55 protein-coding genes (2 of these 55 cut by a window edge) are annotated in these 57671 nt (G+C 46.2%); 12 read left to right on the top strand and 43 right to left on the bottom strand.

Translation table 11 applies throughout. The features are described from left to right. From L870_RS0108905 to ruvC, 17 genes are all read right to left on the bottom strand, one after another. Nucleotides 1–2177, bottom strand: the 5' portion of a protein-coding gene (locus L870_RS0108905) for an ATP-dependent Clp protease ATP-binding subunit (protein WP_207637717.1). The gene continues 184 nt to the left of window position 1, outside the view; only the first 2177 of its 2361 coding nucleotides appear in the window; it begins with the start codon at nt 2175–2177; its stop codon lies off the left edge, out of view. Between the two features lie 72 nt (nt 2178–2249). After that, nucleotides 2250–3146, bottom strand: a complete 897-nt coding sequence (locus tag L870_RS0108900; RefSeq protein WP_028517859.1) for a hypothetical protein — start codon at nt 3144–3146, stop codon at nt 2250–2252. Between the two features lie 66 nt (nt 3147–3212). Further along, the gene (locus L870_RS0108895; RefSeq protein ID WP_242836501.1) at nt 3213–4376 is read right to left on the bottom strand and encodes a DUF5711 family protein; all 1164 of its coding nucleotides are present in this window, start codon (nt 4374–4376) and stop codon (nt 3213–3215) included. Between the two features lie 34 nt (nt 4377–4410). Next, complete coding sequence (gene truA / locus L870_RS0108890; RefSeq protein ID WP_028517857.1) at nt 4411–5172, bottom strand: tRNA pseudouridine(38-40) synthase TruA; 762 nt, start codon at nt 5170–5172, stop codon at nt 4411–4413. Beyond that, nucleotides 5165–8041 carry a YfhO family protein gene (locus L870_RS0108885; RefSeq protein ID WP_028517856.1) on the bottom strand — a complete coding sequence of 959 codons (2877 nt, stop codon included), beginning with the start codon at nt 8039–8041 and terminating at the stop codon, nt 5165–5167. Before L870_RS0108885 ends, truA begins: the two co-directional genes overlap by 8 nt. A gap of 23 nt (nt 8042–8064) precedes the next feature. Beyond that, nucleotides 8065–8868 carry an energy-coupling factor transporter transmembrane component T family protein gene (locus L870_RS0108880; RefSeq protein ID WP_028517855.1) on the bottom strand — a complete coding sequence of 268 codons (804 nt, stop codon included), beginning with the start codon at nt 8866–8868 and terminating at the stop codon, nt 8065–8067. Beyond that, a complete protein-coding gene (locus tag L870_RS0108875) occupies nt 8862–9731 on the bottom strand; it encodes an energy-coupling factor transporter ATPase (protein ID WP_028517854.1) in 870 nt (289 codons plus the stop codon). Before L870_RS0108875 ends, L870_RS0108880 begins: the two co-directional genes overlap by 7 nt. Before the next feature lie 39 nt (nt 9732–9770). Beyond that, nucleotides 9771–10622, bottom strand: coding sequence for an energy-coupling factor transporter ATPase (locus tag L870_RS0108870; protein WP_028517853.1), 852 nt, complete (start codon nt 10620–10622; stop codon nt 9771–9773). Between the two features lie 8 nt (nt 10623–10630). Continuing rightward, the gene (locus L870_RS0108865) at nt 10631–11494 is read right to left on the bottom strand and encodes a hypothetical protein (protein WP_028517852.1); all 864 of its coding nucleotides are present in this window, start codon (nt 11492–11494) and stop codon (nt 10631–10633) included. 9 nt (nt 11495–11503) lie between these two features. After that, the gene (locus L870_RS0108860; protein WP_028517851.1) at nt 11504–11701 is read right to left on the bottom strand and encodes a DUF6440 family protein; all 198 of its coding nucleotides are present in this window, start codon (nt 11699–11701) and stop codon (nt 11504–11506) included. A 255-nt stretch (nt 11702–11956) separates the two neighbouring features. Beyond that, nucleotides 11957–12820: a class I SAM-dependent methyltransferase gene (locus tag L870_RS0108855; RefSeq protein WP_028517850.1), complete on the bottom strand. Its 864-nt coding sequence runs from the start codon at nt 12818–12820 to the stop codon at nt 11957–11959. A 30-nt stretch (nt 12821–12850) separates the two neighbouring features. Further along, on the bottom strand, nt 12851–14209 hold the full coding sequence (gene glmM / locus L870_RS0108850; RefSeq protein ID WP_028517849.1) for a phosphoglucosamine mutase: 1359 nt from the start codon (nt 14207–14209) through the stop codon (nt 12851–12853). Nucleotides 14210–14285: 76 nt separating this feature from the next. Then, nucleotides 14286–14816 (bottom strand): hypothetical protein, encoded by a 531-nt coding sequence (locus L870_RS0108845; protein ID WP_028517848.1) that lies wholly within the window; start codon nt 14814–14816, stop codon nt 14286–14288. A gap of 36 nt (nt 14817–14852) precedes the next feature. Further along, nucleotides 14853–15893 carry a Holliday junction branch migration DNA helicase RuvB gene (gene ruvB / locus L870_RS0108840; RefSeq protein ID WP_037271878.1) on the bottom strand — a complete coding sequence of 347 codons (1041 nt, stop codon included), beginning with the start codon at nt 15891–15893 and terminating at the stop codon, nt 14853–14855. 33 nt (nt 15894–15926) lie between these two features. Further along, a complete protein-coding gene (locus L870_RS0108835; protein ID WP_242836500.1) occupies nt 15927–16661 on the bottom strand; it encodes an enhanced serine sensitivity protein SseB in 735 nt (244 codons plus the stop codon). Nucleotides 16662–16688: 27 nt separating this feature from the next. Continuing rightward, nucleotides 16689–17312: a Holliday junction branch migration protein RuvA gene (gene ruvA / locus L870_RS0108830; RefSeq protein ID WP_028517845.1), complete on the bottom strand. Its 624-nt coding sequence runs from the start codon at nt 17310–17312 to the stop codon at nt 16689–16691. Between the two features lie 14 nt (nt 17313–17326). Continuing rightward, a complete protein-coding gene (gene ruvC, locus L870_RS0108825) occupies nt 17327–17809 on the bottom strand; it encodes a crossover junction endodeoxyribonuclease RuvC (protein WP_028517844.1) in 483 nt (160 codons plus the stop codon). Nucleotides 17810–18074: 265 nt separating this feature from the next. Here ruvC and L870_RS0108820 point away from each other — a divergent pair, with 265 nt between their 5' ends. From L870_RS0108820 to L870_RS0108810, 3 genes are read left to right on the top strand one after another with little or no spacing between them, the layout of a single operon-like run. Next, nucleotides 18075–19199: a bifunctional chorismate mutase/prephenate dehydratase gene (locus tag L870_RS0108820; RefSeq protein WP_028517843.1), complete on the top strand. Its 1125-nt coding sequence runs from the start codon at nt 18075–18077 to the stop codon at nt 19197–19199. A gap of 13 nt (nt 19200–19212) precedes the next feature. Continuing rightward, entirely contained in the window at nt 19213–21588 is a 2376-nt protein-coding gene (locus L870_RS0108815) for a homocysteine S-methyltransferase family protein (RefSeq protein ID WP_028517842.1), read from the top strand. Between the two features lie 51 nt (nt 21589–21639). Beyond that, nucleotides 21640–21870 (top strand): hypothetical protein, encoded by a 231-nt coding sequence (locus L870_RS0108810; protein ID WP_080676398.1) that lies wholly within the window; start codon nt 21640–21642, stop codon nt 21868–21870. An 86-nt stretch (nt 21871–21956) separates the two neighbouring features. Here L870_RS0108810 and L870_RS0108805 read toward each other — a convergent pair whose 3' ends face one another. From L870_RS0108805 to L870_RS17165, 15 genes are all read right to left on the bottom strand, one after another. Then, nucleotides 21957–22880 (bottom strand): lysylphosphatidylglycerol synthase domain-containing protein, encoded by a 924-nt coding sequence (locus L870_RS0108805; protein ID WP_028517840.1) that lies wholly within the window; start codon nt 22878–22880, stop codon nt 21957–21959. Continuing rightward, entirely contained in the window at nt 22877–23854 is a 978-nt protein-coding gene (locus L870_RS0108800; RefSeq protein ID WP_028517839.1) for a glycosyltransferase, read from the bottom strand. Before L870_RS0108800 ends, L870_RS0108805 begins: the two co-directional genes overlap by 4 nt. Then, a complete protein-coding gene (locus L870_RS0108795; protein ID WP_028517838.1) occupies nt 23838–24812 on the bottom strand; it encodes a glycosyltransferase family 2 protein in 975 nt (324 codons plus the stop codon). Before L870_RS0108795 ends, L870_RS0108800 begins: the two co-directional genes overlap by 17 nt. Nucleotides 24813–24829: 17 nt before the next feature. Then, the gene (locus L870_RS0108790; RefSeq protein WP_028517837.1) at nt 24830–27298 is read right to left on the bottom strand and encodes a hypothetical protein; all 2469 of its coding nucleotides are present in this window, start codon (nt 27296–27298) and stop codon (nt 24830–24832) included. Between the two features lie 9 nt (nt 27299–27307). Beyond that, a complete protein-coding gene (locus tag L870_RS0108785; protein ID WP_028517836.1) occupies nt 27308–28486 on the bottom strand; it encodes a glycosyltransferase family 4 protein in 1179 nt (392 codons plus the stop codon). Beyond that, the gene (locus L870_RS0108780) at nt 28486–29685 is read right to left on the bottom strand and encodes a glycosyltransferase family 4 protein (protein WP_028517835.1); all 1200 of its coding nucleotides are present in this window, start codon (nt 29683–29685) and stop codon (nt 28486–28488) included. Before L870_RS0108780 ends, L870_RS0108785 begins: the two co-directional genes overlap by 1 nt. A gap of 11 nt (nt 29686–29696) precedes the next feature. Then, nucleotides 29697–30779, bottom strand: coding sequence for a glycosyltransferase (locus tag L870_RS0108775; RefSeq protein ID WP_028517834.1), 1083 nt, complete (start codon nt 30777–30779; stop codon nt 29697–29699). Further along, nucleotides 30779–31234, bottom strand: a complete 456-nt coding sequence (locus L870_RS0108770) for a hypothetical protein (RefSeq protein WP_028517833.1) — start codon at nt 31232–31234, stop codon at nt 30779–30781. The genes L870_RS0108775 and L870_RS0108770 overlap by 1 nt, the downstream gene beginning before the upstream one ends. Before the next feature lie 3 nt (nt 31235–31237). After that, nucleotides 31238–32251 carry a class I SAM-dependent methyltransferase gene (locus L870_RS0108765; RefSeq protein ID WP_028517832.1) on the bottom strand — a complete coding sequence of 338 codons (1014 nt, stop codon included), beginning with the start codon at nt 32249–32251 and terminating at the stop codon, nt 31238–31240. 3 nt (nt 32252–32254) lie between these two features. Continuing rightward, complete coding sequence (locus L870_RS0108760) at nt 32255–33490, bottom strand: ABC transporter ATP-binding protein (protein WP_028517831.1); 1236 nt, start codon at nt 33488–33490, stop codon at nt 32255–32257. Further along, nucleotides 33490–34266 carry an ABC transporter permease gene (locus tag L870_RS0108755; RefSeq protein WP_028517830.1) on the bottom strand — a complete coding sequence of 259 codons (777 nt, stop codon included), beginning with the start codon at nt 34264–34266 and terminating at the stop codon, nt 33490–33492. The genes L870_RS0108760 and L870_RS0108755 overlap by 1 nt, the downstream gene beginning before the upstream one ends. A 159-nt stretch (nt 34267–34425) precedes the next feature. Beyond that, nucleotides 34426–34902 carry a 23S rRNA (pseudouridine(1915)-N(3))-methyltransferase RlmH gene (gene rlmH, locus L870_RS0108750; protein ID WP_155250165.1) on the bottom strand — a complete coding sequence of 159 codons (477 nt, stop codon included), beginning with the start codon at nt 34900–34902 and terminating at the stop codon, nt 34426–34428. Beyond that, on the bottom strand, nt 34899–35684 hold the full coding sequence (locus L870_RS0108745) for an MBL fold metallo-hydrolase (protein WP_028517828.1): 786 nt from the start codon (nt 35682–35684) through the stop codon (nt 34899–34901). Before L870_RS0108745 ends, rlmH begins: the two co-directional genes overlap by 4 nt. A 67-nt stretch (nt 35685–35751) precedes the next feature. Continuing rightward, complete coding sequence (cysS, locus tag L870_RS0108740) at nt 35752–37173, bottom strand: cysteine--tRNA ligase (RefSeq protein ID WP_028517827.1); 1422 nt, start codon at nt 37171–37173, stop codon at nt 35752–35754. 213 nt (nt 37174–37386) lie between these two features. Next, entirely contained in the window at nt 37387–37764 is a 378-nt protein-coding gene (locus L870_RS17165) for a hypothetical protein (protein WP_051411480.1), read from the bottom strand. Nucleotides 37765–38289: 525 nt separating this feature from the next. Here L870_RS17165 and htpG point away from each other — a divergent pair. Then, the gene (htpG, locus tag L870_RS0108730; RefSeq protein ID WP_028517826.1) at nt 38290–40191 is read left to right on the top strand and encodes a molecular chaperone HtpG; all 1902 of its coding nucleotides are present in this window, start codon (nt 38290–38292) and stop codon (nt 40189–40191) included. Between the two features lie 71 nt (nt 40192–40262). On the opposite strand, the gene L870_RS0108725 is transcribed toward htpG, so the two are convergent. From L870_RS0108725 to L870_RS0108675, 11 genes are read right to left on the bottom strand one after another with little or no spacing between them, the layout of a single operon-like run. Then, the gene (locus L870_RS0108725; protein ID WP_028517825.1) at nt 40263–40649 is read right to left on the bottom strand and encodes a metal-dependent transcriptional regulator; all 387 of its coding nucleotides are present in this window, start codon (nt 40647–40649) and stop codon (nt 40263–40265) included. A gap of 41 nt (nt 40650–40690) precedes the next feature. Beyond that, a complete protein-coding gene (pgsA, locus tag L870_RS0108720) occupies nt 40691–41275 on the bottom strand; it encodes a CDP-diacylglycerol--glycerol-3-phosphate 3-phosphatidyltransferase (RefSeq protein WP_028517824.1) in 585 nt (194 codons plus the stop codon). After that, on the bottom strand, nt 41272–42603 hold the full coding sequence (rimO, locus tag L870_RS0108715; RefSeq protein WP_028517823.1) for a 30S ribosomal protein S12 methylthiotransferase RimO: 1332 nt from the start codon (nt 42601–42603) through the stop codon (nt 41272–41274). Before rimO ends, pgsA begins: the two co-directional genes overlap by 4 nt. A 1-nt stretch (nt 42604) precedes the next feature. Beyond that, nucleotides 42605–43246 (bottom strand): regulatory protein RecX, encoded by a 642-nt coding sequence (locus L870_RS0108710; protein WP_028517822.1) that lies wholly within the window; start codon nt 43244–43246, stop codon nt 42605–42607. Further along, the gene (gene recA, locus L870_RS0108705) at nt 43246–44421 is read right to left on the bottom strand and encodes a recombinase RecA (RefSeq protein WP_051411479.1); all 1176 of its coding nucleotides are present in this window, start codon (nt 44419–44421) and stop codon (nt 43246–43248) included. The genes L870_RS0108710 and recA overlap by 1 nt, the downstream gene beginning before the upstream one ends. A gap of 19 nt (nt 44422–44440) precedes the next feature. Continuing rightward, on the bottom strand, nt 44441–45316 hold the full coding sequence (gene prmC, locus L870_RS17160) for a peptide chain release factor N(5)-glutamine methyltransferase (RefSeq protein ID WP_028517820.1): 876 nt from the start codon (nt 45314–45316) through the stop codon (nt 44441–44443). Then, nucleotides 45310–46386, bottom strand: a complete 1077-nt coding sequence (locus tag L870_RS0108695; RefSeq protein ID WP_028517819.1) for a DUF1385 domain-containing protein — start codon at nt 46384–46386, stop codon at nt 45310–45312. Before L870_RS0108695 ends, prmC begins: the two co-directional genes overlap by 7 nt. 35 nt (nt 46387–46421) lie before the next feature. Beyond that, nucleotides 46422–47825: a sensor histidine kinase gene (locus tag L870_RS0108690; RefSeq protein WP_028517818.1), complete on the bottom strand. Its 1404-nt coding sequence runs from the start codon at nt 47823–47825 to the stop codon at nt 46422–46424. Further along, a complete protein-coding gene (locus L870_RS0108685) occupies nt 47825–48526 on the bottom strand; it encodes a response regulator transcription factor (RefSeq protein ID WP_028517817.1) in 702 nt (233 codons plus the stop codon). Before L870_RS0108685 ends, L870_RS0108690 begins: the two co-directional genes overlap by 1 nt. Nucleotides 48527–48559: 33 nt before the next feature. After that, on the bottom strand, nt 48560–49894 hold the full coding sequence (locus L870_RS0108680; protein WP_028517816.1) for a hypothetical protein: 1335 nt from the start codon (nt 49892–49894) through the stop codon (nt 48560–48562). Nucleotides 49895–49902: 8 nt separating this feature from the next. After that, nucleotides 49903–51261, bottom strand: coding sequence for a citrate synthase (locus tag L870_RS0108675; RefSeq protein ID WP_051411478.1), 1359 nt, complete (start codon nt 51259–51261; stop codon nt 49903–49905). Between the two features lie 131 nt (nt 51262–51392). Here L870_RS0108675 and spoIID point away from each other — a divergent pair, with 131 nt between their 5' ends. The 8 genes from spoIID to L870_RS0108635 form a co-directional block, all read left to right on the top strand. Then, nucleotides 51393–52415 carry a stage II sporulation protein D gene (gene spoIID / locus L870_RS17155; RefSeq protein ID WP_051411477.1) on the top strand — a complete coding sequence of 341 codons (1023 nt, stop codon included), beginning with the start codon at nt 51393–51395 and terminating at the stop codon, nt 52413–52415. A 176-nt stretch (nt 52416–52591) separates the two neighbouring features. Then, nucleotides 52592–53977, top strand: coding sequence for a sugar transferase (locus L870_RS17150; RefSeq protein WP_037271678.1), 1386 nt, complete (start codon nt 52592–52594; stop codon nt 53975–53977). Beyond that, on the top strand, nt 53974–55038 hold the full coding sequence (locus L870_RS0108660) for a mannose-1-phosphate guanylyltransferase (RefSeq protein ID WP_028517814.1): 1065 nt from the start codon (nt 53974–53976) through the stop codon (nt 55036–55038). The genes L870_RS17150 and L870_RS0108660 overlap by 4 nt, the downstream gene beginning before the upstream one ends. Before the next feature lie 103 nt (nt 55039–55141). Further along, nucleotides 55142–56179, top strand: a complete 1038-nt coding sequence (gmd, locus tag L870_RS0108655; RefSeq protein WP_028517813.1) for a GDP-mannose 4,6-dehydratase — start codon at nt 55142–55144, stop codon at nt 56177–56179. 26 nt (nt 56180–56205) lie between these two features. Further along, entirely contained in the window at nt 56206–56478 is a 273-nt protein-coding gene (locus L870_RS0108650) for a hypothetical protein (protein WP_028517812.1), read from the top strand. Between the two features lie 70 nt (nt 56479–56548). Beyond that, nucleotides 56549–56896 (top strand): hypothetical protein, encoded by a 348-nt coding sequence (locus tag L870_RS0108645; protein WP_028517811.1) that lies wholly within the window; start codon nt 56549–56551, stop codon nt 56894–56896. Nucleotides 56897–56934: 38 nt separating this feature from the next. After that, nucleotides 56935–57201: a hypothetical protein gene (locus L870_RS0108640; protein ID WP_028517810.1), complete on the top strand. Its 267-nt coding sequence runs from the start codon at nt 56935–56937 to the stop codon at nt 57199–57201. 30 nt (nt 57202–57231) lie between these two features. Next, on the top strand, nt 57232–57671 hold the 5' portion of the coding sequence (locus L870_RS0108635) for a hypothetical protein (RefSeq protein WP_028517809.1). It continues 70 nt past the right edge of the window; the window shows 440 of its 510 coding nt (coding positions 1–440); it begins with the start codon at nt 57232–57234; its stop codon lies off the right edge, out of view.

Below are 57671 nucleotides of genomic sequence, written 5' to 3'. Positions count from 1 at the left end.
TCTGCAATAAGCTCAAGAGCTTCTCTTGTATACTCAACAGTGATATTCTTTTCAGCAAGAGGTTCTTTCATCTCGTCTATCATAAGTGCAGCTATATCTGCAAAGTTTTCCTTAGTGAGATCCTTGAATACGACGATCTCGTCGATACGGCTGATAAACTCGGGGCGGAGGAAATCTCTCAGACCCTTCATAGCCTTATCTCTTGATATCTCGTTTTCGGTACGGTTAAAGCCCACACCTATGCTCTTATCGGTAGAACCTGCATTTGAAGTCATGCAGATTATGGTATTTGCAAAGTTTATAGTTCTGCCCTGTGCGTCGTCCACCTTGCCCTCGTCCAGTATCTGCATAAGGATATTCATAACGTCGGGGTGAGCCTTTTCGATCTCATCAAAGAGTATTACCGAATAAGGCTTGCGGCGAACCTTTTCCGTGAGCTGTCCTGCTTCCTCATAGCCTACATAACCGGGAGGCGAACCTATCATACGTGCAACAGAGTGCTTTTCCATATACTCTGTCATATCAAGTCTGATAAGCGGATCCGGAGAGTCAAAAAGCTCCTCAGCCAGTGATTTTACAAGCTCTGTCTTACCTACACCTGTAGGACCTACGAATATGAACGAAGCAGGTCTGCGGCGTTTGCTGAGCTGAACTCTTGTACGCTTGATAGCTCTCGTGAGAACTCCCACAGCCTCGTCCTGACCGATAACTCTGCTCTTGAGAGCATTTTCCAGTCTGGATATCTTCATAAACTCATTCTCGGCTATTTTATTTGCAGGTATTCCTGTCCAGCGTTCAATGACCTTGGTAACATCAGACTCTTCAACATTTACGTTCTCAGCCTTTTCTCTGAACTCTGTCTCAGTCTCACGAATATGGATAAGCTTGCCCTTTACCTCGGCAAGTGCCTGATAGTCTATTTCTTCCTGCTCGGAAATGGATCTCTCCATATCCTCAAGTACCTTTATTTCCTTTTTGAGCTTTTCGTATTCACCTATTTCGGGTGAACGGATACAAGCATAGGCACAGCTTTCGTCAAGGAGGTCTATTGCCTTATCGGGCAGGAAACGGTCTGTGATATATCTCTCTGAGAGTACAGCACATAATCTTACAAGGTAATCAGAAATGTGTACCTTGTGGAATTCCTCATAATATTTCTTTATACCTATAAGGACATTTACTGTATCCTCGATAGTAGGCTCGTTTACAGTAACAGGCTGGAAACGTCTTTCAAGAGCCGAGTCCTTTTCGATATACTTACGGTACTCACCGAATGTTGTAGCACCTATTACCTGTACCTCTCCTCTTGAAAGAGCAGGCTTGAGGATATTTGCTGCATTCATTGAGCCCTCAGAGTCACCTGCGCCCACAAGGTTGTGTACCTCGTCAATGAAGAGTATGATATTGCCCTCTTTCTTTACCTCATCAACAAGACCCTTTACACGGCTCTCGAACTGTCCGCGGAACTGAGTTCCCGCAACGAGTGCGGTAAGGTCAAGGAGATACACCTTTTTATCAACAAGATTGAAGGGAACATCTCCGTCATTTATACGAAGTGCGATACCCTCGGCGATAGCTGTCTTTCCGACACCGGGCTCACCGATAAGGCAGGGGTTGTTCTTGGTACGTCTTGAAAGTATCTGGATAACACGAGCTATCTCGTTATCTCTTCCGATAATATTATCGAGCTTGCCGTCAGCTGCCTTCTGTGAAAGATTAGTGCAGTAGCTGCCGAGGAACTTTGGCTCCTTCGACTTTTTCTCCTTATTGTTGCGTCCGAAAAGTCCCCCTTTTTTCTCTTTGCTGTCTGATGACTTATCATCGGAAGAGCTGCTGCGGCTGCTGAAAAAGCTGCGCGGATCAAATCCGCTTCCGTTATTGTCGTCCGATTTATCCCCGTCATCATTTCCGCCGAACATATTGGTTATAAAGTCGGGAAGAACGCCCGAGCCGCCCATTTCAAAGCTGTCGCCGTCCAGCATTCCCATCATCTGATCCGAGAGCTGATCCAGCTCTTCGTCAGTGATGCCGAGTTTATCCATATATTCCTTGATCTGCGGGATATTCTGCGATCTTGCACAAGAAAGGCAGAGTCCCTCATTTTTCTTTTCGTTTCCCTGAACAGAGGTGATAAACACCACAGCAGGTCTTTTTTTGCATTTACTGCACATTATCATCAGGCAGTTCCTCCTGTCGGTTAATTATACCAAACTTCATGCCAATGCGGCAGAAGCCGTAATATTACTTTTTCATATATCCTTTATAAAATTATAGAAATACTTGAATACCCATGTCTTATCAATTGCCTCATGGTTGAAGAAAAGCATCTTATCGCTTCCCATGACCACGTAAAGCCTTATCATAACTGCGATCATAACTATAACTACAACGCCCTTCAGCAAGCCTATTATTCCGCTTATGGTATGTGTGATTATACTCGGCTCCATATGGCTGTTTCTGCCTGCGGCAGTCTCAATAAAGATAGTTATTATAACGAAGAATATCAGCATGACCAGCAGTACTATAAGCTTTACCTGACTGGTATACGGCTTTGCAAGGTAATTATCTACAATGAATTCCGCAGCCGGCTTACTTGTGTCGGGATCCTTGAGAAGCGACATGAAAGGATAGAACGAAGATGGATTTGTCCTTATCATTTCTGCTGCATACTCTGCTGAATACTGACTGAGCTGCTTTGATACAAGACCATTTATGATAGCAGCATATCCTTCGTGCAGTTTATTGACGAACGAACTCTCCTCATCAACTTTTCTGCCGTTGATATTATTTACATACGAATACAGCTTTTCATCAACATCTTCGCCCGAAAAACATATTTCCTTCAGCTGATTACGGTCAATATTTACGTTATAGCCGAGATTTTCAATATATTTTGAAAGCTCTTCAAAAAAATCATTATTTTCAAGAGTCTGATTCAGCTTCTTTACATTGCTGCTTCTTACAGCCGTTGAATAAAGCGAACCCGACAATGATGAGCTGAGCGAAAAAGCTATCGCTATAGAAAGCGCAAATCCGACAAATGAGACCGACGCCTTCATTATCCCTTTCTTTATTGTAATAAACATACATACGAGTATCGCTGCTGCAACGATAACATCGTAAAACCACCAGAATTGTGCTCCCATATTTTTTCACCGTGTGCTTCTACGGTGCTTCCTCCCTTCGGATCGTGAATTGATGTGTATCACAGATCAGCTTTCATAGTCTATACGATCTATTTTATTATATCCCTTCAGGAAAATATGATCATCGCTTCTTACAAAACCTGTATAGGAATCGCTTACGTCTGCAATAGAACGAAGCCCGCCGTTGAAATCATAGGCTTTTATCTTGCCCTGACACATTACATAAGCAAGGTCCTCGTAGATCGTAACGTCTATTGACGGTTCATCAAGGTCTATTATAAGCGCCTCAGTATTTCCGCCTTTGAATAATGCCAGTGTGTACTTTCTTCTGTCATCATTATTGGCGATAACTGCTGAATTCCCGTTTTCACTCGCACCTGCAACACGGTCGCCGTCATACGAATAGTATGAACTTATCTGACCGTTGCTGTCAACGTATCCACAGGCATCTGCGCCGTATACAAAAGCGCCCTTATCAAAGCCGTAGATATCAAGTCCGAGCATATTGAGTCCCGGGGACGTCCAGTGCTCTTTTTTCTCATTAAAGCTTATTTCCTGAACCTTTGTAACGAGCTGACCGTTTTCAGCCGAGATGTAACTCAGCATACAGCCCTTGCTTCCGTTTACAAAGCTTATGTCGCTGACCATTTCGATACACTGCCTCTTGTATATGCCCTTTCCCCTCTTATCATATACTTCAAGCTCACAGCTGTAATTATCAGATGTAGTTACTACAGCCGTATAGCCCTGTTCACTTATTCTCGCAAAGAGGATAAGTCTTTTGGCAAATGATTTAGTATAGAAAACTTCATCTTCATCTTCTACACTGAGCTCATTTCCTCCTTGTTCATAAAGCAGTGCGCGTCCGCCTGCTGCGCGGAGCACCATATTTGTATATGTATGCTGACGCTTTTTCATTAGTGCACCGTCAGTATCATAAAAATACGCATAGGTATCGCTTATCAGTATCATCTTGCTGTCAGTAAGTCCCAGCTGATAATCAGCCCCTCCGCTGACTTCTATAGGGAAGTTTCCTTCTGCAAGCTTGCCCGAGTTAACGATAGTCCTGTACTGCTCTCCTATTCCCCTTAACTTATTATACCACTTATCGCGGGTAAAATAAAGCCCCGTTCCGATGGCAGCTGCAAGCAGTATCAGAATGAACCGCTTCAGCCTTTTGCGCCGCCGTTTTCGATTTTTCAGATCGACGATATCATCGGCGTCATACATTTTCGGCACGCTGATACCTCCTTGTCCTTTGTTCTCATGTCTCTTTCAGCAGCTCCTCTTCGCTGTAGAACACACGGTTCAGATACAGTCCGTGAGCCATAGCCGTTCTTCCTGCCTTCAGGCGGTCCTTTGCGGCGAGGATATCAGGGATATCATCGGGAGATATCCGCTTTTCGCTGACATCTATCAGAGTCCCTGCCATTATCCTAATCATATTATACAAAAAACCGTTGCCTTTTACAAGCATTATCACAGAATCACCACTATTTTCTATTTTGAAGGAATAAATTGTCCTTACTGTGGTTGAAACATTTGTGCAGTCAGCACAAAATGACGAAAAATCGTGAGTTCCTACGAAATACTTTGCAGCTTTACGAGCAGCTTCAATATCAAATTTTCTTCTGTAATGAAGCATGAGATCAGCCGCAAAGGGATTTTTTGATTCGCTGCAATGCATTTTATATATGTATTCCTTGCCCTTGCAGTCAAATCTTGCATGAAAGTCCTCCGCAGCGTCTTCACAGCTCAATATGGAAATATCATCGGGGAGCTCGCCGTTTACTCCCCTGCAAAAGCCAAGACAGTTTATTTTACTGTTTGTCTTTACATTGAAGCAGAACATATTTGCGTGGACTCCCGTATCGGTCCGCGAACAGCCTGTTACCGTCACGGGCTCGTTCAGTACCTTTGAAAGCTTGCTCTCAAGTACCTCCTGAACCGTTATGGCGTTGCTCTGCCGCTGAAAGCCGTGATACTTTGTCCCTCGGTAAGCAATTGTAACTTTTAGATTACGCATCGTCCGCCTCCTTTTTTGCAGGATCGCTGCCGTCGTAGAGAATTACTTCCGTATCCTCGACCCTGCCGAAATCCTCAGATCTGAGAGCTTCGCTGACCTGATCGTATATCTCAGCCTTATTGTTATAAGGCGAAGGTATCATTTCATTGCCCGAATTCGGCATATTGAACGAATTCATAGCATTTCTGCGTCTGCGTATTCTGCGCTGTCTTTCGCATACCATTATAAGCAGTATCAGTCCGAGACTGACTACTGTTGCCGTTACACCAAGTACAAAGCCCTCGGGCGTATACTTGATAACGATATCATGGCTGCCACTGCCTACCTTTACTCCTGTCATTGCCTGAAGCAGCTTGTATGTCTCGGCTTTTTCACCGTCTATATATACGCTCCAGCCCTTTTCATAGGGGATCGACAGGAACATTACTCCGTCCTCTGCCGCATTTATCCTTCCGCGTATCTTAGTATCGCTGAATTCCTTTATCTCAAGCTGCTCATCTGCAAGAGCACTGTAGGCATTCTTGAATGCATCCTCACTCAAAGCATATACCATAAGCTTGAAATTGCCTGATTTATGCTTTTCCGAAGAAGTTATCCTTATTGTTGAGGTGCTTCCCTCCTGACCGTTTCCCATAGGGAAAACTATGGGATAGCTCTCTATGAGCTTTCCGCTGTCTATAAGTTCATCATCACACTTTATCTCAAGAGAGTCACAAGTACCGCCTGTGCCGTTTGCGTAGCCATAGAGATGGCTGCCGTCGATACAGTCATAGCTGTATGTGGCACTTCCTGTAGGATCGTCTGTGTTGTTTCGGAAGGTATAGTTTCCGAAGCCGTTCTTTGTCACATCAAGACCGTCATACTCTACAAGCGCAACAGGCTGAGGCACGAAAAACTTATCGTCAATACCGGTAATATGTTTTATAAGATCGTTCTGATACTCAAAGGGATTTGCTCCGCCGTTATCCTCCATATTGAGGATATCCTCGCTGACCATAAAGCCCAGTGAAAGCGGATATCTGTTCTCATAAAGATTGGCACTGCCTGCATATGACTTGTGTTCCAATGCCCACTCCTCAGTATTCAGCTCACCGTTCTTCTTTATGATGTATTTTATTCCCAGAAGTGAATTCACAATGGGAGTAGATGTCCTGTAGTAAAATCTGTTTCCTGCCTCGGAAGCATAAAGTCCAAGACGCTTGCACAGTACCGTAACGGAAACGTTCGCTGCCGATGAGAACTGCGACAATCCACGGTATCCGTAGAGTGCGCTGTCATTGAGGGTATATGTATACGACATCTCCGTGCGGTAGAATTTACTCTTGTCATTTTTCTTCTCATAGTCAAGAAGCTGGCGTACTTCCGTTTTATTCGTAGGATAATCAGTGTATCCCGTGGTATCTACGGTACTTACGCCCATTTGCGCATTGCTTACGAACTCGCTGAATACTGCCGCTGAAAGGGCAAGTGTCATGAGCAGATTGCGTTTTTCCTTTGTCTTGAACGGGAATATCTTAGCTGCTATGAATATGAGCCAGAAAGCGCCTGTTATTATAGCTGAGCTCTTTACAGCTCCCTCAAACTTGTAATCAACACCCTTCGACAGCTTGTTCAGTACAAGCACTGCGGCAGGTCCTGCCACCATGAGCACTATCTGGTATATCTTTATACCTCTGCTCAGCATGATATCATACGCCCTGAATGCGGCTGTTGCAAGCACGAAGCAGAATATGAACGCAAATCTATAAGGTATCTGGTTCGTGAAATGGAAGCCGTGCCAGATGTAATTCAGCAGATTCATATTGCAGCTCACAACTATTATGGCGAGCATTGAAAGTGCGGCTATCTTTTCGCGTATCTTTATGCCGAAGGAGAACAGGAACACTCCAAAAAGCAGTACCGCCAGCATTCCGCAGGCAAAATTCGGGAGTCCGTCCACCTTTGTGGGAGCATTATAGGACAGGAGATTTGCGAATATCTTTTTCCAGTCCTCATAATAGCTTATATTCTTCGGCATATTGTTGTTGACGCTGTAGGTAAGCTGCAAGCCGTAGTATGCAGGCAGCAGCATGAAGCCTCCAAGTCCTATGCCAAGCACTGATGAACGTATCATCAGGAACAGCTTTCTAAACCAGTCCTTTATGCCCTTACACTCGATAATGCTTGCGGCTGCAAACATGAATACCGAGAAAATGCATGTAAAATAGCCGATATAATAGTTTGCAATGAGCGAAAGTGCCAGCGCGAATGTGTATGTTTTCCATTTTCCGCTGCGGCACAGTGCAACTATTCCCAGCATAACAAGCGGGAAAAGCGCGACCGTATCGAACCACATTACGTTCCAGTAGTAGCCCAGTGTATAGCTGCAAAGGGCATACATCACCGAGAACATACATATGGAGAAATCTTTGCGTTTAAAAGTATACCTCAGGAACGAGCTGAAAAATGCTCCTGCAAAGCCTATTTTCGCACATAATATGAATGTCAGCGCATCGCGTACATGGTCGTCGTCAAAAAATACCGACAGCCAGTTCAGCGGACTTGCCGCATAATACGAAATAAGCGACAGGAAATTTGTACCCATTCCGTTTTCCCACGAATACAGGAAGGAATCACCATTCACAAGCTTTTCACGCACTACCCTGAAAAACGGATAGTATTGATGCCACAGGTCAACGACAAGTATCTGCCTGTCGCCAAAGGGGTGAACTCCGTATGCGCCGAATGCGTAAAGCATTATGGAAAACGGGATAAGGAACGAAAGCAGGAAGTACAGGACTCCCTTTTCGTACAGTATCCTGTAAAATTTGCCTTTTCTGAACCGCTCAAGCCTTCTGCGCCTTGCGGCTCGTCTTTCTTCTTTGTCCATCTTTATCCTTTCTCGTGTTCCGCTCAGAATATTCTGTCAAGCACTATTACAAGTGCAAGGAAAAATATCGTTACTGCAAGGGCAATATAATCCCTCGGAGCGGACTTGAGCTGTCTCAATCTTGTTCTTCCCTCACCGCCGTGGTAACAGCGGCACTCCATAGCTGTTGCCAGTTCGTCCGCACGTCTGAATGCGGATATGAACAGCGGAACAAGTATGGATATGAGGTTTTTAGCTCTCTTTGTAAAGCTTCCTGTATCTATCTCTGCGCCTCTTGCTTTCTGAGCCGACATTATCTTATCTGTTTCTTCTATCAATGTTGGAATAAATCTGAGAGCTATAGACATCATCATAGCAAGCTCGTGTACAGGGAACTTTATTTTTTTCAGCGGCGATAAAAGCCGCTCTATTGCGTCTGTCAGGGTTATTGGTGATGTTGTGTATGTCAGGAGAGAGCTTCCCATAACGAGAAGAACTATCCTTACTACCATGAATATGCTGGTTTCCAGTCCCTTATCGGTTATTTTCAGGAATTTCCATTCCCATAGCACATCTCCCGTGCTCATCAGGAACAGATTCAGAAAAGCCGTTATGACAAGGAATATAATGAGCGGTTTCACGCTCTTGAAGAACATCTTCAAGGGTATGTGCGAAAGAAGTATCGCTCCGAATGTGAACACTGCTCCCACAGCAAGACAGATATAGCTGCTGCCGGAAAACAGCATTATGATATAGAGAAGTGTTATTACGATCTTGAATCTCGGGTCAAGCCTGTGTATGATACTGTCCCCGGGGAAGTATTGTCCGATAGTTATATCTCTCAGCATCGGCTTGCCCCCCGTTCTTTCAGTTGCTTCAGAAGCAGGTCGCGGGCATATCCCACAGTGTAGACCTCTTTGCCGAAGTCAAGTCCCCTGCGTCTGAGTTCTCCGAAAACTTTCGTTATCTGGGGAACATCAAGTCCTATCTGCGCTATCTCATCAGCTCTTGCGAATACCTTCACTGTCTCGTCGTAGCAGAAGAGCTTAGCCTTGCTCATTACAAGTATCTTGTCGGCAAAGGCAGCTATATCCTCCATGCTGTGAGAAACTATGAGTATGGTATTCTTTGTACGCTCATGGTAGCTTTTGATATGACTGAGAATCTTGTCTCTGCCCGCAGGGTCAAGTCCTGCGGTGGGCTCGTCGAGTATGAGCACTCTCGGCTCCATAGCCATAACGCCTGCAATTGCCACACGGCGCTTCTGACCGCCCGAAAGCTCAAAGGGCGAACGTTCAAGAAGCTCCTCAGACAGACCGATATCATGGGCGGTCTCGTACACACGACGCTTTATCTCGGCATCGTCAAGTCCCATATTCTTGGGACCGAAGGCGATGTCCTTATATACAGTCTCCTCGAATATCTGGTATTCGGGGTACTGGAATACAAGTCCGACTTTGAAGCGCACATCGCGTATCTTTTCCTTTTCCTCCCATATATCCTTTCCGTCGAGAAGCACCTTTCCCGATGTAGGTCTGAGAAGTCCGTTGAAATGCTGTATGAGCGTGGATTTTCCCGAGCCTGTGTGACCCATTACGCCCACCATTTCGCCCTCCTCTATTTTTAGGCTCACATGGTCTACAGCGGTCTTTTCAAATGGAGTACCGACGCTGTAGGTGTATGTAAGCTCCTGTGTTTCAAGGATAGCCAATTCTATTCTCCTTTTCTTTCCTGTAAGCAGCCGAGCTGCTCATTCTGCAAAAAGCTTTTCAATTGCCGCAACACATTCTTCCTCCGAGATTATCTCGGGAGATATATCGCAGCCTGCCTTTCGTAATTCCCACGCAAGCTCTGTGACCTGCGGTACATCAAGCCCTATGGCTTTAAGCTTATCCACCTGCGAAAATACCTTTTCGGGCACATCGTCAAGGACTACCATACCCTTGTCCATGACCACAACACGGTCGCAGTCCGCAGCCTCATTCATGTAATGAGTGATGAGAACTATGGTTATTCCCTGCTCGCGGTTCATGCGGTGTATAGTTGCAAGGACTTCCTTTCGTCCCTGCGGATCAAGCATAGCTGTAGGCTCGTCAAGGATTATGCACTTGGGCTGCATGGCGATAACGCCTGCAATAGCCACTCGCTGCTTCTGACCGCCCGAAAGCTGGCTGGGTGAATGGAGTCTGTACTCATACATTCCCACGGCTTTAAGGCTCTCGTCAACTCGTCTGCGCATCTCCTCATAGGGTACGCCTAAGTTTTCAAGGGCGAATGCTACGTCCTCCTCAACTACAGACGAAACTATCTGATTATCGGGGTTCTGGAATACCATTCCCGCACACTGGCGCAGGTCAAATATCTTTTCCTCGTCCTTTGTGTTTATGCCGTTCACCGTTACTGTACCCTCGGTGGGGAGCAGTATGGCGTTCAGATGTTTTGCAAGGGTGGATTTTCCGCAGCCGTTGTGTCCAAGCACTGCTACGAACTCCCCCTGCTTTATGTCAAGGTCTATGCCTTTGAGGACTTCGACAGGCTTTTTTTCCTCGTCATCGGACTCATAGGCGAAGTGAAGACCTTTTATTTCGATTATATTTTCCATATTTATCACTATCCAATGAATTCAATGGTCGAACATATCATAAGAGCTTCTTCCCTTGAACTGCCCTTGACCATTAAAGTATACTCAGTGTTGCTGTCCGCAAAAGCTCCTACCCAGAACCTTGCGTTGTTACTTTCAAGGTATTTCTCATCATCAATACCTTCCAACGGGTATGCATGAGCATATATGTCATGACCGTCTGAGCTTCTGTAAAAAACCTCGGGGAATACAAGGAAGCAGAATCCCTTTGCAAGAGCAGCAATTTCAAAAGCTTCAGCATTTTCCTCAGTTCGGTCGGCACTTGTGAACGAGAGCACCGCCTTATAGAATGAAGTGCGTGTTCCGTCGTAATCTATGCCGAGCGTATTAAAGGCTGCGGCGATATTTTCTTCACTTACCTCAGGGAAAAATTCAATATCTTCTTTGCTTTTCTCTTCCCAGTCGTTGCCATTCATCGTTATGACAGAAATACCATTTTCCTTATCAACGAACTTACTGAGTATAAGCGAGCTGTTTTCAGGACTCTGATCTGTAACACCGGGCGGAACGAGCATTTTCATTCTGCCGTCCGATACTTCATGCCAGTCATCAGGTATTTTGTATTCGGGAATATCCTGTGCAGTAATATCAATGCGCTCAAGGGCTAATTCTTTGGTTTCATTCAGTGCCTGTTCAAGCTCCTCGGCAGTTGTTGTAGTCTCAGACAACAGATCATCGAGAGCTTGTTCGTATGAATATGTAGTGGTTTCGGCGGTAGTTTCAGCGTTAGTTTCGGAGGTTGTCTCCTCAACAGCTGCTTTTTCATCTTTTCCGCATGATACCGCAGTAAACGCCATTACTGCCGCAATAAGTGCAATCAATGTTTTTTTCATATTATATCCTTATTTCTTTAAAGCTTCTATTTCCGCAGGTGAGGATACCACAGGCTTGCCGTCTTTGTCCACAAGTACGCAGAGACCTGCTCCATAGCCGTCCTTGCGAAATAAATAATTAACTCCTGTTACCTTATCCACAAATATCTCGGATAATGACAGCTTGCCCTGTGAGTATATCTTGACAAATCTTTCGTCTTTTCCCATAATTATTTCTCCTATATCATTTTATGCGCGCGGCGGTGAAACGCCGCACCTATAAAATGTTCATGTCGCATACAGCGTAATTTGCGGACGACCAATGGTCGTCCCTACAGTTTTCATTTCACGGGCGGATAATATCGCCCCTACAAGCTACCGCTTCGGACTGTCGAGGACGCCAGCCCCTACAGTATGCTATTTTTAGTTTATCGTTCTTTAACGGGCGAACACTGTTCGCCCCTACAAGCTAAAGGCTAAGGGCTATTTCTGCCAGATGGCGGTGGAGCCGCACGGGAGCGTCATTCCTGTGGACTTTACGGGAAGTCCTATCTCGTCAAAGCTTACGCTGCCGCCGAATTTATCTGTGAGGACTGTCCCGAGTATATATCCCATTACCGAGGGAGAGAGTCCCGTAGTATAGCTGTTTATCAGGAAGAACAACGGATCATCGGAAAGGACTCCCGAACACAGCTTCACAAGGTCGTATACGCAGTTTTCAAGCTTCCAGACCTCGCCGCCAGGACCTCTGCCATAGCTTGGAGGATCCATAACTACCGCATCGTACTTGCGTCCGCGGCGTATCTCTCGGGCTATGAACTTCTCGCAGTCGTCCACTATCCAGCGGATAGGCTTTTCGGTAAGTCCCGAAGCTGCCGCGTTGTCTCTTGCCCACTGCACCATACCCTTTGATGCATCGACATGGCATACGGAAGCTCCTGCTGCTGCACAGGCAAGGGTAGCTCCGCCCGTATAAGCGAACAGGTTGAGGACATTTATCTCTCTGCCTGCACTGCGTATCTTATCAGCCATAAAATCCCAGTTTACAGCCTGCTCGGGGAAAAGTCCCGTATGCTTGAAGCCTGTGGGACGTATATTAAAGGTGAGCTCGCCGTAGCTGATATTCCAGCTTTCAGGCAGTCTCTTGCGGAATTCCCATTTGCCGCCGCCCTGATTTGAGCGGTGATAGTGACCGTCAGCACTTTTCCAGAGAGGATCGGTGCGCTCGGTATTCCATATTATCTGCGGATCGGGGCGTACAAGGCTCACATTGCCCCATGTTTCAAGCTTTTCTCCGCCCGATGTATCTATTATTTTATAATCTTTCCAGTTATTTGCAGTTCTCAAAGTCAATGCTCCTTATAGAATTGTCTGCGCTCAGATCTTGTATGCGCAGCTTTCCTTGATATGCTGTGCAATATCCACAGCCATATCATTTATGCGTCCGAAGTCGCTGCCCTCGATGAGTATACGCACGATAGGTTCTTTTCCGCTTTCGCGCACCATTATCCTGCCTTCATCTGACAGCTCGTCATCGTACCTCTCAATAAGCTCGGTTATGCTCTTTTCATTTTTCCAGAGCTCCTTATAATGAGGATGTATCTTTACATTCAGCTTAACCTGAGGGTATGCAGGCATATCTCCTGCAAGTCCGCTCAGCTTCTCGCCGCATTTTTTCAGTATCTCAAGCAGCCGCGCTCCTGTGAGCTGACCGTCGCCTGTACCTGCTTCGTCAAGGAAGATGATATGACCGTTTGGCTCGCCGCCAAGCTTATAGCTGCCTTCAAGCATACGCTCAAGTACGTACCTCTTGCCTGCACCTGAGCTTACAAGCTTTATATCATGTGCAGCCGCATATTTTCTCAGTCCGAGACTGCTCATTGCAGTCACTACGACTGTATCATTTTCAAGCATTCCCATGCTTTTCATTTTCTCGGCAAATATAGCTAAAAGCCTGTCGCCGTCTATCATGCAGCCATTCTCATCCACGGCTATACATCGGTCTGCGTCGCCGTCAAAGGCAAGTCCGCAATCGCATTTGTTCTCAACTACATACTCCATAAGATGATGTACATGGGTACTGCCGCAGTCCTTGTTTATATTGGTGCCGTTGGGCTTATCCGCTATGACAAGCACCTCAGCCCCAAGCTCGGAGAACAGCCTTTCCGCTGTATATGCCGCGCAGCCGTTAGCACAGTCAAGTGCGACTTTAAGTCCGCTAAGGTCTGTATCAACTATACTTTTTACGTGGTCTATGTATTCTCTCACAGCATTTTCGCCGTGTACTATACGCCCTACATTCTCAGGCTCACTTAGCTTTATATCACCCACAGGAGCAAAGACCAGACGCTCTATCTCGTCCTCGGCTTCCTCCATGAGCTTGTGTCCCTTAGCTGAAAACAGCTTCAATCCGTTATATTCGGCACTGTTGTGGCTGCCCGATATCATTATGCCGCCGTCAGCCTCATGCACTCCTATGAGGTATGCAAGCGCAGGAGTGGGGACTATTCCAAGCAGCTCTGCATCTGCTCCGACAGAGCATATGCCTGCACATACCGCAGCTTCCAGCGCATCGGAGGAAACTCTCGTATCCTTGCCAATGAGTATTTTAGTTTTTGACCCGTCCTTTTTCGCAAGCACCAGCGCAGCAGCTCTTCCTGTCTGCATAGCCAGTTCGCAGGTGAGGTCGGTCACCGCAATACCTCTCGGACCGTCAGTTCCGAATAATTTAGCCATTGAATAGTCTCCCTTTGAAAGTTAAGAGTTGAGAATTGAGAGTTGAAAATCGTCTTATATCGATAGTATCCGATTTTTATACTATCTTATAGACCGCGATGGGTCTGCGATTGCCGATTATATCTTCGAGCTTATCGCATACAGGCGCATAGGTACAGCTGTTGTACCTGTTATACACACGTATGCCGCCGCTGTTCTCTCTTGTACAGAATACGGTATGTATTGAAGATAAAAACGGGGTCTTTGTCCAGAATGTGACAATAAAAGCCTTTGCGTCATCGGGAGATTTTACCCTCTCGAACTGTGCATCGAAATAATTGAGTGCTTTTCCGAGACTGTAGGCATTACAGCCAAAAAAGCCCATCAGTACGCGGAAACGCTCCATATAAAAGGCTACGTCTCTTATCTTCTGAGGTTTTTTCAGGTATACAAGTGCGTTATGTACCGCGATGACCTCACATCCGTTGAAGCTCATGAAGCATACGCCGTACCGCAGCTTTGAAACAGCCCCTTCCCCCTGTCCGTTTATCATCTGACCAAAGGGAGGCTGTTCGGTAATTTCTGAATTGTATTTATAATTATATTCGCTTGATCCTTTTATCAACATTTTTCATTCCCCCTGTCCCGTAAATCGGGAAAAATGTTAAAAGGTCATCTGCCCTTCTTCCGCTGATGATGCCTGTTCGGGAGGTACTATGCCGAGATGCTCGTAGGCAAGCCTTGTGGCAACTCTTCCGCGGGGAGTCCTTCCGAGAAAACCAAGCTGCATGAGAAACGGCTCGCAGATATCTTCGAGAGTTACGCTTTCCTCGTTTATAGCCGAAGCAAGCGTCTCAAGTCCGACAGGTCCGCCGCCGTATCCTTTGATTATCATTTCAAGCATACGCCTGTCAAGTCCGTCAAGTCCGAGAGCGTCGATATCAAGTCTGCTGAGAGCTATGGAAGCTATCTCCTGAGTTATCTGTCCGTTGCCCATTACATCGGCAAAGTCGCGGACTCTTTTCAGCAGACGGTTGGCTATACGCGGTGTACCTCTTGCTCTGCCGGCTATTTCGGCAGCCCCGTCGCTTGTACATGGTATTCCAAGTATCATGGAGCTTCTTCTTACGATATCCGTAAGCTGCTCCTTTGTATAAAGCTCAAGTCTCTGTATTACGCCGAATCGGTCACGGAGAGGAGCTGAAAGCTGTCCTGCTCTCGTTGTTGCACCGATAAGGGTGAATGGTTTCAGGTCCATGCGTATAGAACGTGCAGACGGGCCTTTTCCGATGATTATATCAATTACCCTGTCTTCAAGTGCAGGGTAGAGTATCTCCTCCACCGCACGTGAAAGGCGGTGTATCTCGTCAATAAAAAGCACATCGTTGTCGGAAAGACTTGTGAGAAGTGAAACAAGGTCGCCGGGCTTTTCAATTGCAGGACCTGTGGTCACACGGAGATTTACGCCAAGCTCATGGGCGATTATGGAAGAAAGAGTGGTCTTTCCCAGTCCGGGAGGTCCGTACAGCAGCACATGATCGAGAGGTTCGCTCCTGCGCTTTGCAGCTTCGATATATATGGCGAGATTTTCCTTCACCTTGTCCTGTCCTATATACTCGTGAAGAGTCTGCGGTCGCAGACTTATTTCAACATCACTGTCCTCCGTAGTATTTTCGGGAGTTATTATCCTCGGAGCGAACTCCATATCCTCTGTCTGTATCAAAAAAACACCTCTGAATTATTTCTCAAAAAATCTCTTCTTGCGGACATAGAAGGGCTCAACTGTCTCCGCAGCCTTCTTGCCCATATCCTGTTCATAGCTGATAAAGCAAAGATGCTCGTTAGCCTTTACCGTCTTTGAAAGGTACTTCGACAGCGGTACAAAAAGCTTTCTCGTACTGCCCATCATATCAAGAACGATAAGTATCTGCGGATTTTCGCAGCCCTTTATCATCTCCATGATGAATGCCCTGTCAACATTCGGCTGCTTTGAAAGGAACTTTGTGGCAGCCTTTATGATATGATTCACTTCATGCTCGCAGGGGCGATAGTTTATGATATCCGCTTCATTGTAGGATATCGCCTTTATCTTGAGATTTCGCGCTATCATAAGTATGCTTTTTATCTCATTGGACGAGAACTCCTTGCCGTAGGAATTCGGATTGAGCACGGCTGATACCGACTGTATAAGGTCAAAGAGTCTCAGGCAGTTTATCTTGTAGCAGTCAACATATCGCTTTGCAAACTGCTGAAGTGCGCGATAGCTTGTGAAAAAAGGTATGAACAGGTCGCCGTCGGGATTCTGGGTAGTTACCAGTTCAAGCTGTATACCGCCCTCTGAACGGTCGCGCTCCTGCTTTACGGGGTTCTTGCAGATGACATAGACGTCGCTTTTGATAAGAGTCTGCAAAAACTGTGAACGCATTGAAGGGTCCTTTATTGCTGCTTTCAGCAATTCGTCAAGATTCATCATAACAGTAACCATCCTATCTTCTATATTTTAGCGCGTATTTTTTGCCGCCATTAGCCGCAGTGTTTCCTTTATGAGATCCTGCGTACTAAGGGTCGGATCAAGCTTTCCGAGTATGGGTGCTGCCTCACCCTGAGAATATCCAAGTACCATAAGTGCTTCGAGAGCCTCGGATACAGAGAACGATGCGCCCTCTGACGGGATATTGGCGAACTGTGCGGCATCACCGCTAATGCTGCCGCTGATAGACTCTGAGGAGATCTTGTCCTTGAGCTCAAGGACTATCCTCTGAGCTGTCTTTGCTCCTATACCCTTTGTCTTTGTAAATGCCTTGCTGTCGCCCGAAGCCACAAGAAGTGCAAATCTTTCGGGAGTAACGTCCGAAAGTATTGCAGTTGCCGCCTTTGGTCCGACTCCCGATACCGAGATCAGCAGCTTGAAGCAGCTGAGCTCCTGCAAGGTGGCAAATCCGAAAAGCTCCACCACATCTTCCCTTACGTAAAGGTAGGTGTAAAGCATTTCCTCGCTTCCGATCTCGCCAAGCCTTGATACGGTATTGTATGAGGTCTTGCAGCCGTATCCCACGCCGCCGCATTCTATTACCGCAAAGCCCAGTTCCTTGACTATGAGCTTTCCTCTTACGCTGTATATCATATCTCTGTTTTCCTTTATCTGAAATCAAATCTTGTGCTGTGTCCGTGACATATGGCTATAGCAAGAGCGTCCGCAGCATCATCGGGCTTTGGTATCTGCGCCAGTCCCAGAAGCTGTCTCGTCATTTCCATTACCTGCTTTTTTTCAGCCTTGCCGTAGCCTACTACTGACTGTTTTACCTGAAGGGGAGTATACTCCGATACAGGAATATTCCTCGTAGCTGCCGAAAGCACGGTTATTCCCCTTGCCTGAGCCACATCTATCGCCGTTTTCTGGTTGGTGGTGAAGTAAAGACGCTCCACCGCCATACAATCGGGCTTGAATTTGTTGAAGATAAACTCGATGTCCTCATGTATCGCCCTTAAACGTTCGGGGAAGGGCGTTCCCGCTTCTGTCAGCACTGCGCCGTATTCCACAGGAGTAAATTTTATCCCGTCATAATCCAGCACACCGAATCCGACTATCGCATAACCCGGGTCTATGCCCAGTATTCTGATATTTTTCAATATTTTTTACCTGTTAGTTCGTTAAAAAGTTCACATGGATATAGCTTCTCACTATATTCTTTATCATTATACCACAGGTCAAGTGTATTTTGCAATATATTTACCCGTTTTTTATTGATTTCTACAAAAAAAAATGCTATAATATGTAAGGTATATCAATGAGCCCTCAGCCCTTAGCCTTTAGCCAATAGCTTTCAGCTTTGTAAAGCTAACGGCTGAGTGCTGACAGCTAACGGCTAATATCGGAGGTATTTTTATGGATCTTAAACAGCTTCGCGACGGCATCGACGATGTAGACAGCGAAATCCTTTCACTCTTTATGAAGCGCATGGAGCTTTGCAGGGGTGTGGCAGACTACAAGAAGGAGCATAATATGCCCGTCTTTCAGGGCGGACGTGAACAGCAGGTCATCGACCGCATCGCAGAGCTGACTAATGATAAAAATCTCGAAAATGGCACAGCTGCGCTTTTCACCACTATCATGGACATAAGCAAAATATTGCAGAACCGTACCATACTTGAAGAATCCAATGACTATACATACATCTCTCCCGACTTTGCGGGTGCTAAGAAAATAGGCTGTCAGGGCACTTCGGGAGCTAATTCCGAGGCTGCTGCAAAGAAAGTGTTCGGAGACAGGGAATTCACCTTCTATCCCTCATTTGAAGAGGTATTCAAGGCTGTTCAGTCGGGTGAAGCCGACTATGGTGTACTCCCTGTTCAGAATTCCACCGCAGGCTCTGTTGACAGCACCTACGACCTTATGGCAAAATACCCGTTCTACATCGTAAAAATGGTAACTTTGGAGATAAATCACTGTCTTGCTGCCAAAAAGGGCACAAAAATAGAGGATATCAACTGCGTATACTCACACAGGCAGGCTCTTTCTCAGTGCGAGGTGTTCCTCAGCAAAACAGGGCTGAAAAAGCACGAATACAGCAATACCGCAACTGCTGCGGAAAAGGTGCTCAGCAGCAATGAGCCTATCGCTGCTATATGCTCGGTAGACTGCGCCGAAAAGCTTGGGCTTGAAGTTATCGCCCGTGATATTGCAGACTGTACTATCAACCGCACTCAGTTCATAATCATAGCAAAGGATATGCAGGTGGCAGAGGACTCCGACGCAGTATCCGTAATGCTCACTATCCCACATAAGGAAGGTAGTCTTTACCGTCTGCTGACCAAATTCTTCGTTAACAACATGAACCTTCTCAGGATCGAGAGCCGTCCTATCCGCGACGGAAGCTTTGATGTCATGTTCTTCCTCGATTTCAGCGGAAAAATGTCCGACCCGAATGTTAAAGCCGTTTTGCGCGACCTTGAGGAAAACCTTGAGGATTTCCGCTGCATCGGCACCTTCAAAAACGAAACTTTCTCTTGAAAAGGAGCAGAAAATGTCCGATAAATTCTTTTCTTTGCTTGAAAACAACAGCTTCGTCTTTCTTGACGGCGGTATGGGCACTATGCTTCAGGCTCACGGCATCAAGACCGAGCACGTTCCCGAGCTCCTGAATATCACAGATCCTGAGGCTATAATGAAGATACACCGCCTTTATGTTGAGAGCGGTGCAGACATAATCTACGCGAATACCTTCGGTGCCAACCGCTTCAAGCTTGCAAAAAGCGGTCATACCGTAGAAGAAGTTGTATCGGCAGGCGTTGCGAATGCACGTAAAGCTGCCGCAGGAAATGCTCTTGTAGCTCTTGACTTAGGTCCTATAGGTCAGCTTCTCGAACCTGCGGGTACTCTGAAATTCGAGGAAGCCTACGACGTATACAAAGAGCTTGTCCTCGCAGGCAAAGAAGCCGATGTTATAATAATCGAGACTATGACCGACCTGTACGAAGTCAAGGCTGCTGTTCTTGCTTCAAAAGAAAACTCGGACAAGCCAATTCTTGTAACTATGACCTTTGAGGAGAATATGCGTACATTTACAGGTGTATCTCCCGAGTGCATGGTAGCTGTTCTTGAAGGTCTGGGCGCAGACGCTATCGGAGTAAACTGCTCTCTCGGACCTGAGGAGCTTTTCCCTGTTCTCGACAGGATATGCGCACTGACTACGCTCCCTGTTATTGCCAAGCCTAACGCAGGTCTCCCCGACCCTGTTACAAACGAATACAACGTTGATCCTGATGATTTTGCTGCAAGTGCCGTAAAGCTGGCAAATGCAGGCGTTACTATATTCGGCGGCTGCTGCGGTACTACTCCGCAGCATATATCCGCTATGATAGATGCACTTTCGGGCATGGAGCGTCAGACGCGAAAGATAGTCCGTGCAAGTATCGCCTGTTCCGCTGTGAACTGCGTAAATATCAATCAGCCCCGAGTTATCGGTGAACGTATCAACCCAACAGGCAAAAAGCGCTTCAAGGAGGCTCTCCTCGCTCACGATGTGGACTATATCCTCGGTCAGGCTGTTGAACAGATTCACGCAGGCGCGGAGATACTGGACGTAAACGTGGGACTCCCGGGCATAGACGAAAAGGAAATGATGGTAACTGCTGTAAAGGCTATACAGAGCATATGCGACACTCCTTTGCAGCTCGACTCCACTATCCCCGAGGTGCTTGAAGCAGGTCTGCGAGTATACAACGGCAAACCTATTGTAAACTCGGTAAACGGTGAGGACGACTCCCTCGAAGCTATACTCCCACTCGTAAAGAAATACGGTGCTTCCGTAGTCGGTCTTGCTCTGGACAAGGGCGGTATACCGAAAACTGCCGACGGACGTTTTGCTATTGCGGAGAAAATACTCCACCGAGCTATGGAGTACGGCATACCCAAGGAGGACGTTTTCATCGACTGCCTTACACTGACGGCTTCTGCCGAGCAGGACGGCGTTATGGAAACTCTTAACGCTCTCCACAGAGTAAAGACAGAGCTTGGACTCAACACCGTTCTCGGTGTATCCAATATTTCCTTCGGTCTGCCAAATCGTGAGCTCATAACACGTACCTTCCTTACAATGGCTCTTCACAGCGGTCTTACTCTGCCTATCATCAACCCGAATATTGAAGGTATCATCGGTGCTGTAAGAGCTTACAGGCTTCTTGCGGGAATCGACCGAAATTCCGCGGATTTCATAAGCATTTACGCACAGGACGACAGTGCTCCGAAGACTCCTGCACCTGCGCAGGACAAGGGTGCTCCCGATATAATGTACGCAGTTGAGAACGGTCTGAAAAACAATGCCGTAAAGGCTGCCGAGGAGCTTATGAATACCGTTGACCCTATGGAGATAATCAACGGATACCTTATACCTGCACTGGACAACGCTGGTACTAAATTTGAAAAGGGCAAGATATTCCTGCCTCAGCTCATACTCACAGCAGAAGCAGCTCAGGCTTGTTTCGAGGTCATAAAGACAAAGCTCTCGGCTGCAAACAGCGAGAGCGTATCCAAGGGCAAGGTGGTGCTTGCAACAGTTCACGGCGACATACACGATATCGGCAAGAATATCGTAAAAGTGCTCCTTGACAGCTACGGCTTCACGGTCATAGACTTAGGAAAGGACGTACCGCCCGAAACTATTGTAAATGCCGCTATCGAAAACAAGGTCAGCCTTGTGGGACTGTCCGCGCTTATGACTACTACCCTCGGTGCTATGGCTGAGACTATACGTCAGCTCAACGAGAAGTACCCCGAGTGCAAGACAGTTGTGGGCGGAGCTGTTCTCACGGCTTCCTACGCCGAGCAGATAAATGCTACTTACTACGCAAAGGACGCAAAACAGACCGTGGATATAGCTTCAAAGGTCTACGGTGCTTGAGTACTATCCGCCCGAAAATCAACATTTCTGCCCTTTTATGAGGATAATATCATGGAAAAGATAACACTAAACGAACTAAAAATGCACTCACGAAAGGAAATCCTCACATTTCTGAAAAAGCTCTGGCGCTGCGAAGGCGCTCCCTGCCCGATATGCGGCAGTGAACTGGAAATGCTTCATAAAAAAGCAAAGAAAAGCGACTGCGACTGGCAGTGCAGACACTGCAGCAAAATAATAAGGACACTGGATATTCTCGATGAACTCAACAAAACAATGCCATAATAAAACTAAAAGCAGTCCGAATGGACTGCTTTTTTCATGTATATATCATGTGATTATCCATCGGGACGTCGAGGCGCCGTCCCCTACTATAGGCTCTTATGAGCTTTACCATATATCTTGCCGATAACGAATGACGCTACGTCTGCAAATACCGAGCCTATCCGCATTACCAGCACGAACAGCACTATCCTGTCCGCGAAATTGTCTCCGCAGACAAACAGCATTACTCCCTCGCGTATACCGATACCGCCGGGAGCTCCCGGAGTTACAAATCCGATTATCCACGCAAACATGAAAGCTCCCGTAAGAGCTATAAGTTCACCTGTGTCCGCCTGCGGCACTATGAGTTTCAGGCATACGAAATACATTACCGCCGATACTGCGTTCTGAAGCAGATAATAGAAGGCTCCGCGCAGGAGCATCGGGCGGTTTTCTTTTGCAAAAGCCTTTGAATAGCGTGATAAATATGACTTCAGCTTATCCTTGAATTTCAGCTTTATCAAAACTGTCAGCAGTATCAGCAGAACTACACCCACAGCACCTACGATAAGAAGGTTTCTTCCGTATTCTGCCATAAGCTCGGCTATTCGTCCGCCAAGAAGTATCATGGATATGACAGCCGTCCAGAATACGCAGAACAGAACGTCCAGCACAGTTGCGCAGGCTACGTCAACATGACTTATATCCATATCCGAAGCAAGCTGATTTCGTCCCACATACTGGAATACATTACCCGGGAGGTACTTGTACAGATTAGACTGAGTATACACAGGCATTGCCGTTGAAAACGGTATCTTTCGTCCCGAAAGCGACCTTGTGAACACCAGCCACGGATAACAGGAGCAGATTATTATGACGGTCTGTACCGCCAGACACAGCAGCAGTGCACATAAGACCTTGCCCTCGCTGAGCTGTGAAAAGCTTATATCCATGTCCAGAAGCTTCTTCACCACAAAGGCAAGAGCCGCTATCATTACGATATTGCCGAGTATTTTCAGTGCTTTTTTCATAAGCTGCTCTTGTCCTTTATTTCCTTTATTAGCTCCGCAAGCTTCTCGGCACTTCCCATTTCGCAGAAGTATATGCCTTCATCGCCCTCGGAGTAAAGCTCATGGTTTGCAGGATTATCGCCAAGTATCACAGGCTTGTCCATAGCGCGGTAGATATAGGTCTTGCCTGCAATAGTGCGCTTTGCCTTCATAATGCTGCCGTCGAAATGTCCCGCAAGACAGAGGTCTGCGCCTGCTATCTTCTCAGCAAGCTCCTCCTGAGGCAGCCAGTTGATATATTCGGTGATATTCTCGCCTGTGCGTTTATTTTTATTGCCGAGAGGTCCAACAAATACGAAGCGGAGCCCGCTCTCGTCCTTCAGCAGGTCTATGGCTTTCAGTATGACGGATACGCCCTGCAATGGCAGTACGCTGCCGAAGTAAAGCACGGTGAAGTCCTTGTTTTTCGGCGCTTCACGCGGATAGTATATGCTTTTGTCGGCTTCAAGATACAGAACGCTCATCTTGTGGGCAGGAAAGCCGAACTCCTTACAGAAATATCTGCCGTGAGCCTTTGTATCACATATTGCAAGGTCGGCAGCCGCAAGAGTACGCTTGTCTATTAGCTTCAGGATACCGCCTATAAAGCTGTTTTTTCCGAATTTCTTCCTGTCGCAGCAGAGAGTGTCATACATGGAGATGAAAAAGTCCTCAATAAGCGGCTTTTTTCTCAGCTTCCTGCGAAAAAGCGGTATCACAAGCTGAGGCGCAAAGCCTATGAAGCTCATATCATAGTCGTTCATGTCGATGCTGAGCAGTCTGCGGTATACGTACAGCAGGCGCTTAAAATAGCTCTTTTTATCCGAGCTTATAACAGTGACCGTGTTGCCGCCCCTGCGGAGCAGCTCTGTTTCCTGCACAAGTCTGAGGTAATCGCTGTTTTTGGTAGCCACATAGAGTATGCGCTTGCCCCTTATATCACTCAGCCTTTTCATTCTTCATTTCCTCATCACTCTTGCCGCATTCCATTTTTCTCACTCTGTACTGAACGTCCTCAAGAAGCTTTCTGTTTGCTGAGATAGTGTCTCCGAGGAGTCCTATGGTAATGGTCTGGAAGCCCATCATTATGAGTATGGCTGTGAGGATAAGTGACTGGATATGTCCGTCGCCGTCGCCCATTGTCATGAGTATGAGGAAGCGTACGCCCAGTATCGCACCTATAAACATGAGTATGAAGCCGATAGACATAAAGAATTTAAGAGGCTTATACATAACGAAGGAACGTGTTATAACTGTTGATGAACGCTTCATGTAACGCCACATACTTGAGAAAAGTCTTGAAGGTCTTGTCTCAGGATTTGTCCTTATGGGTACTGAGGTCATGGCAGTCTTGTTATTGCCTGCCTGTATTATAGTTTCAAGAGTATAGGTGTACTCGTTCACAACGTTGAGTCTCAGAGCGGCGTCACGGGAATAGGCTCTGAAGCCGCTTGGAGCGTCGGGGATATCAGTGCCCGATGCAACACGGACTACCCAGCTTCCGAGATGCTGGAACTTCTTCTTTTTCCATGAGAAATGCTCTGTCTCGTCGATAGGTCTCTCACCTATTACGATATCGGCTTTCTGGTCGAGTATGGGGCGGACTATCTTCTCGATATCCGCACCGCAGTACTGATTGTCAGCGTCTGTATTTACAATGATATCCGCGCCGAGGTGGAGGCAGGCATCTATACCTGCCATAAAGCCCTTTGCAAGACCTTTATTGCGCTTGAAGGATACTATATGATGAAAACCCAGCTCACGGGCTTTTGCTGCGGTATTGTCCTTGCTGCCGTCATTTATGATAAGGTACTCGATGGTGTCGATACCGTCGATATGTCTGGGCAGGTCGTTATATGCCAGCTCCAGCGTTTCCTCCTCGTTATAGCATGGTATCTGAATGATAAGCTTCATATTTACATTCCTTTCTATCAAGTTGCAGGCGAAAATCTTATCGACTTTATCGCTATTCCGAGCTGACGCGAATCAGCAGGATTTGATGCAGAAGCCTCCCACAGAGGGCACTGTATCTCAAGGATATTATCCCCGTCCTCTATCTGATCGCTTTCCGCATTGAAATGGAGCGGTCCGCAGATGTTCTCGGGAGTTATGACATCTGTTCCTATTTTCTCGCCGTTCAGAAGAAGTGTCACTTCAACACGGTCCTTTCCGATCTTATCAAGGGGAATTCCGCTTCCGAGCTCCAGAGTTATATCATAATCTCCCGGCAAGAGTCCGCATTCTATCTGTGCCTTTTCGCTGTCTGTCCAGCAGAAAAAGCTTTCAAGCTGTGATACGCCGCTCATCTTATCATAGTCGCCTGCTGCGGTATATACAAAGCGGTATTTATCATAGGAAAATACCCTGATCTCCTCCTCAGTCACCCAGTATTCACAAGGGAACGGCAGCAGCCAGCTCTTATTCATGCCGTCGTCCTCGATATGGTGTATCTTGTTGGAATATACCGTTGAGTACTCCTCCTTGTCCAGAGGAGTATCAGTGATAACGATGACTCTGCCGTATCTTTGGGCTAATCTGTTTATCTGATCTGTATCCTCCTTATACTCGGGGATAACAGTTGCTCCTGTCATGCTGCGTACAGGCAGCCAGAGCCTTGACGCATAGGTGGGAGATATTACAACGCAGTCGCTCTCGTCCACGAAATCAGCAATATCCTCAATAATGCTCCATTCCATACGTGAGTCGTCCTTATTGTGCATGAGGAATTTATCTACCTTCACAAGATACATAAGTCCGACAGCAGTAACAGGTACAATCACCTTCCAGCCTGCACGGTCAAGTGCCGCAACACTGAAAATAACTGCAACAGGGATAAATGGTGCGAGATAACGAGAGTAATAGAAGTAATACTGTATATCAAAGCGCAGGAATGCGGAATATACAAGTACGCAGTAGAAGAACATTAGGAAAAGCACGAGCCTTGACGTACGCTCTGCGAAATATTTTGTGTATATTACAGCAAATATCATTCCGAGAGGCATGAGAACAAGTCCTGCGTTTCCGATAAAGCCCCATAATGCAAGGTGGCTTGCGCTGAACCAGTTGCTGTACTTCATAAACGCTCTTACTGTGATATATAAGCACGGAAGTATCACCATAAGGCGCATAAGCATAAGAAACCCCTTTGAAGCTGCTGCATCACGAATAAATCTCATGCTGCTGAACTCCTTTTTAGTACGCTTCTTTACTATGAACGCAAACAGTATCGCTGCGATCGCTGCTCCTGCCGATAATGCAGTTACTACCACAGGAAGATTCGTTACGTCTATGCCCCCCACAAATACAGGGCTGTAGTTGTTCATGGTATAGAATGGCTGTATGTGCCTCATCAGGAAGAAGCTTGCAAGATAGCCAAGTACAGTCACAGGCATTAGCACTGCGTACTGACGCTCTCTTGTGAACACGTACATTCCGCCGTATATCAGCACAAACATGGGCACCATTGTGTATATTGACACGTGATAGCAGCAGAATACCGCTATGGGTATTACCGACAGCCATTTGTGATTCGGGTCATCGTCATCTGTCATAAAGTAAAGGAAGGTCAAAGGTATGAGGATAAGTCCCATCTCTGTCAGTGCAGACTTTGATGCCCAGATTATCACGGGAGCAAACGCCGCCGCTGCACAGGCGCAGGCACAGGAAGAAGGCTTCAGCTTTAAATTCCTGCACACAAAGTATACGATGAATATAAAGCATATGAAAAGCACCGTCTCAAAGTCCTGCATATTGCTCATGCCGAAAAGAGTTCCCCACATGGCAAGAAGTGCGGAATATGTCGGTATACCATGAAAAATTCCCGATACTCTGCTCACGTTCCAGTCATATACTGTATCAGGATAATTGGCAGACGGGAGATCGTAGCCTCTGAGATAATTCCTTGCACCGTACAGGAAATGATCGCGTTCCTCTTCGCTTTCAAGCTCGTGATACTCGGAAAAATCCTTTTGCCGTTTGGTATCGCCGTTCATAAAGAGTATTGCCTGTGTCTGGTATACTCCCTGATCCTGTCCCATGCCGAAAAAGTCGTTTTTCTGCGCTGCAACGGGAACAGCAAGTATACATACTATCAAGGGGATAAGCATATCCTTTATGGAAAAATCATTCTTGAATATGTGACGCCACCTGAACGGCTTGCTCCTGCGCAGAAACAGCACAAGCAGCATCACAGCCGCGCTTATAGCAAATGCTCCGCAGCCTGCACGGAATACGGTGTACTTGTCCATGACAAATAGTCCCATGCTGGCAAATATATGAGCAAAGAACCACATGACGACACCCATTACCACTCCCTCTATGATATTCTTCTTTTTGAACCACATTACACTGCTGAGTACGGAGAATACCACTCCCCCGAAACAGATCGCTGCAAATCGCATTATTTACCTTCACTCCTCACAGATTTTATTGATAAGATCACTGAAATTACGCATTATTACTTCCCAGCGGTAATTCTTTTCAACATATGCCTCCGCATTTCTGCGCAGCTGTGAATATTCCGCATCGTGGGAGAATATATAGTCGATTATTCCTTCAAATTCAAAGTAATCCATGTAGTAAAGTCCGCCGTTGCTCTTGATGCAGTGACCTTTCAGGACTTCGCATATGCCGTTTACGATAACAGGCACGGAAAGGGTCATAGCTTCAAGGACGGATATGGACAGGCTCTCAAATTTTGACGGAAGTATAAGGCATTTCGCACCTGATATGCCGCTGAACTTGTCCTCTTCGCTGACAAAGCCGAGACTTATTATGTCCTTGTGCTTTGGTATCTCGCACACAGGCTTGCCCATAAGTACAAGCTTCAGTTGGCTTTCCGGACGGCGTTTCTTGTATTCAAGGAAGTATTTGAACATGGTGGGGCAGTCTTTGCCCTCGTCGATACGTCCCACATATATGATATAATCACCATCTATGCCGAATTTTCTGCGGAAGCCTGCTTCATCAGGCTCGCAGGGCACTTCAACTCCCGTACCCATTACGCGGCATGGGATATTTTCACAGTGGAAAAGTCCCTGCACAAGGGCTTTTTCCTCATCGGTAAGGAATACATAAGCCTTGGGCAGATTGAAGAAGGTCTCATAGGTCTTGAAGTGGATAAAGGGCTCTTCGTGGGCAGTCGGTATGAAAATCGCCTTATCGGCTACCTCGGGAAGTCCCTTGACTGTAAGATAGTAGAGGTAGGTAACAAAGATGAATACATCGTATTTGTCCTTGTTTTCGCGGATATAGTTTATTGCCGCAGGTGAATATGGTCCCTGCTTCTCGAACCATACCGCCTCTGTTTCAACGTTATAATTGCCCGACCTGAGATACTTGCCGTTAAAATCATTGAAGTCCTTTGCTCTCTGCTTCTCAACAGGAAAGCGGAGGACTTTTACGCCGTTTATCTCTTCCTCATCGGCTGTATAGTGGTTCTCCCATGTGGTGTATTCAAGGGCTTTTGTGGTTATTACATCGACCTCGAATTCCCCCGTGAGACGCTCCGCAATAAGACGGGTATAATACTCGGAGCCGCCGTTGACTTCAAGTCCGTATCTCTGATTGACAAGTGCTATCCTCTTCATTATTCCTTATCTCCGCTAACTTCTCTGAAAAACTTCATGTATTTATCAACGATAACGTCCCATGCAAAATTGCTGCGGACGTAGTTCCTGCCGTTTTCGCCCATCTGTGTCGCTTTTTCCTTGTTGTTGAGGAACCAGTCGGTACAGCCCTCAAACTCGAAATAATCGCCGAAATAAAGTCCGCCGTTGGACTCGGAAGCGAAATTTCTCGTTACCGCACAGCCGCTGTGTACAAGTACAGGTCTGCCGCAGAGCCAGCTTTCCATGATGACAAGCGAAAAGCTCTCGTTTTTCGAGGGCTGGCACAGGAATTCGGCAGCCGCCTGAGCGTTGTACTTGTCCTGCAGGTCGATGAAGCCCAAGTCTATGATGCGCTTCTGCTTTACAAGCTCGGAAGGCAATTCAATATTGCCGCCGCCTATGAGTATGAGTTTAAGGTCGGTATCACGGCGTTTTACATACTCGGAGAAATACTTCACCAGTGTGTGGACGTTCTTTCCCTCGTCCTTGCGTCCCGCGTATATTATGAAAGGACTGTCGATGCCGAATTTGCTGCGGAATGCAGCCGCATCGCTGGTAAGGTCGGTATATACGCCCTCGCCGAGGCAGCCCTGCTTTACGCGGCTCATGTCGAATACGCGGTTCGCAAGGTCGTATTCGGGCTTTGCATGGTAGATTATACCGCCTATATTCTCAAATACGGGCTTGAATCTGTCCATATACACGTATGACTCATCATGGAAGCACGGTATCAGCACCGATTTTTCGGGGCATACCTGCAAACCGTGGAAGGTAGTTCCGAACATATAGGGTATGAACACAAAAAGGCTGTATTCATCGCTGTGAGTCCTGATATACTCGCATAGATCTGGACTGTTAACGTTTTCATCGGTATATATCTTCTGCTCGTCGGCTGATATGGGCATATTCTTCATAAGCTTTGCGTTTACCGCATCAAATGCCTGTACATTGCGCTTTCTTATCTTAAATCTTCTTATAGGGAAGCCGTGAACAGTATCCTCGCCCTCACTGAAATAATTCTCATTCCAGTCTGCCGAAAACTCCTTTACGCAGGTGCTGAGCATTTCAACCTCTATGCCTGCTTCGTGCAGATGTGTGGTAAGTCCGCGGAGCTCCATTTCTGCTCCGCCCGGTATTTTTTCACTGTACCACGGAATAACAAAACCTATCTTTTTCATTTTTATATCCTTTATTCAGGCTTTTTGCCGTTTATAAAATCTGTGAGCTCTTTTTCAAATGTGGCTTTTATGCGCTCGTATGAGAAATCTTCAAGCCGTCTGCGCTGTCCCTCGATAATGCTCTCGCGGAGCTTTTCGTCCGTAAGCACTCTGTCTATGACAGCTGCTGCAAATACGGGATCGTTATTATCGAGAAGTACACCGCTGCCGCCGAGGGTGTCCGAGATAGCACTGGTATCATAGGCTATTACGGGAACATCAAAGAACATCGCCTCCACAAGCGGTACGCAGAAGCCCTCATGCTCGCTCATACAGACAAATGCATCTGCAAGGCGGTAATATGCCAGTATCTCGCTGAACTTTATATGTCCCGGGAATATGACATCATCGCCTATGCCAAGAGCATTGGCATACTTTTTAAGACGCTCGTAATAATTCTCCATACCCGTTGAAGAGCCTACAAGTATGAGTCTCGACTCGGGATTGAGCTTTTTATAGCAATAGAACGCTCTGATAACGTTTTCCTGCTTCTTATTCGGAGCTATTCTTCCGACAAAAACGAGATTTTTCCTGCCGTCGCTGTACTTCTTTATTGTGGCTTCGTCGGGTGTCTGTCTGTAGTCATCGAACTTTATGAGTATGGGTCTTATATCCATAGGACAGGTATAGCCCATTTTTACAAGCTCTGACCTGTTATACGCCGATACAGCCAGCACATAGTCTATCTTGTCGCGCAGGTACTCCACTCCCTTGTAGCCGTGCTCGGTAAGCTGTGTGGCTGCCGTGCTGTAGGGACGGAAGAATTCGGGAGGAGTGATATTGTGATATACCATTATCCTGCGGCACTTGTAATTGTCTATCTTGAAGGTAAGGTCTGTACCTGTGGATTTGTGATAAATAAGCACATCGTCCTTTTTCAGGTCGCGGAGCTTGTCTGCTTTCTGAGCTACGCCCTCGGGAAGCCTTTTATCAATATTCTCGGCATAAATGTCGGTAGTATAGCCCATTTCGCTGATAACACCCTTCAGGGCAATGGTGTCATTTCCTATAGCGTCACCGAATGAGAGGGTGGGAAGTAGCTGAACTACACGCATTATGCATTCTCCTTGTAAAGCTTGCTGCGAAGCTCGATGTTCTCGCGCTCAAGCTTGTCAAGACGCATAAGGAGCTCCTTGTTTGCAAGCTCAAGAGTCTCTACCCTGCCGCTGAGATCAGCGGACTTGCTGTCGGTAAGTGACTTCATAACAGTAACTGCATTTGCGTTGAAGTCGTTCTGCTCAAATACTACAGGCTCTACATAGAACTTCACCATTTTGCGTATTACTTTCTTGATGAATACCTTTACAGGATTGCCTTTGAGCTCCTTATAGGGCTGTATATAATAATGTGAAGTGATATAGTCAAGGGCTTCGGAAGCCGAACCGCCCTGTGCTGTCTTTTTGAACGGCACATCTTCAAAGCTGAGCATATCCGCAGTAAGTCCCTGAGCCTTGATATTCTGCTTTATCTCTGCCATTATATCTTCTATATTTATCTTTTCGTTTTCCATGATTTATCCTTTCTTGGTCGCAATGACTGCATAATCCTGACTTCCGAACAGCATCTCCGATACCTTTTTCATTGCCTTGTTGAATTCCTCGGTATTTTCTCCGCCTTCCACCTTCAGCTCGGGTATATCAAATGGCGGTCTGCTGTTTTCGGTATAGATTATCTCGATGTCCTTAAAGCCTGCTTTTTCAAGATAATACTGCATAGTAAGAGGGTGAACAGGCTTTATATGCGACGGGTCGATGTAAAATGCATTGGTATATATCGAGAGCGAAGTGGGGTTCGGGGTCTCAATGATGATGCATCCCCCCTCTTCAAGGCGCTCATAGGCTATATTGCACAGCTGTATTATCTGATGGGGCTTGAGATGCTCAACGACCTGTCCCACAAAAATGCCGTCAATGCCCTCGGTCTTTGCAAGGAAGTCCGCACCGTCACCGCAAGTGGCTTTGAGTCCCTTCATATTGCAGTATTCCACATAGGGCTCATATATATCCACACCCTCGGCGGTAATGCCGTTATCCTGCATGAGGGAGAGGAATTCTCCCCTTCCGCAGCCTATATCCAGTACCTTTTTCTTGTCCTTAAAGTATTTAAGGTAAAATTCCTGCGATTTCTTTATATTTTCGATAGAACCGCGGAAATGGTTCTCGAAATCGAAATAGTCGATGTCCTCATAGTCAGAGCCGCTTTCAACAGTTACAGCCACCGCCGCAGGAGCTGTATTCTCAGTCTGTAAAGCCGCAGCTGGAGCTGCTTTCAGCTTCTTTTCAAGACCTGCTATCTTTGCTTTCATAAGCTCATTCTCACTTGTGAGACGCTCGATGACAGCATTGTTGTTCCTTACGTTGACACAGGTAGGCTCAAAGCCTTCCCTTACACTGTTTTCAGAAGCAGCGATATCCTTTTCAGCTGCCTCAAGACCTGCGCAAACAAAACCCAAAACCTTACGTTTCAGCGCGGCTTTTATACCCTTCTGGTGTCTTGCATTCTCTATAAACTGCGATAAATAGCTCATATATTACCTCTGGAAATCCCATGTGTGTTCGATGCGGAATACTCCTGCATCTCCCTCTGCCGATATCATCTCAATTTTATGTGCCTGTCTGTAGTAATCAACAGGTATGCCTTCACCCTGTTCGATAGCTATGTCAAGATTGTAGGTACCGCCGAGAAGCATGACCTTTTTCAGCAGTATCTCAACTGTTCCGTCCTTGTCTATGACAAAATCAGGGACTTTGTCTATCCTTGTGTTAGTGCCGTAGCACTGTATGCCGTTCAGGTCGAATACTCCCACACCGAATACAGCGTCATCTACAGGCTTTTTCACGGTGTAGTCCACCACAAGCTTTATATCCTCGCCGATGCGGAACGCGCTCTGCTCGGTGCCGTCTGCCGAAAACGAACGGACTCTTTTTATGCGAGCCTGTCCGCTTCCCCAGCGCTTTCCCTGTTCATTTTCATCTGTTTCCTCTTTTTCAGAACCAGCCTCAGCCGCTTTCATAAGCTCCTGACGCTTTCTGCTCATATAGTCAAGATACTCAAGGTCTATTTCCTTCGGCGGTCCTTCCGCCTTGATAAGTCCCTCGTGTATCCATATGGAGCGGTCGCAGATCTGCTCTATCTGTCCGAGAGAATGAGACACTATAACTATGGTTGTACCCTGCGCCTTTATCTCTCTGAGCTTGTTGAAGCATTTTGCCTGAAAATTAGCATCGCCTACCGCCAGTATCTCATCGATGAGGAGTATGTCCGCATCAACGTTTATGGCCACGGAAAAGGCAAGTCGCATATACATTCCCGACGAATAGGTACGCACGGGATTGTCGATGAAGTCCGCAAGCTCGGAAAACTCAATTATATCGTCAAGTCGTGCGTCAATTTCCTTTTTTGTAAGTCCGAATATAGCCGCATTGGTATAGATATTCTCTCTTCCGCTCATATCGGGGTGGAAGCCTGCTCCAAGCTCGATAAGACTTGAAACTCTGCCTTTGAGTTTTATAGTTCCGCTGTCGGGATACATTATCCTTGTGAGAAGCTTCAATGTGGTGCTCTTGCCGCAGCCATTATGACCGATAAGTCCGATAGCCTCTCCTTTTTTTACGTCAAAGCTTATGCCGCGGAGCACCTTTCGCTCTTCATATTTGCTGCGCTTGCGGAAAAGCAGGCGTTCCTTGAGCTGTGCACCCTTGTCGAGATACACCTTGAAGCTTTTAGTCACATCTCTGACTTCTATTGCAATTTCATTTTCAGCCATTACAGTTCCTCCGCAAAGTGCTTTTGAAGCTTGTTGAATACCAGTGCACCGAATATAAGGAAGAATACTCCCAGAGCTGCTGCGATCAGAAGAGTCGAAAGATCAGGTATCTGCTTGTCGTAAAGCACTGTTCTGTAGCATTCGATTATGGGCGTCATCGGATTAAGATTGAAGATCGGGAGATACTTCTCGGGAACTATCGACTTTGAGTATACTATAGGTGTCAGATACATCCATGCCATAGATACTATGCCGAGAATATGCTCTAAATCTCTGAAATAAACAGTCACAGCCGATGAAAGCATTGCCATTCCAAGTGCAAAGATGTATTCTACTATCATTATTATCGGAAGCGTCAGTACTGCCACGAAGTTTATACCTGCTCCCGTTACTATTATCACCGCAAATATGACTATGAAGCACAGCAGCATATTAACGAAACAGCTTGTAACATAGGATATGGGTATTACCATTCGCGGGAAGTATATCTTCTTTACAAGATCCTTCTGCGATATAATTGACGCTGCGCCCACGGTTATGGACGATGAGAAGAATATCCACGGTATCAGTGCAACGAACAGATAAAGATAATATCTCGGCACATCGTTGCGAAGTATCTTCGAGAAAACTATCGTATAAACTATCAGCTGGAAAAGCGGATTGATGAACGTCCACAAAAATCCAAGAACAGAGCCTTTATATCGTCCTCGGAGGTCCTTTTTCACAAGACTGAATATCATCTGTCTGTAATCATAAAGTTCTTTTATCGTACTCATTTATTGCTCCTTGAAAAGCGCATTTTCGGGATAATTCCGAAAAAGCGCATAAAAATCCATAGTATCTTTTAATTATATCACAAGCGCTCTATGCTGTCAAGTATAATGCTGCCCGTTCCCCCATATAAAGCAAAAAACGGACAGTTTTGTCCGTTTTTGTCATTTATGGTATTTTCCGCCCTCTGCTATCTGAAAGGCGCGGTATATCTGTTCGAGGAGCATTACCCTCGCAAGCTGATGCGGAAATGTCATTTTCGACATGGAGAGCTTCAGCGTACCCATTGATTTTATCTCGGGGTCGAGTCCGAAGGAGCTGCCGATTATGAATGTGACAGTGCTTTGTCCGCTTACACCTGCGTCCGTTATTTTCTCCGAAAGCTCGGGGCTTGATAGCTGCTTTCCCTCGATACACATAGGCACTATCATGCCCTTTGCGTAACGCTTTATCTGCTCGGCTTCCTTTTTAAGTGCAGCTGCTATCTCCTTATCCGACGGATTATCGCTGAGTCTGCACTCGTCAAGCTCATGGAGCTCAAATGTGCAGTATCTTCCGAGACGCTTTATGTATTCAGCGCAGGCACTGCGGAGATATTCCTCTTTGAGCTTGCCTATAACAATAAGTACAATATTCATCAGAATACCACTGCTCCTCCCTTAGTCTCAACGGGAGCTACTCCGAGGAGATAGTCCCTGCCTCTTGTAAAGCCTGAAAGTCCGCGCTGTACGGTACTGTCAGCCATTTGCGGGTGATTGTTGTCCTGACTGAGATGTCCCAGCAGTATATGTGTAGTACCGCGCTCTATCATCTTTCTCACCTGCACAGTGCAGTCATCGTTTGAAAGGTGTCCGATAGGAGAAAGTATCCTCTCCTTCAGATAAAGCGGATACGGCCCTGTACGCAGCATATAGTCATCGTAATTGGACTCGATAAGCACCATTCGGCAGCCTTTCAGCGCTTCGTCAACCTCGGGAGTAACGTGACCCAAGTCGGTGCAGACTGCGCAGTATTTATCATCTTCTGTATGTATCCTGTAGCCGCAGCTCTGTATAGCATCATGAGGAGTATTGAAGCAGCTCACCTCACTGCCGCCGCAGCTTATAGTCTTTCCCGTAATGTCTATGACATGGGAGTTTACTGCTATTTTTCCACCGTCGCAGAGACGCTGTAAGGTACGCTTCTGACCGTAAACGGGAAGTCCCGTTTTTTTGGTGAGCATAGCAAGTCCTGCAATATGGTCGGAGTGCTCATGGGTTATGAATACACCCTGCACCGCTTCAAGGGGTATATTATTCACTTCAAGGGCATTACACAGCCTTCTGAAGCTTACTCCGCAGTCTATAAGTATTCCGCCTTTTTCAGTTCCGATAAATGAGGAATTGCCCTTGCTGGAGCTGAAAAGTGGATAGAGTCGTGCCATTGGATATTCTCCGTTCCGTTTCCTTAATATAAGGAACGCCGAGGGCGGCGTTCCCTACAAATTATCGTTACTGAATTTTATTGATCTCTGTGCCCTGACGGGTCTCCTTGACTTCATAGCCAAGTGCTGCTATCTTGTCGCGGAGTTCGTCTGCAAGCGCGAAATTCTTGTCCTTACGTGCAGCCTTGCGCTGTTCAACAAGCTCCATGACCTCATTCGGAATATCAGCAGAAGCCGAACCTGCATTGTCTGCAAACTCCTTTGCGTTTGCGATAAAGTCAAATCCAAGTACCTTGTCAAACTCAGCTATAAGTGCAAGCTTTGTAGCTGCATTAGCCTTTGACTTCAGCACATCATAAACTACGGTTATTGCCATAGCTGTATTTATATCATTGTCGAGAGCATCTGTGAAGCTCTTCATAAGACGGTCGTATTCTGCCTTGTCGATGTCTCCGCTGTTTTCCTTTGTGAGAGGAGCTATCTTCTCAACAAGTTTATTGTAAGCTACTACTGCATTGTCGAGATTCTCCCATGAAAATACCAGTGACTTTCTGTAGTGGGACTGCAAGCAGAAGAAACGGTATACTACAGGCTTATAGCCTTTTTCCTCAAGGAGCGAAACTGTAAGGAACTCGCCCTTGCTCTTGCTCATCTTGCCGCTGTTTGTATTGAGGTGGAGCACGTGGAACCAGTAATTGCACCACTTATGTCCGAGATATGCCTCAGACTGTGCTATCTCGTTTGTATGGTGAGGGAATGCATTGTCAATACCGCCGCAGTGGATATCAAGATATTCACCGTTGTTCTTCATACTTATGCATGAGCACTCGATATGCCAGCCGGGATATCCCACGCCCCAAGGTGAATCCCATTTGAGCTCCTGATCGTCAAACTTTGACTTTGTGAACCAGAGCACGAAATCAGCCTTGTTGCGCTTGTTCTCGTCAGCCTCAACGCCCTCGCGGACACCTACGGCAAGGTCCTCTTCATTGAAATCGTTGAATACATAGTACTTTTCAAGCTTAGATGTATCAAAATAGATATTTCCGCCTGCCTCGTATGCGTAGCCCTTCTCCATAAGTGCGCTGATAACGCGGATAAACTCGTCTATATAAGTAGTTGCGGGAACAACTACGTCAGGTGTCTTGATATTCAGCTTTTTGCAGTCGTCAAAGAAAGCGTCTGTGTAGAACTTTGCTATTTCCATGACCGTCTTGTGCTCACGCTTTGCACCCTTGAGCATCTTGTCGTCACCTGTGTCACCGTCACTGGTAAGATGTCCGACATCGGTGATGTTCATAACACGGTTAACGTCGTAGCCTGTGAAGCGGAGATATTTTTCGAGGATATCCTCCATGATATAGCTTCTCAGGTTGCCTATGTGCGCATAGTGGTACACAGTAGGACCACAAGTGTACATATTTACCTTGCCCTCAACGTGGGGCACGAATTCTTCCTTTTTGTGTGACAGTGAATTATACAGTAACATTTTCTTTCCTCCAAAATATTTATGTGTGTAGGGGCGCCCTTTTGGCGTCCGCAAGTTAAGCGTTTATTTATCTGGCGGATAATATCCGCTCCTACAAGGCTAACAACTAATAGCTTTCGGAACGCCGAGGGTGACTCCCTGTAGTACAGGGAGATGTCCGAAGGACAGAGGGTCGCGGCTCCTGTTGGGAGGCGTTCCCTACAAGGCTAACGGCTAAAAAGACCATATCTCGGGCGGCGGGTTCTTTATCTTCAGCTTTGAAAAATAGCCGAACATCACCAGAAACTCTGGGATAACACGCAGTCCGTCACGGTAGTAAGCGTCAATGCGCTCCTTGTCATCGCTTATGCCTTTATAGTTTCGCGGACAGGAAAACGTCCACTCGGCTGTGAGACTGTCAAAGCTGAGTCTGAAAAAGCCCGAAGGACTTTCCTCGTCAAAGGCTTCAAGAAGTGCTATGTGGTCGCCTGCTGTATCCGCAGCACCTACATAAGCTGTACTTCCGTCAAGGCTTATAGCTCCGAGGAGCTTACTGTCTGCTTTTACTGCTTCATTGACTGCCTCGTCCGAGGGATATTTTATTATATTCATATCTGTCCTCCTTTTTTCAGATAGTATTTAGTGTGAAATATTTTTTTAATATCCCACTACATATTATTTGTAAAGACATAAAAAGCCTCCGAGGATATACCTCGGAGGCGCAATTGCTCGTTTCCACTCCGTTTTGAACTCATCTTATCCTTAACGCGGACGAAACGCTGTCGTATACTCACGGTATGACCGCTTCCCCGACAGGACTGACAGCCGCACTTCACTTCTCCCGACTATGTGCTCACACCTGCCGCACACTCTCTGCAAGTCCGAAAAAAAGCTACTCTGACTGCTATGTCTTTTATATAGTGTTTAGTTATTAGTGGTTAGTGCTTAGAAAGCTCTTAGCTCTAAAAAACATTATATACCAAAGTGCAGGGTTTTGTCAAGACGAATTATGAAAAGCTAAATATGAACAAATTGTAAACATTTCTCCTATCCCTTGACTTTACCACTGTAAAAGATATATACTTTATTTAGCACTCTAATAGTCAGAGTGCTAATTTCACTATGGAGATGTTTTTAATGGAAACAAAACAGTTCAAAGCAGAATCCAAAAGACTGCTCGATATGATGATCCACTCGATCTATACTCATAAAGAGATCTTCCTTCGTGAGCTTATCTCCAATGCAAGCGACGCTATAGATAAGCTGTATTTCAAATCTCTTACCGACGATAAGGTCGGTCTCAATAAAGACGATTTCGCAATCTGGATATCCGCAGACAAGGACAGCCGCACCCTTAAAATAACCGATAACGGTATCGGTATGACTGAGGAAGAGCTTGAAAACAACCTCGGTACTATCGCAAACAGCGGTTCATTCAAATTTAAGAACGAGAACAAGCTTGAAGAGGACAACCAGATCATCGGTCAGTTCGGTGTAGGCTTCTACTCGGCATTCATGGTAGCTAAGAAGGTCACCGTTATCTCAAAGGCTTACGGAAGCGATAAGGCTTATCAGTGGGAGTCCGAGGGCGTTGACGGCTACACTGTCACAGAAGCTGACAAGAAGAGCGCAGGTACCGAGATAATACTCGAAATGCTTGACGATACTGACGATGAGAACTACGGCGAGTTCCTCGACCAGTACAGGATAAAGTCCCTCGTAAGCAAGTACTCCGATTATATCCGCTTCCCTATCAAAATGGAAGTATCTCACAGCCGTCCAAAGGAGCAGACCGAAGAAGAAAAAGAAGCTAAGAAGCCTCTCGAATATGAGGATTATATCGAAGTCGAGACTCTCAACAGCATGACTCCCCTCTGGAAAAAGAACAAGAATGAGCTCAAGGAAGAGGACTACAAACACTTCTATACCGAGAAGTTCTTTGACTATAACGAGCCGCTGAAGTATTCACACATCAGCAACGAGATGCCTGCATACAATGCACTTCTTTATATCCCCTCAAAAGCTCCATTCGATTACTACTCAAAGGAGTACGAAAAAGGCTTGCAGCTCTACTCAAACGGTGTTCTTATCATGGACAAGTGCGCAGACCTGCTCCCTGATTATTTCAGCTTTGTAAAGGGACTTGTTGACTCTGAGGATCTGTCGCTGAATATCTCTCGTGAGATGCTCCAGCACGACAGACAGCTCAAGGCTATTGCCAAGAGCATCGAAAAGACTGTCAGCAACGAGCTGAAAAAGATGCTCAAGAACGAGCGTGAGAAGTATGAGGAGTTCTGGAAAGCCTTCGGCTTACAGCTCAAATACGGCATCTACAGCGACTTCGGCATGAACAAGGAAAAATTACAGGATCTTCTCCTGTTCACTTCCTCAAACGAGCAGAAGCTTGTAACTCTTGATGAATACGTTACGGCGATGCGCGAGGATCAGAAGTACATTTACTACGCTACAGGCGAAAGCGCTGCACGTATAGAGCAGCTCCCACAGACAGAGCTTGTAAAGGAAAACGGCTTCGAGATACTCTATCTCACAGACAATATCGACGAATTTGCAATAAAGTCACTTATGAAGTATAAGGATAAGGAATTCAAGTCTGTATCTGCTGATGATCTTGGTCTTGAAACTCCAGAAAAGAAAGAGGAGCTCAAAGCTAAGGAAGAAGAAAGCGCAAGTCTCCTCGACGAGCTGAAAAATGCTCTTGACGGCAAGGTAACTAAGGTAGCACTTTCTCAGAGACTTAAATCACACCCTGTTTGCCTTACAAGCGAGGGTGAGATATCACTGGAAATGGAAAAGGTGCTCAACTCAATGCCTACAGATCAGAAAATACACGCTCAGCGCGTTCTTGAGATCAATCCCGATCATGAAATATTCGGCAAGCTTAAAGCTCTCAATGACAGCGGCGACAAGGACAAGCTTGGCAAGTACGCAAAGCTTCTCTACGATCAGGCGCTCCTTATCGAGGGCATGAGCATCGAAAATCCTGTTGAGTTCTCAAATCTTATCTGTGAATTAATGTAAGCAGACATTAAACAGCATAACACTTTCCATAATATAAATAGAAATGCGGTACATTGTGTACCGCATTTTTATTATGCTTCTTTTTTCTTCAAGGTACGTTTTACGACCTTTTTTAGTCTTTCGCAGGTATCCTGCGGAAAATGAGTTATGAACCTGACAGCCTGCTCATGTGCCTCATCTTTCGGGAGCTTCAGAAAATTATGAAAGAATGTGTACACCTCGCCAAATGATGAGAATATCTCTTCAACTGCACTTACTCCCTCGGGAGTAAGCACAACGCTGTTGCAGAAATCCTCGTAAACATACCCGCTGTCTGCCAGACAGCGCAGCATTTTGCTTACGCTGGGTCTTGAAACTCCAAGATGCCTTGATATGTTGACACAGCGAACATATTCATCTCTTTCCGATAATTCCTTTATTGCGATCAAATACTTTATCTGTCCCGCACATTGTTTCATTGTAAATATCCTTTCATTGCCATTTGCATATCACGGTGTTTTTATTTGTCGGAATCAATAAGATGCCAATAACCTTTAAGGTATACTGCACCTGATATAACAGTGAGAACAGTTGAGATCCAGACAAGCACAGGAACTACAACATTGTCTATCGCTTTTCTGAATGCCTCAGGGAAGTCGATACTGAAATCAAAGCAAAGACAAAGCCAGAAAATTATAGCTATTATCGCCACCATAGTAAAAGCTGTTTTCAGCTTTCCCCATATACCTGCGGCAACTACTATTCCACTGTTTGCTGCAAGCAGTCTTAATCCCGAGACCATAAACTCCCTCGCTGTAATGATTATCAGCGGTATAGCGCCCATTTTGACCTCCGGAAGCTCTACAAATACAGTGAGAGCTGCTATTACCAGCACCTTGTCAGCCAAAGGATCAAGGAATTTTCCGAAATTTGTTACCAGATTGTGCTTTCTTGCAATTTTTCCGTCAAGAGCGTCCGTTATGGAAGCTGCTGTGAATATCAGCAGAGCTATGCCATAGTGCATGGGAACGTCTAAATACATAAACAGCAGGAAAAACGGTATCAGTATGACTCTGAGAAGAGTCAGCCTGTTTGGAATGTTCATTGTTCTATCACCTCTCCTATCAAATCGTAATCAAGTGTATCGGTGATCCTTATCTTTACATAATCTCCGATCTCAAGTGGTGTTTCCGATGTGAAGAACACCTTTCCGTCTATATCGGGAGCGTCAAGTGCAGTTCTGCCGAACCAGCATTCACCGAACTTGTCAAAGCCCTCAACTACCGCAGTAAACTCCGCGTCCATAAGCTTTTCATTGTTTTCGCAGCTTATGAGCATCTGCTGCTCCATGATTATATCTGCACGGTGAGCGGCAGTCTCCTCGTCGATCTGATTGGGGAAGTCATAAGCCTTTGTTCCCTCTTCACGGGAATAAGCAAAACAGCCAAGCCTGTCAAAGCGGACTCTCTTAACAAACTCCGCAAGCTCTTCAAACTGCTCCTTTGTCTCTCCGGGGAAGCCTGTGATAAGCGTAGTCCTGAGTATGATATTCGGAACTTTTTCTCTTATATGAGCAAAGAGTGCTTCAAGCTTCTCCGTATCGCCCCAGCGGTTCATACGGGAAAGTATATCTCCGTTGCAGTGCTGTATGGGTATCTCAAGATACTTTACTATCTTATCTTCACGGGCAATAACATCGAGAAGCTCGTCTGTGATGCGCTCGGGATAGCAGTAAAGAGTGCGTATCCAACGCAGACCATCTATTTTGCATAACTCGGTAAGAAGCTCCGCAAGCTTGGGCTCACCGTAAAGGTCATTTCCGTAAAGTGCAGTATCCTGCGCTATGACTACCAGCTCGGTAACTCCGTTCTCAGCAAGGAAACGCGCTTCTTTGAGCACATCTTCCATAGGTACGCTGCGGAATTTGCCTCTTATAAGGGGTATAGCACAGTAGGTACAGCAGTTTGAGCAGCCCTCGGCTACTTTAAGATATGTGAAAAACGGCAGTGTGGATATTATCCTTTCACCGCTTAGCTCTGCATCGAGCTTAGGTGCAAAGTGTACGCAGCGTTCGCCTGCAAGCACCTGATCTAAGATATCGACGATATCCTTGGTATCGCCTATGCCTATAACAGCGTCTGCCTCGGGGAACTGCTCGGCAGCCTCCTCCTTGTATCTCTCAACGAGACAGCCTGTTATGATTATCTTTTTAAGCGTTCCCTCTTCTTTGAGTTTTCCAAGTTCAAGAATGGTATCTATAGCCTCTTCCTTTGCAGACTTGATAAATCCGCAGGTATTGACTACCGCAACATCGGCAAGTCCCGGCTCTGTTACCAGCTGATATCCGTGACTTTTCAGTTTATAGAGCATACGCTCTGAATCTACAAGATTTTTTGAACAGCCAAGGGATACCATACCAACCTTGATCGCCATATCAGTTATCCTCCTCAGGTCTGTCGGTGTTCTCGAAGTATTCCTTCACAGCACGGTTTATCTCGGTAAAATCATAGCCGTACCGCACAAGAGCACTTTTGACCTTTTCTATTGTTTTTCTATCCTCACGATCTGTGAGATATCGGGAATGCTTTGTCCGCAGAAGCTCCAGTATATTCTCGTAAAAGGCTTCCGAATAAGGTGTGAGAGCATCCTCGGCTGTGTACTGATCTATGCCTTTCTGCATTATCTCGCGCTTTGAACGCCTGTAGCCGTATTTCTTGACTTCCACAAGCTTTCTCGCCATACGCTCGGCATATCTCACATCATCTATAAAGCCATGCTCTGTAAGCCTTTTCATTACCGCCGTACACAGCGGCTCGCTTTTATAGTTCTCCATGAGCTTTTTAAACATTTCCGAATAAGTGTAGTCTCTGTAATCCAGCAGGTATAGCGCCCGCTGATAGGCTCTGCGAAAATTGGAAGCGTATATTATCTTCCTGAGTTCGTCACGTTCTGTCTCCATACCTGCGTGTATACCGTAATCGGTTATGATATCAGCATGGAGATACAGCTTTCGTCCGTCATCAAGCTCCGCTTCGTAGGTCGAGCCTTTATATCGCGTGACCGAGGTTATCTTCATTATTCCTCAGCAGGAGTGAACTCCTCAAAATCCTCGTCAAAGTTTGCGAGAACATCTTCATTATCAGCAGCTGCACTGCTCTCAGCCTTGGGAGCTTCAGCCTCTGCACTTGCCTTGCTGCTCTTCTTCGGAGCATTATCAAGCTCGTCCTTGTGAGCAAGTATCTGCTCCTCGATCTCCTTCATAAGGTTCTCATCATTCTGGAGCAGCTCCTTGACGTTATCTCGTCCCTGTCCAAGCTTCTGATCCTTATAGCTGAACCATGAGCCGCCCTTCTTGATGATATCAAGATCAACGGCAAGGTCGAGCACCTCGCCTGTACGGGATATGCCCGTACCGTACATGAGGTCGAACTGACACTCCTTGAAAGGCGGTGCTACCTTGTTCTTTACTATCTTGCACTTTGTTGTCGCACCGATAACGTCTGTGCCTGATTTGAGTATCTCGCCCTTTCTTACCTCGATACGCACCGATGAATAGAACTTCAGAGCGCGTCCGCCGGGGGTAGTTTCGGGATTTCCGTACATAACACCGATCTTTTCACGGATCTGGTTTATGAATATAGCAACACAGTTTGACTTTGAGATAGCTGCTGTAAGCTTTCTCATAGCCTGTGACATAAGTCTTGCAAGCTGTCCCACATGGAGGTCGCCCATTTCGCCGTCTATTTCGGCACGGGTGGTCATAGCAGCGATAGAGTCAAGTACGATAACGTCGATAGCACCCGAACGGATAAGAGCCTCGGCAATTTCAAGTGCCTGCTCACCGCTGTCAGGCTGTGATACGAGGAGATCGTCGATGTTTACTCCGAGAGATTTAGCGTATACAGGATCGAGAGCGTGTTCAACGTCGATGAAAGCAGCCTCACCGCCTGCCTTCTGAGCCTGAGCAACTATGGAAAGTGCAACTGTAGTCTTACCCGAGCTTTCGGGTCCGTATATCTCAACGATACGTCCGCGGGGGACTCCGCCTATGCCCAGTGCCATATCCAGAGTCATAGAGCCTGTAGGTATAGCAGCTACATCAAGTGTCTTGGTCTGACCGAGACGCATAACTGCGCCTGCGCCGTATTTCTTTTCTATCTGCTTGAGAGCTCCGTCAAGAGCAGTCTTTTTATCCTCTTTTGTAGTGACCTTTACAACAGTTGGCTTTTTAGCAAGCTCTTTCTTTGCCATTGGTATTTCCTCCGATCTGTTACATTAATGCTGATTTATTTTCAATAATATTACGTGCGGCTGCTGTTCTTATTATACCGCCGCCGTCTTTTCTAAGCTCCACATCTGTGAAGCAGTTACTTTCAAGTATGGCTTTTACGTCGTCGTGCTGACCCATGCCGAATTCATAGGCAATGAAGCCGCCGTCTTTAACGGACGTTTTCCACAGCTCCGTCATGGCTCTGTAAAATCCGAGCCCGTCCTCTCCGCCGAAAAGCGCGGATTCAGGTTCATATCTTACCTCCGTCTGAAGCTCACTCATGTCCTGCGATGTAAGATAGGGGGGATTGCTGACGAGTATATCAAGTCCCGTAAGAGACATTGCTGTCTCTCTTTTCAGCGCATCGCCCTTTATAATATGTATATCGCCGCAGCCGTTTGCGGCAGTATTCTGCTTTAAATAGCCAAGTGCAGCGTCTGAAAGCTCAACAGCGTAAACATCGGCTTCGGGAAGCTCTTTTTTAAGAGCTACTGCGATACAGCCGCTTCCGCTGCAAAGGTCTGCTATCTTAGGTGCTTTCAGTTTCTCCCTGCGGCAGATGTCGAGCACCTGCTCCACAAGAGTTTCTGTATCGGGGCGCGGTATAAGTACGCCCTCGCCTACCTTGAAATTGCAGCCCCAGAACTCCCACTGTCCCAGAAGATACTGCAAGGGATAGCCCTCCGAGCGCCTTTTCGCAAGGGAACGTATCTCGGCGGCTTTCGCGTCAGATACAGGCTCTTTCGGCAGAAACATGGGATTTTTGTCACCGAGCAGGTCCTGAAAGATACAGGTGGTATCAAAGTCAGCCGTATCCTCATCGCGCTGTGCGATAAGGCGGCGGCACTCTGCGAAAAGCTCGCTTCGGCTTACCACTTGTCCTCCTCCTTGTCCTCAGGTATACAAGGCTTCATAGCTGCAATAGCAATCTCTATCATGCTGTCGTCGGGCTCACGGGTTGTTATGCGCTGCATAGCAAGTCCGGGAGCGGATAATATCCTTGTAAAGATATTATCGTTATTTCCTGCCAGACGTATGCACTCATATGAAATTCCCACAACAAGGGGAAGAAGCACCAGTGATGCAACGATACGCTGCCATGTTACCGTAAATGGTACAAGGCACATAACGAGTATGCTTACGATAAGCACAATGAATATAAAGCTTGTACCGCAGCGCTTATGGAAACGTGTCTGCTTGCGGACATTCTCCACAGTAAGGGGCAGCTCAGCCTCATGGCAGGCAATTGTCTTATGCTCTGCGCCGTGGTACATATACTGCCTTTTGATGTCCTTCATAAGGCTCACAAGGTACATATACAGCACAAAGAGCACTATCTTTACAATGCCCTCAAGAAGTGAACGGATAATGCGGTGCTCCTTTATAGACGGGATAAGTCCCACAAGCCACTTAGGCAGGAACACAAAAAGTCCTATTGCCATTGCAACACCGAGAAGTATGCCCAGATACATGAAGATATCGGTGACTGTGTCCTTTTCTTTCTCTTCCTTTTTCTCTGTATCGCTGTTTTCGGGAGCCTCCGCAGTCTTGTCGGCAGTATCCTCAACAGCAGCGATATCAGTAGCAGTTTCAGCCGCAGCATTCTCAGTCTTTTCGGCTTTTGCTTTTTTCTTGTCCTTATTCTTGTCGTCTTCCTCGTCCTCATCGACCATCTGCTTTTCGGCAGACTTCATCATATATTTATATCCCTTGGTGAGAGATATGACGAAATTGGTACAGCCCCTTACAAGGGGAACTTTTCTGTACCACGGAGCGTTCTTTCCGTTGTTTTCATCCCATGTTTCAAGGTCTATAGTTCCGTCGGGGAGTCTGCAAGCCATAGCACCTGTAGTTGGTCCGAGCATCATTATGCCCTCAACAAGCGCCTGACCGCCTATTTTTGATTTGAATTTTTCATTTGTATTTGAAGTATTATTGTTTCCCATTATTTCACCTTATCGAAAATAGTAATGCTTATGCCTTACGACCTGACCGCAGGAAGGGATATGGTAACTGTAGTACCCTTTCCCTCGCCCTCACTGTCGATATCAAGCTTTCCGCCGTGCATACTGATTATCTCGTCTGCAACGGCAAGACCGATACCTGAGCCGCGGCGTGTATGATTTGCCTTGTAGAATTTCGTCTTTACCTTTGCAAGGTCTGACTGTTTTATGCCGAGACCTGTATCCGAAACCGCAACAATAACACTGTCGCCAGATTCATAGGCTTTTATTGTAACAGTATCGCCTGCTGAGGAATATTTGACAGCATTGTCGATAACATTTATGAATACCTGTCTGATACGGTTCTTGTCGCCGAATACGAAAGGAAGCATCTCAGGCTCGTCATAAATTATCTTTTTATCTTCACGCCTTGCCTTGTCGCTGTATATGAGCACAGCGTCGCCAAGCTCGGCGAGGATATCCATATTTGCATTCTGAAGTGTGAAGTGTCCGTTCTGCATACGTGAGAAGTCAAGGAGCTCCTCGACCATCTGCGACAAACGCTCTGCCTCATTCACTATTACTTTGACACCCTTTTTCATGGTGTCGGGACTGCCGCCCCCGTCTATCATAAGCGTTTCAGCCCAGCCCTTTATAGCAGTAAGGGGAGTTCTCAGCTCATGGGATACGGAGGAAATGAACTCATTCTTCATAGCCTCGGCAGTTGAAAGCTCGTCCGCCATATTGTTTATGGCAGTACAGAGGTCGCCTATCTCGTCATCGCTGTCATTGTCGATTCGGGTCGTGAAATCACCCATCGCGTATTTTCGGGCGATGCCGCTTATCTGTCTGATAGGTCTTACGATAGAGCCTGCGAAATACAGACCTGTAATAACTATTATAAGAATAATTATCAGGCATACTATCATTACCGCAGCTGTATATGTCTTTATTGTATTGTCTATATCGGTAAGCGATGTGACCATTCTTACTGCACTGTATTCACTGCTCATTGAAGATATGGGCATTGATACCGCAAGAACCTTTTCACCGCCGCCAAGCTTGTATATGTGCGAGCCCTCACCCGATTCCATAGCCTTTACATAGTCAGGCATCACATCATCAGCATCGGGCGAAAACCCCGATGAGGTAAGGACTACTCTTCCTTTTGAGTTTACAGCCATGAGCTCTATCTTGTCTTTTTCGTTGAAGGTCTCGAGCATATTTCTCATTTCCGATGAGAAATTCGCAGAGCTGTCCTGAGAATGCATACTCAGGATACTTGTAACTGCATTCAGCTTTGAGACAAGATACTGCTTTGCAGAGCTGTAGAAATAATTCTGTATCGCATAGACTATAGCCATGTCTATGACAAGAAGTGCGAGGACAACAACACCCAGATTATTGAACATCCATCGCTTTGTGATACTCTTTTTAGCCATTACTGAATGTCATTCCATTTGTATCCGTAGCCCCATATGGTTATTATGTATTTCGGGCTCGACGGTTCTTCCTCTATTTTCATGCGTATACGCCTGATATTAACATCGACTATCTTGTCGTCGCCGTAATAGCTCTCGCCCCATATGTGGTTGAGTATGCTTGCACGGTCAAGAGCTGTGTTCTTGTTGTTCATAAAGAATTCCAGTATCTGATACTCTACCTGTGTAAGCTCTATCTGAACACCGTCCTTTGTGACTGTACGGCTTTTGAGATTGAGCACGAAAGGTCCGCTCTCTATGACAGACTGCTTTTCATTCTTGATAAAGCTCATGCACACACGCCTGTATATAGCGTCAACACGGGCAGTAAGCTCAGAAGGTGAAAACGGCTTTGTGATATAATCGTCAGCGCCTATCATAAGTCCGCTGACCTTGTCCATTTCCTGAGTTCTTGCAGTAAGCATTATGATACCGATAGTCGAGCTTTTTTCACGTATCTTTTTGCATACGGTAAAGCCGTCTATGCCCGGCATCATTATATCAAGGAGAACGATATCGAAATTCCCGTGTTCAGCCTCAAAGGTCTTGAGTGCTGCTTCTCCGCAGTTTACATCAACAACGTCATAACCTGCACGTTTGAGGTTTATGACAACGAATTCGCGGATAGTATCCTCGTCCTCGCATATAAGTATACGTTTCATCTGTTTCACTCCTTATGAATGAGTTTCTGTGTATCAATCCCTGAATCTGAATCCTATAGCCGCATCAGCAGGCGTTATGTTCAGACCGTCATTTTCAGTATCGGGATCAGAACCGATACACGCAAGATAGGAAGATTCGCCCTTGGAATGCATCAGCATATATCCGTCTGTGATACGATCCTCACGTGACGGAGGATCCTCCGCACAGAAAATACGGAGAAGCTCCCTGCCGATACCTTCATCGCTGTAGGTGCAGAAAACTATCTCATCTTTGACTATATCGCGCTTTATAGTAACTTTATTCTCCCACTTTTCGGGGAATATGAAGATATATCCGTCATTCAGGCTGTAATACGAGGTATAGCAGTGTTCAAGCTTATTATCGCTGTTTATTGTTTTCCATTCGGTAAGCTTGAGCTGTTCGCCCTCTGCCTTGCCCTCATAACATGGTGCTATAAACTGAAATGGCATATCGGGCTTGCCGTCGCCGTCCACATCAAATGAGGAACAGCCAGCTGTCCTGATGGTCTTTGCCGATTCTTCAGGCGTATCGAATACTTTTTTCAGGGAGAAGTCATCTCCGTCCCTTTCCATATATATTATATCAGTCTGAACAGTGCCTGTGCCCGAAAGAGCGTCTATATACAGACCCTTTCCCTTGCTTCCGACCTTGCCGTAGCTGATATTGTCGAATTCAGTAAAATTACCGCTGAGGGGCTGAGATTTCATATAGTATTTGCCTTCTTCGTTAAGCTCGTAAGCCTCGGCGACAGCAGGCTCGCCGCCTGACGCGCCCGTAAGCCTGAGAAACTCGTTGTGACCGTCCATATCCAGATCGGTAACATCGAAAAACGAATAGGAATTCGAGAATGTAGTGTCCTGCAATACGCCGTCGGCGTAGTTGTATATAGACACGTTCTTTTCGGAACGGTTTATAAGGCTCGTTCCGATGATTATATTCAGACGGTCATTAGTACCGAGCTTCGATATAATGACCTTTTCTATCTCGCTGCCCTCTGCTGCCATTGCCTGTCCCGAATGCCAGCCGTTTTCGTCCTTATCGAGTATATTTATACGCAGCGGATTTTCATCGGCTGCATGATTTGTTCTCTCATAGAAAACGATAGCCTCGTTTCCGCCGTCACCGTCGATATCCTCAATGATGAAGGCAGAGAGGTATTTTCCGGATTTGGGGTATTTAAGGCTTATAGCCGTTCCCTCGGAGTTTGTCAGCGCAGAATATATCTGCTCCTGCTCCACACTGAGCTTAGGCGGAGCCATCAGCGTATCTATGCTCGCACCGAAGGTACAGCCGCTGAGCCCCGACACTGAAAGTACAGCAGCCGTCAGCAATGAAATTTTTTTCATAATTCAGATCATTCGCGCTCTTCGAGCTTTATGTATTCCTTTTCCTTTGCAATAGCCTTGTAAGCAGGACGTATGATCCTTCCGCCTGTAAGTATCTCCTCCATGCGGTGAGCAGCCCAGCCTGCCATACGAGCGATAGCAAAAAGCGGAGTGAAAAGCTCCTCGGGAATACCGAGCATTCTGTAAACAAGTCCCGAATACATATCAACATTAGCGCACATTGTCTTTGTATTGCCCTTCATTTCGAGGAATATCTCGGGAGTAAGACGTTCGATAGTCTCAAGAAGCCTGAATTCAGCCTCTATCTCCCTGCCCTTTGCAAGCTCGAAAGCCTTCTTCTTGAGGATAACTGCACGCGGGTCGGAGATAGTATATACAGCATGACCCATACCGTAGATAAGACCTGAATGGTCGTTGGTCTCCTTGCGGATAGTCTTGCGCATATAATCAGCGACTTCGCCTTCGTCCTCCCAGTTCTTGATATTTGCCTTGAAATTGTCAAGCATATTTATTACCTGAAGGTTAGCACCGCCGTGACGTGGTCCCTTCAGTGAGCATATAGCCGAGGAATAAGCAGAATAAGGATCAGTACCCGAGGAAGTAAGTACGCGGCAGGTAAATGTAGAGTTGTTTCCGCCGCCGTGCTCAGCCTGTAACATGAGAAGGCGGTCAAGCATCTGTGCCTCGTCCTTTGTGTACTGTCTGTCGGGACGGAGAAGCGAAAGAATACACTGTGCCGTGTTTTCCTCATAGTTTATAGGGTGCATTATCATGCTCTGATTGTCGAATACCCTGCGCTTTACCTGATAGGCGTTAGCCATGATAACAGGCAGCTTTGCGATAAGGCTCACAGCCGTGCGCATCTCGTTTTCAAGTCCCTTGTTCTCGCACTCATCGTCGTAGGAATACAGAGCCAGTACGGAACGTGCCAGCTTGTTCATGATATTCTTTGACGGTGCTTTGAGTATCATATCCTCAACGAAGCCGTTGGGGAGATCTCTTTTTACTGAAATATATGAGCTGAAAGTCTTCAGCTCCTTTACATTCGGAAGATGACCGAAAAGCAGAAGAAAAGCCGTCTCCTCATATCCGAAGCGGTCGTCCTCTTCGACATTGGCAACAAGATCGTTGATATTATAACCTCTGTAGATGAGCTGTCCGGGGATAGGCTCTCTTTCTCCCTCATTCATAACATAACCGTGAACGTTGCAGATATTGGTAATTCCTGCCATTACACCTGTGCCGTCACTGTTGCGGAGTCCTCTCTTAACGTGGTATTTTTCATAAAGTTTTGGATCTATGGCGGTATTATCAGCAAGTTTGCCGCATAAATCTGTAATATTAGCCCCTGAAATGAATGAAGGCATTATGATCACACTCCTAAAACATATTCATTATTAATTATACACCATATTCAGCCTAATGTCAAATGTTATTTCGTATACAAAACATTGTTAAAAACAAACGTTCTTGTACACCATGACGAAAGGAGAAATATATGAAAAAATATCTTGCCGCAGCACTGATCCTAACAGCAGCCGCTGCCCTTATCCCTGCATTCCCCGCCTATTTCTACAGCAGAGACAGAAAAGAAAATGATACCTCTCAGTTTCAGCTGAAGGAATTTGCTCTTACCGAAAATAAAAATGCACAGAAGGTCATATGCTCGCAGGAGCCTTACAAAGTCCTTGATATTGAGAGCGGACAGGTACTTGATGTCTCCGTCCGCGACTATGTTATCGGAGCTGTCTGTGCTGAAATGCCTGCGTCATTTCACGAAGAAGCCCTCAAGGCGCAGGCTGTAGCCGCTCACACATATGCCGAAAGACAGCGACTCAGAGCCAAAGCCTCTCCTGCTCCCGAGCTGGGCGGTGCTGATTTTTCCAATGATACCGCGTTATATCAGGGTTTCTTCACAAAAGAACAAGCCCGTGAACGGTTCGGCGAAAGGTTTGATGAGAGCTACGGCAAAATATCCGCCGCAGTCGATGAAGTCCTGCCATACATAATCACATACGATGACGCGCCTATAATAGCCGCTTTCCACTCAATGTCCGCAGGCTATACGGAAAGTGCGGAAAACGTGTGGGGAACCCCCGTTGACTATCTTGTGGAAGTTGACAGCCGCTCAGACCTTACTGCGCCGAAATTCCGCGAGGAAAAGAAATTCTCACGGGACGAGCTGAAAAACGCCCTCGAAACAGCCTTTGACGGCATATCACTCGGCGATGATATGTCTGAGTGGATAAGGATAAACACCATATCCGACGCAGGAACTGTATTATCAGCCGATGTGGGAGGAAAGTCCGCAACGGGAAACGATATAAGGCTCGCTCTCGGTCTGCGCTCAGCAAGCTTTGATGTGCGTATAGACGGAGATACCGCAGTTATCACCACCAAGGGCTACGGACACGGCGTGGGCATGAGCCAGTACGGTGCCAATGCTATGGCTGAGGAGGGCAAAAGATGGCGTGATATAATCGCTCATTATTATCCTGACTGCACTATTGCCGAAAGCTGAGCTTTTTGTGCAAATAGCAATAAAAAGCGGTCGTTTTTTGCCATTTCCGTCAATTCGTATTGACATAGCTCCGGCGATTTGCTATAATGATTTTGTGTTGTTTGATACAGCATAACATAAGATATATATAACAAACCAAAAGGAGACTTGTGTCCGCGAACGGCGGATTAAGGATTATGAACAAAAACAGAGATCTATATAAAAGATTCGTTACTTTCATATCTGCTATGTTACTGCTCGGCATACTTACAGGCATTTTTGCTTTTGTATGGTACAAAAACTACAGTGAGCAGATCGTCCTGCCTTACTACAGGCGAGGAAACTGGGTACTCATAGCTATATACTGCCTGCTTGTATGGCTGTTTTTCAGAGCCTACGGCGGCTTCAAGCTGGGCTACCTCAAAAAGACCGATATGTTTTACGCCCAGATGATATCCATGATCTGCGTAAACGTTGTGTCATATTTCGTAATAAGCCTTATAGGACGACGATTCATGCACGTTACGCCAGTGATGTATATGACCTGCATCGATCTCGGCGCCATAGCCATATGGACGCTTCTTGCAGGAAAGATATACTTTATGATGTACCCGCCCCGAAAGCTGGTCATCATCTACGGCAGCCATCAGGCTGCTTCTCTGGTGCTGAAAATGAGCCAGCGCGTGGACAAGTACATGATATGCGAGTCTATAAGTATCAACGAACCCGAAGAAAAGGTAAAAGAACTCATTATGAAGTATGAGGGCGCTATCGTCTGCGATATCCCTGCGGAGCAGCGAAACGACTACCTCAAATTCTGCTTCGAGCACTCAAAACGTGCGTATATAGCACCTAAAATCTCAGATATTATAATAAGAGGAGCAGACGATATCCGTCTGTTCGATACTCCCCTTCTGCTCTGCCGCAATTACGGACTCGACTTCGAGCAGCAACTGGTAAAGCGTATATTTGACATAGTATTCTCACTTATCGCCCTTGTTCCTGCCGCTCCTTTCATGCTCATATCGGCGATCGCTGTAAAGCTCTATGACAGAGGTCCTGTATTCTACAAGCAGAAGCGCCTTACCCTGAACGGCAGGGAATTCTATGTGTATAAATTCCGCAGCATGATAGTTGACGCAGAAAAAGACGGCAAGCCCCGCCTTGCTTCGGAAGAGGACGACCGTATAACCCCCGTGGGAAAGATACTGAGAAAATTCCGCGTGGACGAGTTTCCACAGCTTTTAAATATCCTCAAAGGTGATATGTCGGTCGTAGGTCCGCGTCCCGAACGCCCCGAGCTCACAGAGGAATACAAAAAGGAAATGCCCGAATTCGGCTTCAGGCTCAAGGTCAAAGCAGGCCTTACCGGCTATGCACAGGTAACAGGTGCATACGATACTACTCCATACGACAAGCTGAAAATGGATCTGATGTATATAGAAAATTACTCGATACGTCTTGACCTTCAGATAATACTTATGACTATAAAGACAATGTTCTTCCCGCCTAAGAATAACGCAGAAACTACTGAAAATCTTCTTATGCCGAAGGGCACCAACCAAAAGGAGGACACAAAATGAAAACCACCGCAGTTATCATGGCAGGCGGACGAGGCGAACGCTTCTGGCCAAAGAGCCGCAATGCTTGTCCAAAGCAGTTCCTCTCGCTTACAAGGGACGGCGAGACCATGATACAGAAAACTGTAAAACGTCTGGCACCGATAGTTGAGGCTGAGGATATCTATATCGTTACCAATGCAGCTTATATCGACCTTGTGAACGAACAGCTCCCCAACATTCCAAAAGAGAATATCCTTGCGGAGCCATGTGCAAGAAATACTGCTCCATGCATTGCTTTTGCAGCAGCTGTAATAAACAGAAAATACGAAGATGCTGTAATGCTGGTACTCCCCTCAGACCACCTTATCGGCTACGAAGATATTTATATAAATACGCTTAAAAAGGCTATCAAAGCCGCTGAAAAAGGCAAGCGCCTCGTTACTATCGGCATAACTCCCGAATATCCCGAGACAGGCTACGGCTATATCAATTTTGGTGAGGAAAAAGGCGATGTGTACGCTGTTGAGCGTTTCGTTGAAAAGCCCGACCTTGCCAAAGCAAAGGAGTACCTTGCATCGGGCAAATATCTGTGGAACAGCGGTATGTTCGTATGGAAGCTCTCTTCCATAATGCTTAATATGCAGTCTCTCATGCCTGACATCTACGAGGGCGCAGTCCGCATAGGACAGGCTTACGGAACTCCGCAGTTCAACGAGACTCTCGTAAAGGAATTCACTGCTTTCAGAAGCGAGTCAGTAGACTTCGGCATCATGGAAAAAGCAAAGCACATCTACACTATCCCGGGCAGCTTCGGCTGGGACGATGTGGGAAGCTGGCTGGCTGTTGAACGTATCAACGAGACAGATGACGACAACAACTACATCGACGGCGATGTTATCACCATAGATTCAAAGCGTACAACTATATGCGGCGGAAAGCGCCTTGTTGCCGCTGTAGGCACAAGAGACCTTATCATCGTTGATACAGACGATGTGCTCCTCGTATGCTCAAAGAACAATACACAGGACGTAAAAAAGGTCATCGCTCAGCTTAAAGAGCAGGAAAGAACAGAGTTGGTCTGATTCATAATGCCTATAACGCTTTTTATATCTGTCGGCGTGAGCCGACACCGCAATTATGCATTATGAATTATTAATTATGATTTAATTATAAGGAGTTATATAAATGAAGAACGCACTTATTACAGGTATTACAGGTCAGGACGGCTCTTACCTTGCAGAGCTCCTTCTCGAAAAGGGATACAATGTTTACGGTATCTGGAGAAGAAAGGCTACCGTCGACTACGGCAATATCGCTCATCTCAAGGACAAGGTCAACCTTATCTACGCAGATATGACAGACCCTGTTTCACTTATATCAGCTATGAGAATTTCACAGGCTGACGAGGTATACAACCTTGCAGCTCAGTCCTTCGTTGCTACAAGCTGGGATACTCCTCTCGGAACTGCTGACATTGACGCTCTCGGCGTTACAAATATGCTTGAGGCTATCCGCATAGTAAAGCCCGAGGCTCGCTTCTATCAGGCTTCGACCTCCGAAATGTTCGGTCTTGTACAGGAGACTCCTCAGAAGGAGACAACTCCTTTCTATCCAAGAAGCCCATACGGCGTAGCTAAGCTCTACGGTCACTGGATCACAAAGAACTACCGCGAGAGCTACGGCCTTTTCGCCTGCTCGGGCATACTTTTCAACCACGAGTCGGAACGCCGCGGTATCGAGTTCGTTACACGTAAGATCACAGACGCTGCTGCACGTATCAAGCTTGGGGTACAGGAATACATGGAACTGGGAAATATGGACTCAAAGCGTGACTGGGGTCACTCAAAGGACTACGTTCGTGCTATGTGGCTCATGCTCCAGCAGGACAAGCCCGATGACTACGTTATCGCTACAAACGAGACAAGAACTGTACGCGAGTTCGTTGAGACTGCATTCAAGCACGTTGGCATAGACGTTGAATGGCAGGGCAGCGGAGTTGACGAAATAGGTATAAACAAGGCAAACGGCAAGACTATCGTAAAGGTAAACAAGAAGTTCTTCCGCCCTGCTGAAGTTGATATACTTCTCGGCGATCCTTCAAAGGCTGAAAAGGTTCTCGGCTGGAAGCGCGAGATAGACTTCTCACAGCTTGTTGAGAGAATGGTAAAGAACGACCTTGAACTGGTTCAGAACGAGATAAAGGTAAAAGAGATACTCGGCTGAGTATCGGCTGTTCATAGAGGTATAATATGAATAATGAGGTTCTAAGGAGCGTAAAAGGCGGCTATGACAAAAATGCCGTGGTATCCAAGCTGGAAAACTACGGAATATTGATGAATATGGCGGAAGCTCCTGATGCCGACGCATCAAGGATAAGAGCTGAGCTGGACAAGCTGATACAAACTCAGCTTCCCTGCGTAAAAGGCGGTCTTTTTGGCAAGATCGGCTTTTCTGTCGAGGATACCGACAATTATTTCTCTCAGCTTGAAGAAAAGATAATGTCTGCTCTTGAAGGAAAATGATGAAAAGTATCGGCGCAGTTCTGAGGTTTAACAGTTCAAGTATCCCGTTTTTCACAATAGCGTGGCTTCTTTGCTGTACAGCTCTGTTCTTCTTTGTGATTTCATCATACGCAGCATAAGGGACATAAAGCTTGTACGCAAAGGCAAATACATCAAGGGACAGCTTGCAAGCATATCTCTTATAAGCAAAACAGCTGACTTTATTTACACCGTTGACGGCAGGAAATACACTAAAACTTTGCATTTCCCGAAGATTTCATGGAAAACAGGGCAATTCTTCGATATGTTCTATGATCCCGAAAAGCCCCATCATTGCTGTATCAGGAAATACTCTCTTGGCGGAGATGTCTTAATGACACTTTTCTGCCTTGGAATGGCAGGCTTTCAGCTTATTATCATAATAGCAATGATTACGTAAAACAGGTAACTTTTCAAAGTAAGGAAAGGAGATCGGTCATGGGTAATTGTTTGGATTCCGTATTCGGCGGATACGATAAAAAAGATGTCCTTGCAAAAACAGACGCATACAACAGCCTGATCTTAGCTATAGATGAAGCTAACCTTTCAGACGCTGCAATAAATGCGGAGCTTCTGAAAATAAGGCATATGCCGATGAGAAAGGCAAAATGGCTTTTTCTGCCTTTGTCAGGATTTTCTATCCCCCAGACCGACAGCTATATAGCCGAGCTTGAAAAGGAAATAGCCAATAAAATTATGCTCTGATCTGTGTTTTAATGCGAAGGAGAAACAGAAATGGACGAGCGCAGGATACTATTCAAGGTAGATAACGGCTATGATATCTATTCATTCAGAGAAAGATCCGATGAATACCGTATGCTTTTCACAGGGCTGACATACGGCGGACTCACTGAGGACGAAGTAAGGAAAAGAGTAGAAGAATTAAAAGCAGAGCCGCTGCCTATATGCGGACCGGGCTATGAAATTGAAAAGGTCGATTTCATACTCGGAGAGTGGGAAAAGAAGCTTCTCATGTATAAAGCTGCGGATTTTGCCAAAATAGAGCTGGTAAGATGCGGATATACCATGGAAAGCGTTGAGGCAAAGGTCTTTGCCTACAATGATCTGATACTCGGAATAAAAGACGGCATGAACATGATAATCGCAATGAATGAGCTTGAACGTGTAAGACAGATCCCCTTAAAGAAAGCAAAATTTTTCCTTTTGATGCCAAA

This window comes from Ruminococcus flavefaciens ATCC 19208 (genome assembly GCF_000518765.1).
Classification (GTDB): Bacteria; Bacillota; Clostridia; order Oscillospirales; family Ruminococcaceae; genus Ruminococcus; species Ruminococcus flavefaciens.
Note: the sequence above shows the minus strand (reverse complement) of the source record. Positions and strands in the feature narration are given on the sequence as shown.

Excerpts from the sequence above, each read along its gene's own strand:
- L870_RS0108900 (WP_028517859.1), bottom strand. The coding sequence starts at position 3,146 with ATGGGAGCACAATTCTGGTGGTTTTACGATGTTATCGTTGCAGCAGCG.
- L870_RS0108895 (WP_242836501.1), bottom strand. The coding sequence starts at position 4,376 with ATGTATGACGCCGATGATATCGTCGATCTGAAAAATCGAAAACGGCGG.
- truA (WP_028517857.1), bottom strand. The coding sequence starts at position 5,172 with ATGCGTAATCTAAAAGTTACAATTGCTTACCGAGGGACAAAGTATCAC.
- L870_RS0108885 (WP_028517856.1), bottom strand. The coding sequence starts at position 8,041 with ATGGACAAAGAAGAAAGACGAGCCGCAAGGCGCAGAAGGCTTGAGCGG.
- L870_RS0108880 (WP_028517855.1), bottom strand. The coding sequence starts at position 8,868 with ATGCTGAGAGATATAACTATCGGACAATACTTCCCCGGGGACAGTATC.
- L870_RS0108870 (WP_028517853.1), bottom strand. The coding sequence starts at position 10,622 with ATGGAAAATATAATCGAAATAAAAGGTCTTCACTTCGCCTATGAGTCC.
- L870_RS0108865 (WP_028517852.1), bottom strand. The coding sequence starts at position 11,494 with ATGAAAAAAACATTGATTGCACTTATTGCGGCAGTAATGGCGTTTACT.
- L870_RS0108860 (WP_028517851.1), bottom strand. The coding sequence starts at position 11,701 with ATGGGAAAAGACGAAAGATTTGTCAAGATATACTCACAGGGCAAGCTG.
- glmM (WP_028517849.1), bottom strand. The coding sequence starts at position 14,209 with ATGGCTAAATTATTCGGAACTGACGGTCCGAGAGGTATTGCGGTGACC.
- L870_RS0108845 (WP_028517848.1), bottom strand. The coding sequence starts at position 14,816 with ATGTTGATAAAAGGATCAAGCGAATATAATTATAAATACAATTCAGAA.
- ruvB (WP_037271878.1), bottom strand. The coding sequence starts at position 15,893 with ATGGAGTTCGCTCCGAGGATAATAACTCCCGAAAATACTACGGAGGAC.
- L870_RS0108835 (WP_242836500.1), bottom strand. The coding sequence starts at position 16,661 with ATGATGAATCTTGACGAATTGCTGAAAGCAGCAATAAAGGACCCTTCA.
- ruvA (WP_028517845.1), bottom strand. The coding sequence starts at position 17,312 with ATGATATACAGCGTAAGAGGAAAGCTCATAGTCAAGGAACTGGGCTTT.
- L870_RS0108820 (WP_028517843.1), top strand. The coding sequence starts at position 18,075 with ATGGATCTTAAACAGCTTCGCGACGGCATCGACGATGTAGACAGCGAA.
- L870_RS0108815 (WP_028517842.1), top strand. The coding sequence starts at position 19,213 with ATGTCCGATAAATTCTTTTCTTTGCTTGAAAACAACAGCTTCGTCTTT.
- L870_RS0108810 (WP_080676398.1), top strand. The coding sequence starts at position 21,640 with ATGGAAAAGATAACACTAAACGAACTAAAAATGCACTCACGAAAGGAA.
- L870_RS0108805 (WP_028517840.1), bottom strand. The coding sequence starts at position 22,880 with ATGAAAAAAGCACTGAAAATACTCGGCAATATCGTAATGATAGCGGCT.
- L870_RS0108800 (WP_028517839.1), bottom strand. The coding sequence starts at position 23,854 with ATGAAAAGGCTGAGTGATATAAGGGGCAAGCGCATACTCTATGTGGCT.
- L870_RS0108795 (WP_028517838.1), bottom strand. The coding sequence starts at position 24,812 with ATGAAGCTTATCATTCAGATACCATGCTATAACGAGGAGGAAACGCTG.
- L870_RS0108790 (WP_028517837.1), bottom strand. The coding sequence starts at position 27,298 with ATGCGATTTGCAGCGATCTGTTTCGGGGGAGTGGTATTCTCCGTACTC.
- L870_RS0108785 (WP_028517836.1), bottom strand. The coding sequence starts at position 28,486 with ATGAAGAGGATAGCACTTGTCAATCAGAGATACGGACTTGAAGTCAAC.
- L870_RS0108780 (WP_028517835.1), bottom strand. The coding sequence starts at position 29,685 with ATGAAAAAGATAGGTTTTGTTATTCCGTGGTACAGTGAAAAAATACCG.
- L870_RS0108775 (WP_028517834.1), bottom strand. The coding sequence starts at position 30,779 with ATGCGTGTAGTTCAGCTACTTCCCACCCTCTCATTCGGTGACGCTATA.
- L870_RS0108770 (WP_028517833.1), bottom strand. The coding sequence starts at position 31,234 with ATGGAAAACGAAAAGATAAATATAGAAGATATAATGGCAGAGATAAAG.
- L870_RS0108765 (WP_028517832.1), bottom strand. The coding sequence starts at position 32,251 with ATGAGCTATTTATCGCAGTTTATAGAGAATGCAAGACACCAGAAGGGT.
- L870_RS0108760 (WP_028517831.1), bottom strand. The coding sequence starts at position 33,490 with ATGGCTGAAAATGAAATTGCAATAGAAGTCAGAGATGTGACTAAAAGC.
- L870_RS0108755 (WP_028517830.1), bottom strand. The coding sequence starts at position 34,266 with ATGAGTACGATAAAAGAACTTTATGATTACAGACAGATGATATTCAGT.
- L870_RS0108745 (WP_028517828.1), bottom strand. The coding sequence starts at position 35,684 with ATGGCACGACTCTATCCACTTTTCAGCTCCAGCAAGGGCAATTCCTCA.
- cysS (WP_028517827.1), bottom strand. The coding sequence starts at position 37,173 with ATGTTACTGTATAATTCACTGTCACACAAAAAGGAAGAATTCGTGCCC.
- L870_RS17165 (WP_051411480.1), bottom strand. The coding sequence starts at position 37,764 with ATGAATATAATAAAATATCCCTCGGACGAGGCAGTCAATGAAGCAGTA.
- htpG (WP_028517826.1), top strand. The coding sequence starts at position 38,290 with ATGGAAACAAAACAGTTCAAAGCAGAATCCAAAAGACTGCTCGATATG.
- L870_RS0108725 (WP_028517825.1), bottom strand. The coding sequence starts at position 40,649 with ATGAAACAATGTGCGGGACAGATAAAGTATTTGATCGCAATAAAGGAA.
- pgsA (WP_028517824.1), bottom strand. The coding sequence starts at position 41,275 with ATGAACATTCCAAACAGGCTGACTCTTCTCAGAGTCATACTGATACCG.
- rimO (WP_028517823.1), bottom strand. The coding sequence starts at position 42,603 with ATGGCGATCAAGGTTGGTATGGTATCCCTTGGCTGTTCAAAAAATCTT.
- L870_RS0108710 (WP_028517822.1), bottom strand. The coding sequence starts at position 43,246 with ATGAAGATAACCTCGGTCACGCGATATAAAGGCTCGACCTACGAAGCG.
- recA (WP_051411479.1), bottom strand. The coding sequence starts at position 44,421 with ATGGCAAAGAAAGAGCTTGCTAAAAAGCCAACTGTTGTAAAGGTCACT.
- L870_RS0108695 (WP_028517819.1), bottom strand. The coding sequence starts at position 46,386 with ATGGGAAACAATAATACTTCAAATACAAATGAAAAATTCAAATCAAAA.
- L870_RS0108690 (WP_028517818.1), bottom strand. The coding sequence starts at position 47,825 with ATGGCTAAAAAGAGTATCACAAAGCGATGGATGTTCAATAATCTGGGT.
- L870_RS0108685 (WP_028517817.1), bottom strand. The coding sequence starts at position 48,526 with ATGAAACGTATACTTATATGCGAGGACGAGGATACTATCCGCGAATTC.
- L870_RS0108680 (WP_028517816.1), bottom strand. The coding sequence starts at position 49,894 with ATGAAAAAAATTTCATTGCTGACGGCTGCTGTACTTTCAGTGTCGGGG.
- L870_RS0108675 (WP_051411478.1), bottom strand. The coding sequence starts at position 51,261 with ATGCCTTCATTCATTTCAGGGGCTAATATTACAGATTTATGCGGCAAA.
- spoIID (WP_051411477.1), top strand. The coding sequence starts at position 51,393 with ATGAAAAAATATCTTGCCGCAGCACTGATCCTAACAGCAGCCGCTGCC.
- L870_RS17150 (WP_037271678.1), top strand. The coding sequence starts at position 52,592 with ATGAACAAAAACAGAGATCTATATAAAAGATTCGTTACTTTCATATCT.
- L870_RS0108660 (WP_028517814.1), top strand. The coding sequence starts at position 53,974 with ATGAAAACCACCGCAGTTATCATGGCAGGCGGACGAGGCGAACGCTTC.
- gmd (WP_028517813.1), top strand. The coding sequence starts at position 55,142 with ATGAAGAACGCACTTATTACAGGTATTACAGGTCAGGACGGCTCTTAC.
- L870_RS0108650 (WP_028517812.1), top strand. The coding sequence starts at position 56,206 with ATGAATAATGAGGTTCTAAGGAGCGTAAAAGGCGGCTATGACAAAAAT.
- L870_RS0108640 (WP_028517810.1), top strand. The coding sequence starts at position 56,935 with ATGGGTAATTGTTTGGATTCCGTATTCGGCGGATACGATAAAAAAGAT.